General features: G+C 52.8%; 65 protein-coding genes (2 of these 65 only partly in view). 36 read left to right on the forward strand and 29 right to left on the reverse strand.

Annotated features, from left to right (window positions below):
- Positions 1-2,582, reverse strand: partial view of a ribonucleoside-diphosphate reductase subunit alpha gene (locus BLV87_RS02185; protein ID WP_093064939.1) — the 5' portion only. 1,243 nt of this gene lie to the left of the window's left edge; the window shows 2,582 of its 3,825 coding nt (coding positions 1-2,582); it begins with the start codon at positions 2,580-2,582; its stop codon lies beyond the left edge, outside the window.
- A gap of 313 nt (positions 2,583-2,895) precedes the next feature.
- Between BLV87_RS02185 and BLV87_RS02190 the strand changes: the two genes are divergently transcribed.
- From BLV87_RS02190 to BLV87_RS02225, 8 genes are all read left to right on the forward strand, one after another.
- Positions 2,896-3,360, forward strand: a complete 465-nt coding sequence (locus tag BLV87_RS02190; RefSeq protein WP_139282107.1) for a penta-EF hand family protein — start codon at positions 2,896-2,898, stop codon at positions 3,358-3,360.
- A gap of 3 nt (positions 3,361-3,363) precedes the next feature.
- Positions 3,364-4,191 (forward strand): HvfB family MNIO-type RiPP peptide maturase, encoded by an 828-nt coding sequence (locus tag BLV87_RS02195; RefSeq protein WP_093064941.1) that lies wholly within the window; start codon positions 3,364-3,366, stop codon positions 4,189-4,191.
- Entirely contained in the window at positions 4,188-4,940 is a 753-nt protein-coding gene (locus BLV87_RS02200; RefSeq protein WP_093064943.1) for an HvfC family RiPP maturation protein, read from the forward strand. Before BLV87_RS02195 ends, BLV87_RS02200 begins: the two co-directional genes overlap by 4 nt.
- Positions 4,941-5,060: 120 nt before the next feature.
- The gene (locus BLV87_RS02205) at positions 5,061-5,276 is read left to right on the forward strand and encodes a hypothetical protein (RefSeq protein WP_139282108.1); all 216 of its coding nucleotides are present in this window, start codon (positions 5,061-5,063) and stop codon (positions 5,274-5,276) included.
- Positions 5,277-5,283: 7 nt separating this feature from the next.
- The gene (locus BLV87_RS02210) at positions 5,284-6,300 is read left to right on the forward strand and encodes an AraC family transcriptional regulator (protein WP_093065116.1); all 1,017 of its coding nucleotides are present in this window, start codon (positions 5,284-5,286) and stop codon (positions 6,298-6,300) included.
- 140 nt (positions 6,301-6,440) lie between these two features.
- Positions 6,441-6,668 (forward strand): type II toxin-antitoxin system Phd/YefM family antitoxin, encoded by a 228-nt coding sequence (locus tag BLV87_RS02215; protein WP_093064947.1) that lies wholly within the window; start codon positions 6,441-6,443, stop codon positions 6,666-6,668.
- Complete coding sequence (locus BLV87_RS02220; protein WP_093064949.1) at positions 6,665-7,069, forward strand: type II toxin-antitoxin system VapC family toxin; 405 nt, start codon at positions 6,665-6,667, stop codon at positions 7,067-7,069. The genes BLV87_RS02215 and BLV87_RS02220 overlap by 4 nt, the downstream gene beginning before the upstream one ends.
- Positions 7,069-7,692: a DUF1016 N-terminal domain-containing protein gene (locus BLV87_RS02225; protein ID WP_093064952.1), complete on the forward strand. Its 624-nt coding sequence runs from the start codon at positions 7,069-7,071 to the stop codon at positions 7,690-7,692. Before BLV87_RS02220 ends, BLV87_RS02225 begins: the two co-directional genes overlap by 1 nt.
- On the opposite strand, the gene BLV87_RS02230 is transcribed toward BLV87_RS02225, so the two are convergent.
- Together BLV87_RS02230 and BLV87_RS02235 are read right to left on the reverse strand one after the other, a co-directional pair.
- On the reverse strand, positions 7,623-8,720 hold the full coding sequence (locus BLV87_RS02230; RefSeq protein ID WP_093064954.1) for a toll/interleukin-1 receptor domain-containing protein: 1,098 nt from the start codon (positions 8,718-8,720) through the stop codon (positions 7,623-7,625). The two genes, BLV87_RS02225 and BLV87_RS02230, sit on opposite strands and share 70 nt — an antisense overlap.
- Positions 8,721-8,871: 151 nt before the next feature.
- Positions 8,872-10,032 (reverse strand): ATP-binding protein, encoded by a 1,161-nt coding sequence (locus tag BLV87_RS02235; RefSeq protein ID WP_093064956.1) that lies wholly within the window; start codon positions 10,030-10,032, stop codon positions 8,872-8,874.
- Between the two features lie 133 nt (positions 10,033-10,165).
- Here BLV87_RS02235 and lipA point away from each other — a divergent pair, with 133 nt between their 5' ends.
- Positions 10,166-11,116 carry a lipoyl synthase gene (gene lipA / locus BLV87_RS02240; RefSeq protein ID WP_093064958.1) on the forward strand — a complete coding sequence of 317 codons (951 nt, stop codon included), beginning with the start codon at positions 10,166-10,168 and terminating at the stop codon, positions 11,114-11,116.
- On the forward strand, positions 11,113-11,856 hold the full coding sequence (locus BLV87_RS02245; protein ID WP_093064960.1) for a YdcF family protein: 744 nt from the start codon (positions 11,113-11,115) through the stop codon (positions 11,854-11,856). The genes lipA and BLV87_RS02245 overlap by 4 nt, the downstream gene beginning before the upstream one ends.
- Here the strand turns inward: BLV87_RS02245 and BLV87_RS02250 are convergent.
- Entirely contained in the window at positions 11,853-13,271 is a 1,419-nt protein-coding gene (locus BLV87_RS02250; protein WP_093064962.1) for a hypothetical protein, read from the reverse strand. The two genes, BLV87_RS02245 and BLV87_RS02250, sit on opposite strands and share 4 nt — an antisense overlap.
- 213 nt (positions 13,272-13,484) lie before the next feature.
- Between BLV87_RS02250 and BLV87_RS02255 the strand changes: the two genes are divergently transcribed.
- Genes BLV87_RS02255 through BLV87_RS02270 form a run of 4 tightly spaced genes read left to right on the forward strand, consistent with a single transcriptional unit; the run spans position 13,485 to position 15,879 of the window.
- Positions 13,485-14,267 (forward strand): ATP-binding protein, encoded by a 783-nt coding sequence (locus tag BLV87_RS02255; protein ID WP_093064964.1) that lies wholly within the window; start codon positions 13,485-13,487, stop codon positions 14,265-14,267.
- The gene (locus BLV87_RS02260; protein ID WP_093064966.1) at positions 14,268-14,873 is read left to right on the forward strand and encodes an ankyrin repeat domain-containing protein; all 606 of its coding nucleotides are present in this window, start codon (positions 14,268-14,270) and stop codon (positions 14,871-14,873) included.
- A 23-nt stretch (positions 14,874-14,896) separates the two neighbouring features.
- Positions 14,897-15,238, forward strand: a complete 342-nt coding sequence (locus BLV87_RS02265) for a hypothetical protein (RefSeq protein ID WP_093064968.1) — start codon at positions 14,897-14,899, stop codon at positions 15,236-15,238.
- 35 nt (positions 15,239-15,273) lie between these two features.
- Positions 15,274-15,879 carry a hypothetical protein gene (locus BLV87_RS02270; protein WP_139282109.1) on the forward strand — a complete coding sequence of 202 codons (606 nt, stop codon included), beginning with the start codon at positions 15,274-15,276 and terminating at the stop codon, positions 15,877-15,879.
- A 7-nt stretch (positions 15,880-15,886) separates the two neighbouring features.
- On the opposite strand, the gene xerC is transcribed toward BLV87_RS02270, so the two are convergent.
- The 3 genes from xerC to dapF are packed head-to-tail and all read right to left on the reverse strand — an operon-like array spanning position 15,887 to position 18,360.
- On the reverse strand, positions 15,887-16,798 hold the full coding sequence (xerC, locus tag BLV87_RS02275) for a tyrosine recombinase XerC (RefSeq protein WP_093065118.1): 912 nt from the start codon (positions 16,796-16,798) through the stop codon (positions 15,887-15,889).
- Between the two features lie 7 nt (positions 16,799-16,805).
- Complete coding sequence (locus BLV87_RS02280) at positions 16,806-17,525, reverse strand: DUF484 family protein (RefSeq protein WP_093064972.1); 720 nt, start codon at positions 17,523-17,525, stop codon at positions 16,806-16,808.
- Positions 17,500-18,360, reverse strand: a complete 861-nt coding sequence (gene dapF / locus BLV87_RS02285) for a diaminopimelate epimerase (RefSeq protein ID WP_093064974.1) — start codon at positions 18,358-18,360, stop codon at positions 17,500-17,502. The genes BLV87_RS02280 and dapF overlap by 26 nt, the downstream gene beginning before the upstream one ends.
- Before the next feature lie 126 nt (positions 18,361-18,486).
- On the opposite strand from dapF, the gene BLV87_RS02290 reads away from it, so the two are divergent.
- Both BLV87_RS02290 and bioF read left to right on the forward strand, forming a co-directional pair.
- Positions 18,487-18,717: a sulfurtransferase TusA family protein gene (locus tag BLV87_RS02290; RefSeq protein WP_093064976.1), complete on the forward strand. Its 231-nt coding sequence runs from the start codon at positions 18,487-18,489 to the stop codon at positions 18,715-18,717.
- A gap of 54 nt (positions 18,718-18,771) precedes the next feature.
- Positions 18,772-19,950 carry an 8-amino-7-oxononanoate synthase gene (gene bioF, locus BLV87_RS02295; RefSeq protein ID WP_093064978.1) on the forward strand — a complete coding sequence of 393 codons (1,179 nt, stop codon included), beginning with the start codon at positions 18,772-18,774 and terminating at the stop codon, positions 19,948-19,950.
- Here bioF and BLV87_RS19755 read toward each other — a convergent pair.
- From BLV87_RS19755 to BLV87_RS02325, 8 genes are all read right to left on the reverse strand, one after another.
- Positions 19,882-20,256 (reverse strand): hypothetical protein, encoded by a 375-nt coding sequence (locus BLV87_RS19755; RefSeq protein WP_245706880.1) that lies wholly within the window; start codon positions 20,254-20,256, stop codon positions 19,882-19,884. The two genes, bioF and BLV87_RS19755, sit on opposite strands and share 69 nt — an antisense overlap.
- Positions 20,226-20,501 carry a tRNA pseudouridine(13) synthase TruD gene (truD, locus tag BLV87_RS19760; RefSeq protein ID WP_281241303.1) on the reverse strand — a complete coding sequence of 92 codons (276 nt, stop codon included), beginning with the start codon at positions 20,499-20,501 and terminating at the stop codon, positions 20,226-20,228. The genes BLV87_RS19755 and truD (BLV87_RS19760) overlap by 31 nt, the downstream gene beginning before the upstream one ends.
- Positions 20,434-20,628, reverse strand: coding sequence for a tRNA pseudouridine(13) synthase TruD (locus BLV87_RS19925; protein ID WP_281241304.1), 195 nt, complete (start codon positions 20,626-20,628; stop codon positions 20,434-20,436). Before BLV87_RS19925 ends, truD (BLV87_RS19760) begins: the two co-directional genes overlap by 68 nt.
- Before the next feature lie 85 nt (positions 20,629-20,713).
- A complete protein-coding gene (locus BLV87_RS02305; protein ID WP_093064980.1) occupies positions 20,714-21,175 on the reverse strand; it encodes a DUF4231 domain-containing protein in 462 nt (153 codons plus the stop codon).
- A 15-nt stretch (positions 21,176-21,190) separates the two neighbouring features.
- On the reverse strand, positions 21,191-22,315 hold the full coding sequence (locus BLV87_RS02310; protein ID WP_093064982.1) for a patatin-like phospholipase family protein: 1,125 nt from the start codon (positions 22,313-22,315) through the stop codon (positions 21,191-21,193).
- 22 nt (positions 22,316-22,337) lie between these two features.
- The gene (locus BLV87_RS02315; protein ID WP_093064984.1) at positions 22,338-24,107 is read right to left on the reverse strand and encodes a RyR domain-containing protein; all 1,770 of its coding nucleotides are present in this window, start codon (positions 24,105-24,107) and stop codon (positions 22,338-22,340) included.
- Positions 24,108-24,230: 123 nt separating this feature from the next.
- Positions 24,231-25,292, reverse strand: a complete 1,062-nt coding sequence (gene truD / locus BLV87_RS02320; RefSeq protein ID WP_093064987.1) for a tRNA pseudouridine(13) synthase TruD — start codon at positions 25,290-25,292, stop codon at positions 24,231-24,233.
- A 7-nt stretch (positions 25,293-25,299) separates the two neighbouring features.
- Positions 25,300-26,235: a prenyltransferase gene (locus tag BLV87_RS02325; protein WP_093064989.1), complete on the reverse strand. Its 936-nt coding sequence runs from the start codon at positions 26,233-26,235 to the stop codon at positions 25,300-25,302.
- A gap of 83 nt (positions 26,236-26,318) precedes the next feature.
- Between BLV87_RS02325 and ubiD the strand changes: the two genes are divergently transcribed.
- Entirely contained in the window at positions 26,319-27,782 is a 1,464-nt protein-coding gene (gene ubiD / locus BLV87_RS02330) for a 4-hydroxy-3-polyprenylbenzoate decarboxylase (protein ID WP_093064991.1), read from the forward strand.
- A gap of 112 nt (positions 27,783-27,894) precedes the next feature.
- Here ubiD and BLV87_RS02335 read toward each other — a convergent pair whose 3' ends face one another.
- The 4 genes from BLV87_RS02335 to BLV87_RS02350 form a co-directional block, all read right to left on the reverse strand.
- A complete protein-coding gene (locus tag BLV87_RS02335; RefSeq protein ID WP_217629916.1) occupies positions 27,895-28,302 on the reverse strand; it encodes a type II toxin-antitoxin system VapC family toxin in 408 nt (135 codons plus the stop codon).
- Positions 28,302-28,535: a type II toxin-antitoxin system VapB family antitoxin gene (gene vapB, locus BLV87_RS02340; RefSeq protein ID WP_093064995.1), complete on the reverse strand. Its 234-nt coding sequence runs from the start codon at positions 28,533-28,535 to the stop codon at positions 28,302-28,304. The genes BLV87_RS02335 and vapB overlap by 1 nt, the downstream gene beginning before the upstream one ends.
- Positions 28,536-28,624: 89 nt before the next feature.
- On the reverse strand, positions 28,625-29,119 hold the full coding sequence (locus BLV87_RS02345; RefSeq protein WP_093064997.1) for a GNAT family N-acetyltransferase: 495 nt from the start codon (positions 29,117-29,119) through the stop codon (positions 28,625-28,627).
- Positions 29,120-29,124: 5 nt separating this feature from the next.
- Positions 29,125-29,403: a type II toxin-antitoxin system TacA family antitoxin gene (locus BLV87_RS02350; protein WP_093064999.1), complete on the reverse strand. Its 279-nt coding sequence runs from the start codon at positions 29,401-29,403 to the stop codon at positions 29,125-29,127.
- A 313-nt stretch (positions 29,404-29,716) separates the two neighbouring features.
- Here BLV87_RS02350 and BLV87_RS02355 point away from each other — a divergent pair, with 313 nt between their 5' ends.
- A complete protein-coding gene (locus BLV87_RS02355; protein WP_093065001.1) occupies positions 29,717-30,073 on the forward strand; it encodes an HVO_A0114 family putative DNA-binding protein in 357 nt (118 codons plus the stop codon).
- 11 nt (positions 30,074-30,084) lie between these two features.
- On the forward strand, positions 30,085-31,095 hold the full coding sequence (locus BLV87_RS02360) for a DNA cytosine methyltransferase (RefSeq protein WP_093065003.1): 1,011 nt from the start codon (positions 30,085-30,087) through the stop codon (positions 31,093-31,095).
- On the opposite strand, the gene BLV87_RS02365 is transcribed toward BLV87_RS02360, so the two are convergent.
- Both BLV87_RS02365 and BLV87_RS02370 read right to left on the reverse strand, forming a co-directional pair.
- Positions 31,092-31,769: an HNH endonuclease gene (locus BLV87_RS02365; RefSeq protein ID WP_093065005.1), complete on the reverse strand. Its 678-nt coding sequence runs from the start codon at positions 31,767-31,769 to the stop codon at positions 31,092-31,094. The two genes, BLV87_RS02360 and BLV87_RS02365, sit on opposite strands and share 4 nt — an antisense overlap.
- Positions 31,770-31,829: 60 nt before the next feature.
- A complete protein-coding gene (locus BLV87_RS02370; RefSeq protein ID WP_093065007.1) occupies positions 31,830-34,130 on the reverse strand; it encodes a YgiQ family radical SAM protein in 2,301 nt (766 codons plus the stop codon).
- A 154-nt stretch (positions 34,131-34,284) separates the two neighbouring features.
- Here BLV87_RS02370 and BLV87_RS02375 point away from each other — a divergent pair, with 154 nt between their 5' ends.
- Positions 34,285-35,217, forward strand: coding sequence for a nucleotidyltransferase domain-containing protein (locus BLV87_RS02375; protein ID WP_093065009.1), 933 nt, complete (start codon positions 34,285-34,287; stop codon positions 35,215-35,217).
- Here the strand turns inward: BLV87_RS02375 and BLV87_RS02380 are convergent.
- From BLV87_RS02380 to BLV87_RS02395, 4 genes are read right to left on the reverse strand one after another with little or no spacing between them, the layout of a single operon-like run.
- The gene (locus BLV87_RS02380; protein WP_175517812.1) at positions 35,189-36,190 is read right to left on the reverse strand and encodes a virulence RhuM family protein; all 1,002 of its coding nucleotides are present in this window, start codon (positions 36,188-36,190) and stop codon (positions 35,189-35,191) included. The genes BLV87_RS02375 and BLV87_RS02380 overlap by 29 nt on opposite strands.
- Before the next feature lie 3 nt (positions 36,191-36,193).
- Complete coding sequence (locus BLV87_RS02385) at positions 36,194-36,772, reverse strand: TIR domain-containing protein (RefSeq protein WP_093065013.1); 579 nt, start codon at positions 36,770-36,772, stop codon at positions 36,194-36,196.
- Positions 36,772-37,341: a TIR domain-containing protein gene (locus BLV87_RS02390; RefSeq protein WP_093065015.1), complete on the reverse strand. Its 570-nt coding sequence runs from the start codon at positions 37,339-37,341 to the stop codon at positions 36,772-36,774. The genes BLV87_RS02385 and BLV87_RS02390 overlap by 1 nt, the downstream gene beginning before the upstream one ends.
- A 35-nt stretch (positions 37,342-37,376) precedes the next feature.
- The gene (locus BLV87_RS02395) at positions 37,377-38,270 is read right to left on the reverse strand and encodes a WYL domain-containing transcriptional regulator (RefSeq protein WP_093065120.1); all 894 of its coding nucleotides are present in this window, start codon (positions 38,268-38,270) and stop codon (positions 37,377-37,379) included.
- Positions 38,271-38,380: 110 nt separating this feature from the next.
- Between BLV87_RS02395 and BLV87_RS02400 the strand changes: the two genes are divergently transcribed.
- Positions 38,381-38,773 carry a hypothetical protein gene (locus tag BLV87_RS02400; RefSeq protein ID WP_217629917.1) on the forward strand — a complete coding sequence of 131 codons (393 nt, stop codon included), beginning with the start codon at positions 38,381-38,383 and terminating at the stop codon, positions 38,771-38,773.
- 2 nt (positions 38,774-38,775) lie between these two features.
- On the forward strand, positions 38,776-39,396 hold the full coding sequence (locus BLV87_RS02405) for a LysE/ArgO family amino acid transporter (RefSeq protein WP_093065017.1): 621 nt from the start codon (positions 38,776-38,778) through the stop codon (positions 39,394-39,396).
- Here the strand turns inward: BLV87_RS02405 and BLV87_RS02410 are convergent.
- The 4 genes from BLV87_RS02410 to BLV87_RS02425 all read right to left on the reverse strand — a co-directional run bounded on the left by BLV87_RS02410 (position 39,375) and on the right by BLV87_RS02425 (position 42,437).
- Complete coding sequence (locus BLV87_RS02410; RefSeq protein WP_093065019.1) at positions 39,375-40,067, reverse strand: ABC transporter permease; 693 nt, start codon at positions 40,065-40,067, stop codon at positions 39,375-39,377. The two genes, BLV87_RS02405 and BLV87_RS02410, sit on opposite strands and share 22 nt — an antisense overlap.
- The gene (locus tag BLV87_RS02415) at positions 40,064-40,750 is read right to left on the reverse strand and encodes an ABC transporter permease (protein WP_093065021.1); all 687 of its coding nucleotides are present in this window, start codon (positions 40,748-40,750) and stop codon (positions 40,064-40,066) included. The genes BLV87_RS02410 and BLV87_RS02415 overlap by 4 nt, the downstream gene beginning before the upstream one ends.
- Before the next feature lie 116 nt (positions 40,751-40,866).
- Positions 40,867-41,646, reverse strand: a complete 780-nt coding sequence (locus BLV87_RS02420; protein WP_093065023.1) for a lysine/arginine/ornithine ABC transporter substrate-binding protein — start codon at positions 41,644-41,646, stop codon at positions 40,867-40,869.
- A 17-nt stretch (positions 41,647-41,663) separates the two neighbouring features.
- Positions 41,664-42,437 carry an ABC transporter ATP-binding protein gene (locus BLV87_RS02425; protein WP_093065025.1) on the reverse strand — a complete coding sequence of 258 codons (774 nt, stop codon included), beginning with the start codon at positions 42,435-42,437 and terminating at the stop codon, positions 41,664-41,666.
- Positions 42,438-42,738: 301 nt separating this feature from the next.
- Between BLV87_RS02425 and BLV87_RS02430 the strand changes: the two genes are divergently transcribed.
- The 14 genes from BLV87_RS02430 to BLV87_RS02495 all read left to right on the forward strand — a co-directional run.
- A complete protein-coding gene (locus BLV87_RS02430) occupies positions 42,739-43,413 on the forward strand; it encodes a TorF family putative porin (protein WP_093065028.1) in 675 nt (224 codons plus the stop codon).
- Between the two features lie 200 nt (positions 43,414-43,613).
- Complete coding sequence (urtA, locus tag BLV87_RS02435) at positions 43,614-44,924, forward strand: urea ABC transporter substrate-binding protein (RefSeq protein ID WP_093065030.1); 1,311 nt, start codon at positions 43,614-43,616, stop codon at positions 44,922-44,924.
- 165 nt (positions 44,925-45,089) lie between these two features.
- On the forward strand, positions 45,090-46,652 hold the full coding sequence (gene urtB / locus BLV87_RS02440; RefSeq protein ID WP_093065032.1) for an urea ABC transporter permease subunit UrtB: 1,563 nt from the start codon (positions 45,090-45,092) through the stop codon (positions 46,650-46,652).
- Between the two features lie 3 nt (positions 46,653-46,655).
- The gene (gene urtC / locus BLV87_RS02445; RefSeq protein WP_093065034.1) at positions 46,656-47,768 is read left to right on the forward strand and encodes an urea ABC transporter permease subunit UrtC; all 1,113 of its coding nucleotides are present in this window, start codon (positions 46,656-46,658) and stop codon (positions 47,766-47,768) included.
- Positions 47,765-48,556: an urea ABC transporter ATP-binding protein UrtD gene (urtD, locus tag BLV87_RS02450; protein WP_093065036.1), complete on the forward strand. Its 792-nt coding sequence runs from the start codon at positions 47,765-47,767 to the stop codon at positions 48,554-48,556. Before urtC ends, urtD begins: the two co-directional genes overlap by 4 nt.
- A complete protein-coding gene (urtE, locus tag BLV87_RS02455; RefSeq protein WP_093065038.1) occupies positions 48,557-49,252 on the forward strand; it encodes an urea ABC transporter ATP-binding subunit UrtE in 696 nt (231 codons plus the stop codon).
- 49 nt (positions 49,253-49,301) lie between these two features.
- Positions 49,302-50,000 (forward strand): uracil-DNA glycosylase, encoded by a 699-nt coding sequence (gene ung, locus BLV87_RS02460; RefSeq protein WP_093065040.1) that lies wholly within the window; start codon positions 49,302-49,304, stop codon positions 49,998-50,000.
- Between the two features lie 129 nt (positions 50,001-50,129).
- Positions 50,130-50,351, forward strand: coding sequence for a hypothetical protein (locus BLV87_RS02465; RefSeq protein ID WP_093065042.1), 222 nt, complete (start codon positions 50,130-50,132; stop codon positions 50,349-50,351).
- Complete coding sequence (locus BLV87_RS02470; protein ID WP_093065044.1) at positions 50,344-51,171, forward strand: urease accessory protein UreD; 828 nt, start codon at positions 50,344-50,346, stop codon at positions 51,169-51,171. The genes BLV87_RS02465 and BLV87_RS02470 overlap by 8 nt, the downstream gene beginning before the upstream one ends.
- A gap of 13 nt (positions 51,172-51,184) precedes the next feature.
- The gene (gene ureA / locus BLV87_RS02475; RefSeq protein WP_078921366.1) at positions 51,185-51,487 is read left to right on the forward strand and encodes an urease subunit gamma; all 303 of its coding nucleotides are present in this window, start codon (positions 51,185-51,187) and stop codon (positions 51,485-51,487) included.
- 10 nt (positions 51,488-51,497) lie between these two features.
- Positions 51,498-51,803: an urease subunit beta gene (locus tag BLV87_RS02480; protein ID WP_093065046.1), complete on the forward strand. Its 306-nt coding sequence runs from the start codon at positions 51,498-51,500 to the stop codon at positions 51,801-51,803.
- Complete coding sequence (gene ureC / locus BLV87_RS02485; RefSeq protein WP_093065049.1) at positions 51,803-53,506, forward strand: urease subunit alpha; 1,704 nt, start codon at positions 51,803-51,805, stop codon at positions 53,504-53,506. The genes BLV87_RS02480 and ureC overlap by 1 nt, the downstream gene beginning before the upstream one ends.
- Positions 53,507-53,515: 9 nt before the next feature.
- Positions 53,516-53,986: an urease accessory protein UreE gene (gene ureE, locus BLV87_RS02490; RefSeq protein WP_093065051.1), complete on the forward strand. Its 471-nt coding sequence runs from the start codon at positions 53,516-53,518 to the stop codon at positions 53,984-53,986.
- Positions 53,970-54,627 carry the 5' portion of an urease accessory protein UreF gene (locus BLV87_RS02495; protein WP_245706881.1) on the forward strand. It continues 23 nt past the right edge of the window, so the window shows 658 of its 681 coding nt (coding positions 1-658); it begins with the start codon at positions 53,970-53,972; its stop codon lies off the right edge, out of view. The genes ureE and BLV87_RS02495 overlap by 17 nt, the downstream gene beginning before the upstream one ends.

The raw sequence follows: 54,627 nt of genomic DNA on the forward strand, positions 1-54,627 counted from the left end.
TGCACCGCTGGCACTTTGCGGAATAATTTCATATCGCCGCGTGCCGCTTTGGCTTCGTATTCGGCATAACGTGCTTCAAACGCTTTACCGGTCAAGTCGTGCAAATCAGGCGCATCATCGGGGGAAAACAGCGTCCATTCCGCTTCTGCTGCCACGCGCTTCATGAACAGGTCGGGAATCCAGTTCGCGGTATTCATGTCGTGGGTACGGCGGCGCTCGTCACCCGTGTTTTTGCGCAGTTCGAGGAAGTCTTCGATGTCGATGTGCCAAGTTTCGAGATAGGCACAGACTGCCCCCTTCCGCTTTCCGCCATTGTGCGCCAGTGCCGCCGTAGTCATGTAGGACTCGTCGCCTTCCACAATCAGATCGAATACGAATGGCAGGGTTGGAATACTTTCCACACCGCGCACACGACTAAACACGCAACCGTTGTAAGTCAGCCAGTTACGCTTGTCGATAGGCTGGCAATCCACCAGTGCCGCAATTTCTGGCACTGCGGGAATACGAATATCAAACGCCGAATCTCGTATTTGACCAGATGTTGGAATACCTAAGCGCAAGCACTGGTAACGCATACCTTCAGCCAAGGCACGGGTAACAGTACTGAAACAAATGTCCTCATCCTGCTTAACAACAACATTGTTTTCTAGCAAGCCATGCAGCAGTGCCAGTGTTTGCGGCTGTGACAAATGGCTAAAACGACGGGCAATGCGTTTTTCACCCTGAGCATTGTAAAAATCATCATAAACAAAAGTGAATCCAGCACCATCATTAACGACACACCCTGTCGTTGCTTCACGCACAACTTTACGTTCGCAAAGCCGCTGAATTTCAGCATCAGACGACTGAGAACCCAGCAAAATACCGTACAGCCGTGCATCATCCACACTGAAACCATCCACCATCACCGTTTCGGTCGGGATGACTTGTGCAACATAATCACCTTTTTGCAACTGCGCTGCTTCGACCCATTCCGGCTTCACTTTGCCTTTTGCCAACCAATTAACAGTACGGTCGTTCGCCTGCTCCAACGGCACACCCCGCAGCGCGTAGAACGGATGTCCTGCGGTCACTTTCACGGGTTCAATCGAATGCTTCACATCCAGAGCTACCATTGCATCATGCTGGTTATAAACCATAGCGCGTTTGACTTCGCGGTAAGTGCCGCTGATACCCAGCACCAAATCGCCCGCTTTCACGTCACGAATGGCTTTAATGCCATCGGCGGTATGAAGCTGCGTATCCGGTGCGAAACACTGATTCACCGCTACCGCCGTATCATTCGCCACCTTCAAAAACGGCACAACACCTTGCGACTTGCCATTCGTGCCTTTGATATGCGCCCCCATACCGCGCACCCGTGACCAGTCATTGCCCAAACCACCGGCGTATTTCGACAGCAAGGCATTGTCTTTAATCGCGTCGTAAATCCCTTCCAAATGGTCAGGCACGGTAGTCAGGTAGCAAGACGACAATTGCGGGCGCAATGTCCCAGAGTTAAACAGCGTCGGCGTGCTGCTCATGAAATCAAAGCTGGACAGCAGGTTGTAAAACTCAATCGCGCGGTCTTCGCGCTCGACTTCGTTAATCGCCAAACCCATTGCCACGCGCATGAAGAACACCTGCGGCAACTCAAAACGCACGCCGTCATGGTGCAAGAAATAACGGTCATACAGCGTTTGCAAGCCGAGGTAAGTAAACTGCAAATCGCGTTCCGGCTTAATTGCCGCGCCCAGTTTCGCCAGATCGTAACGCCCCAAATCATCCGCCAAACGCTCAACCTTGACCCCGATCTGAATGGTTTTTTTCAAGACTTCCGCATAAAGCTCAACCATTTCGTGCTGGGTGGCTTCGGTATGTTGGCCTTCGAGAAAACTCAAGGCTTCGCGGCGCAAGCTATCCATCAACATCCGCGCGGCTGCTTGGGAATAGTTGGGTTCGCGGTCAATCATCACGCGGGTGCTGATAATCAACGCGGTGGCAACTTCTTTTTCGGAAATACCGTCGTACAAATTGCGCATGGTGGCGGTCATGACTTGTTCAGCACTGACACCTTCCAAACCGTCAACAGCTTCTGCAATGATCTTGCGTAACCGATCTTCATCCAACGGTTTCAAATCGCCGGTGGCGGATTTTACGTGGATCACGTTTTCGGATTTTTTGCCTTTTTTCTTGGATTTTGACTCTTTTTCAGCACGTAACCGCGCCCGTTCGGCGCGATACAGCACGTAGCTGCGGGCAACTTTGTGTTCACCTGCCCGCATTAACGCCAATTCCACCTGGTCTTGAATATCTTCGATGTGCACCATGCCACCATCGGGGGTGCGGCGCAGCAGGGCTTCAATCACCTGTTCGGTCAGCTTGCGCACCGTGTCGTGAATGCGTGCCGAACCGGAAGCCTGACTGCCTTCCACATCGAGAAACGCTTTTGCCATCGCAATCTGAATTTTACTGCCATCGAAATCCGTAACCTGCCCGTTGCGGCGAATCACTTTGCAGGCAAATGGGTTAGCATTTGACACTGGCAGTGTCACGGAAGAGGGAGCGACTGGCTGAAAGTCTTGGGTGCTGGCGGCTGGCATTTTTGATCCTCATGAGGCCGGAATGGCTTGACAATACTAGAAATTATTGATTAACCACCGATGGTGGACTTCTTCTTGGTAAATACTATAGGATGTGTTTTAGCAGGTGGTCAAGCACAACATCTTGTCTAAAACCTGTGAACAGCTTGTGGATAACTAGGCTAAATCCAGCACCGGTACGGACTTAGTTACACCCCACAATCTTCCAAAAATTTTTCTAAGCTGCATCCAACTATCGCGTTTTTGCGTACAATCCCATGAACCAGATCCACTGGTTACAAAATAATCCACCTGATTTTACGGAGATTAGAGCATGAATACTAAAACATCCCTGAAACTTGCTTTGGGCACAACCTTCGCAGCCGCATTGACATTGGGCGCAACCACCGCGACGGCGGAAAATCCATTCTCTGCTGACACCCTCAGCAACGGCTACATGCAACTGGCGGAAAACAAAGCAGGTGGCGAAATGAAATGTGGCGCAGGTATGTGTGGCGGCAATAAAAAATCCGATGATTGCCCTGCTGATACCGACAAAGACGGCATGGTCACCAAAGAAGAGTTCATGACCCACCACGAAAAAATGTTTACCGAAGCCGATGCCAACAAAGACGGCTCACTGGATGCTGATGAGCGCAAAGCCCTGCACGCCAAAATGGCTGAAGGTAAATGCGGTGGTAAGGAAGGCAAATGCGGCGGTGCAAAAGCAGATGACGCCAGCGCGGCACCTGCCACCGCCGCTCCAACAGCCCCTGCTGCTACTGAAGAAAAAAAATAAGCCATGCACAGCCCTAACTTACATGGGGCTGGCTTGGGTTTCCGGCGTGATCATTTGATTGCGCTGGAACAACAAGTCCCCGACTGCATTGATTTTTTTGAAATTGCCCCCGAAAACTGGATCGGCACTGACCTTGTTAGTGCTAAACGCCTGCGAACTTTCACCGAACGTTACCCGTTTGTGTGCCACGGACTCTCGTTATCGTTAGGTGGTTTAACTCCGCTGAATAAAGAATTGCTAACGCAACTCAAACAATTCATGCAACAGCATAACATTCCACTGTACACCGAACATTTATCTTGGTGTTCCGATCACGGACAACTATACGATCTATTACCTATTCCCTTTACCGACGATGCTATCAAACATACCGTCGCCCGCATTCGTCAAACACAAGACCTGTTAGGGCAGCGAATTGGCATCGAAAACGCCTCATTCTACCTGCAAGCCCCAATCAGTGAGATGGATGAAGCAACATTCATCAACACCGTGTTGGAAGAGGCTGATTGCCTACTGCATCTGGATGTGAATAACGTCTACGTCAACAGCGTTAACCACGCTTACGACCCCTACGAATTTTTACGCAAACTGCCCAAAGAACGGGTAGTGTATCTGCACATGGCGGGGCATTATCAACAAGAACCCAACCTGCTGATCGATACCCACGGCGCTGCGGTGATTGACCCGGTATGGGAGTTATTGGATTTTACTTACACTGAGTTTGGGGTATTCCCCACATTATTAGAACGCGATTACAACATTCCAGCGTTGCAAGAACTCATCCCTGAAGTGCAACACATCGCCAGCCTGCAACGGAAACACGCCGTATGAACGCTACTGAAGCCTTCCAACGCGCTTTTGCCGCCCACTTGCGCAATCCTGACGTTAATCCACCACCCGCTGGCGTTGATGCACAACGAGCGGGAGTGTATGTCGAACTACTCTTCAATAATGTGGAAGATTTCCTCAGTAATTGTTTTCCTGTGCTGCGCAGCATTCTGGATGATGCGACATGGAATGCATTGGTACGCCAGTTTTATGCCGAACATACATGCACCACACCGTATTTCCGTGAAATTTCGGCTGAATTTGTACAATGGCTGACAGCAACTATCACGTCGACTACGCTCAGCGAGCGCCTGCCATTTTTATTGGAACTCGTGCATTACGAATGGGTGGAGATTCCCCTGATGCTGGAGGATAGCAACATTGACTGGCAACACATTGATGCTGATGGCGACTTGCTGGACGGCATCCCTGTTCTCAACCCTGTCATGCTACTACAAAGCTACCAATACCCGGTGCACCGTATTAGTTCTGCATACCTCCCCAATGCACCAGACCCTACACACTTGTTATTGCTGCGGAACCCCCAAAACCGCATCGAGTTTGTGGTGTTGAACACAGTAACCGCCCGCTTAGTGCAATTACTGCAAGAAGGTTTGAGCGGACGTGCTGCCATCACCTGCATTGCACAAGACATTCAACACCCTAACCCCATACAATTATTGGAATTTGGTTTACAATTATTAAACCAATTTAAGCAACAACACGTGTTACTGGGTGTCATCATTCGCTAATAGGGCGACGTTATAGTGCCACTTATCAGCAATAAACCTCGCTATCAGCAAATTCTAGGTTGCCCTCAACAAGGAATGTGTTATTTAGGTAATATATTCTTTGTTGAGGGCAACAACACCATGCACACATCTCCACAACTCACTGTCATTGTTAGTATTCTTCTGGCTACCAGTTTAATCACCGGGTGTACGGAAACCCTACCATCCAAAGCAACAGAGCCACAAAGTGTCCAAGACATTGCCAAGGAAGCGATGAATTCCAAAGGCAAGTTAAGCAAGGAACAAATTGATGCCTTGATCAGAGCCAATGCTGCCTGCCGACCTGATGATAAGTAATAATCCCATGCAAACACTCGCCACCCTATTAATCGGTTTTTCGGTATTCAGTGCCCTGCTACTTGCGTTGACGCATTTCCGCTACAAAAACTATCAAGGACACACACTAGCACAAGCGATGGGCATTATTCTGCTCTTAACCCTCAGCAGCTTACAACTCGCCCATTTTGCCTACTTACAAAACACTGTGGACGTTATTCACAGCCCGTATTACGCGGTACTGTTGTTTGCGGTCGCACCTGCCTTTTATTTATTCAGTAAACCGCTATTACAACCGTTCAGCGTGACCAGCCCTAGGCAACTGCTGCATTTACTGCCGATACTGCTTGCTCCCTTGCTACCCTACACGCTGGCGTTACCCTTGGCATTTGCGGTGGGTACTGGCTATTTACTATGGCTAGCTCGCAGTTTGTACGCATTGCGTGCCCAACGCAGCCGCTTCCAGTTGGAGTTGATGCTGTTAGGGGGCGTTTTTGTCATAGCGATAGCGGTATTGATCCTCGGCTTGAGTCTGCCGCTGCTGACAGAAAAGTGGTTTTTCTCGCTATACGCCAGCGCCATTGGCTGTGCCTTTCTACTCACCCAGTTAGTCCTGAATGTGACTCCGCAACTGTCTACCGATGTGAGTGAAGCAGCAGCAGAAACTTACGCCGTCTCCACCTTAAATAACGTCAATTGCGATGCAGCATTGGCGGAGCTGGAAGCCTGTATGCAGGAGGAAGAATTGTTCCGTCGCCCTGATTTGGATTTGCCCACCTTAGCCGCACACATCGGGCTTTCCAGCCACCAACTCTCGGAATTAATCAATACCCGTTTGGGCAAAGGCTTTTCACGCTACGTGCGCGAGTTTCGGGTCGAAGCGGCAGAAGATATGTTGCAGGAAGAGCCGTCTGCTTCGGTGTTGTCGGTGGGGATGAGCGTTGGCTTTACCTCGCAATCCACATTCTACGAAGCCTTCCGCGAACTGACGGGGATGACACCGGGGCAATTTCGCAAAATCCACGCACTTTCTGCTCCGCAATGATCTTTCCGTAACGGCAATCGACTCCTGAACGATCAAAACGGAGGCATTTTTGCCTCCCATCGCCTTATGCTGCCCTCATCGAATGTACTTGCCAGCACCCAATGGCTTAGCTAAAGTTATGACTAACCAAGGAGCTAACCATGCAAGTCAATATCCACGAAGCCAAAACCCAGCTTTCCCACCTTATACAATGCGTGCTGAACGGGGAGGAGGTCATCATCGCCCGCAATAATCAGCCCATGGTGCGCCTGCAAGCCCTCACCAAACCACCCGCCAAGCGCAAGCTCGGTTCACTAAGCGGTTTGGTCAAATATACCGCTGATGATTTCGACGCACCGCTGGATGATTTTCAGGAATACATGGCATGAGAGCATTATTGGATACCCATACCCTGCTATGGGTGGTTGACAGCCCTGACAAACTGCCAGCCACCGTCACAGCCATCTGCGAAGACGAAAACAATGCCCTTTTCATCAGCATTGCCAGCTTCTGGGAACTCGCTATTAAGATGAGCCTCGGTAAAATCGAACTGGGCGACAATGCATTGGTTCACCTGAAAACATGGTGTGATGACAACGCCGTCCAGCTTTTGCCGATCAGCTTGAGTCACTGCCAACAGGTTCAAATTCTACCGTTTCATCACCGTGATCCGTTTGACCGCTTGCTGATTGCGCAGGCATTGTGCGATCAGTTGGTGCTGCTCAGTGCCGACGAGCATTTTGCTGATTACGGCGTTGAGGTGATTTGGAAACATTCAAAGGATACCTGATGCCCACAACACCGAAAGCCACTCCGCCCGAACAACTCTACGCCCAAATCCGCCAACTCTTGCAAACCGCACAAACGCAGGTGCAAGCAGCCATCAATCACGCGATGGTGCAATGCTATTGGGAAATCGGGCGCATGATCGTGGAATATGAGCAAGGCGGCGAAGCGCGGGCAGAATACGGCAAGCAGACATTGCAATACCTCTCGAACAAACTCAGTCGGGAGTTTGGCAACGGTTTCAAAGAGCGCAATATCCAATACATGCGGGCGTTTTATCTGGCTTACCCAATTTCGCACGCAGTGAGTGCACAATTGACGTGGACACATTATCGCCACCTGCTCCGCGTCGAAAACCCCGCCGCCCGCGCTTGGTATGCCAACGAAGCCATCACCCAAGGCTGGAGCACCCGCGCTCTCGACCGCCAAATCAGCACTTTGTTTTACGAACGCCTGCTATCCAGCGGTGATGCGCACAAAACGGGAGTCGCTGCCGAAGCCCAGCAACTGATTGCCGAACAAGCTCCGCCCGACCCGCGTGATTTCATCCGTGACCCTTACGTGCTGGAATTTCTGCAAGCCAAAGTGGATGCGGGTTTGAGCTGCTCCAGCGTTTGCAACACCTGATCAATAAACGCCTGCCGGGAATTGCGCACAAAATGGAAACCACTGGCATCCCGCTGGGCGTGTTCCATTTCATATTCATACAACCAATGGGCGTGTTGTTCGTCTTCGATGTCAGCCGCTTGCAGCGTATCAGCAACCCACACCAGTGATGGCGTAGCGCGTTGCCGCACTGCCCCGGCGTGCAGGCGTGGAAAGGTCATGTCCGCCATGCCATCAATCTCGCGCCCGCCCCACTGATCCAGCAGGTGAATGCTCAAACTGGCTTGTTCCAGCGTTTCTGCCAGTTTCTGCTGGTGTTCGCTCGCTGCATACGGTGGCGGCAACGACGGCAAAATAATGGCTTTATCGCCGATTTCTGCCAGCAAACGCTTGCGGAACGGTTTCAGGGTATCTGCCACATCCGCCAGAAAAATGCGGGGCAACTCGCTCGACGCATCCTCAGCAATAGGCACAACCGGGGCAGGCATCTGTTTACCCAAGGCATCCATCAGATCAGTGGCGTCTTCCACCAATTGGCGCATCGTCTTGTCGAAAGCGGCAGCCTGCATAGCCAGCGGATACCCAAACTGCGTGGTCTTATCGGGCGCATCATGCAGCTTGAAACCAACCGTGCCCGCCAACTCTTCAGGCCACTGCTGATGGTGAATATTGCTGATCAGCACATTGAACAGCCGCGAGTCATTGCCCACCATAATACCGTTACGGAAACGGCGGTTATGCGCCATGAACCAGCCCAGTTCTTTGCGGCAATAGGCTGACCCTTGGTAATTGTGGGAATGCAGCACCAGAAAAATGGCGGTTTTCTCGATAGCCTGTTGAATTTCAGCATCAAAAGCAGTGCTGCCACGCAAACCTTGATCATCGAACCAGATGTTCAGCCCTTTCAACCCACGCCGTTTCACCAGCCAGTTTTCCAGATAATCCCGAAATTGCGTTACCCACCCTGCCGTTTCACCGGGCAATACCACATTGTCATCACGCGAATAGCTGATGAAAATGTCGCAGTCATAACCGGCGGTATAAGCCATTCGATACCTTAGGGGAGGGTTTGAGTCATCCAGTGCATGTAAGGCAACATACAAAAGCTAACCACAGGTTGCAATAAATGATTACAGGCGAATAGAAAACAAACGGAACTCACTGAGTTACAAATTGGCGTGGACACATGACCGCCACCTTTTAGTTGAAGATTTCCGCCACATTGGTGTACGGCAACGCCTCAACCCCATCACTAAACGCCATACGCTCACCGCTATACACCACATAGCGACGCGTCAATGCCGCATTCGTGTCTGCAAACCGCTGCAAGCCTTTCTTAAAGCTACTGTTCCACGTCGCTGCCGCCTTGATTTCCACCCCCGTCAACTGACTGCCCGATTTGAACAGCAAGTCGATTTCATTGCCCTGATAATCGCGGAAAAAGTACAAATTTGCGCTCAAACCTTGGTTATAACGGGTCTTCAACGCCTCCAACACCACCAGATTTTCAAACAAGCTCCCCATGAGCGGGTCACGCGCCACTTGCGATGGCTTCTCAATATCCAGCAAATAACTCAGCAAGCCCGTATCTGTGAAGTAATATTTAGGTGATTTAATCACGCGCTTGCCAAAGTTTTCAAAATACGGCGGCAATGCAAACACAATGAACGACGCTTCCAAAATCGACAACCACTGTTTGACCGTTTTGCTATCAACCCCAACATCACTTGCCAGCGATTGGTAATTGATGATTTGTCCCACCCGCCCCGCCAATAATTTGATGAATTTCTCAAACAAATTGGCATCTTTCAGGTGAATAAGCTGGCGAACATCGCGCTCCACATACGTCTGGTAGTAATTCGCATAAGCCGTGTACGGGCGTTGCTGCTGGTCATAAATACGCGGCAAAAAACCGTGGTGGATGTATTCCGCAAAATCATCGAAACGAATCCCTGCCGCTGTCAATTCCGCTATCGACAGCGGCAACAAATGCAGAATTCCCGTCCGTCCTGCCAGCGATTGCGTAATCGCCGCTCGCAATACCAGTTGATGCGAACCCGTCAAGACAAACTGCCCTTGGCGACCGCTTTGATCAACGATGCCCTGCAAATAGCTCAACAAGTGCGGCACGCGCTGCACCTCATCAAAAATGACGTTCCCAACATAGCGTTTCAAAAATGCCTTGGGGTCATCGAGGGCAAATTGGCGCGTTTCGGGCGTTTCCAAACTGACGTATTCGTACTCAGGCAAAACCGAGCGTACCAGCGTGGTCTTGCCTGCTTGTCGGGGACCAATCACCGTCACAATCGGGTATTCACGCAACTGCGTCAGAAATTCAGTAGCAATGCTTCGTATAATCATAGTATTAGAGAATAATTCATGACTATCTGGAGTTCAACTCCATTATGTCTTATTGAGATAATAACGATTAACCCTAATCAGCCCTCTTAGGTTTATAATGTCGACAATCCACTAAACGAGACACGACAACCTCATGGAACGCAAAGAACCCGGACACAAAGAACGCGGTGCCGACAAAGTATCCCGCATCCCGATCAAGGTCGAGCCAACCACCGAATTTCGCCGCAAACCGGCGTGGATCAAAGCCAAAGCTCCGACCACACCAGAAGTGAAACGCCTCAAAGCCATCTTGCGCGAACAAAAGCTACACACTGTCTGCGAAGAAGCCGCCTGCCCCAACCTCGGCGAATGCTTCACCCACGGCACCGCCACTTTCATGATCATGGGCGACATTTGCACGCGCCGCTGCCCATTCTGCGACGTATCCCACGGCAAACCGCTGCCCTTGGATGAAGCCGAACCGGACAATATGGCGGAAACCATCCGCGCCATGAACCTGCGTTACGTGGTCATCACCTCGGTTGACCGCGATGACTTGCGTGATGGCGGCGCGGCACATTTCGTGAAGTGCATCCAAAAATCCCGCGAACTGAACCCGAACCTGCAAATCGAAATCCTCACCCCCGATTTTCGCGGGCGCATGGAAATCGCCCTACAAATCCTCGAAACTGCGCCGCCGGACGTGTTTAACCACAATATGGAAACCGTGCCGCGCCTTTATAAGCAATCGCGCCCCGGTGCGGATTACCAGTATTCGCTGAATTTAATCAAAGAATTCAAGAAGCTATTCCCCGACATCCCCAGTAAATCCGGTTTGATGTTGGGCTTGGGCGAAACCAAAGAAGAAGTGATTGCCACCCTGCAAGACTTGCGTGACCACGACTGCGATATGTTGACACTAGGGCAATATTTGCAACCCAGCCGCCACCATTTGCCGGTGGATAGGTTCGTGCATCCCGATGAATTTGCGGAACTTGCCGAGATTGCTACCGCCATGGGGTTCAGCAAAGTCGCCAGTGGCCCGATGGTGCGCTCGTCCTACCATGCCGACCAACAAGCGGCTGGAACGTTTGCAGGCACATGAATGTTGTCACCAGCCGCACGCTGGAATTCCTACTCTTGCCCCCCGGTAACTTGGTGTTGTTCGTATTGCTGGCACTGCTGCTCTACCGCTGGCGTGGCGCGATGCTAACCGTGTTATTCACCGGCATCGTACAAACCGTGGTAATAAGTCTGCCGGTGGTTGCCGAAAAACTTATGGTGGGTTTGGAACAGCAATACCCGCCTACACCCGAACTGTGGTTACAAGCGCCATTGCCCGAAGCTATCGTGATTCTGGGCGCAGAACGCAACCTCGAAGCCATTGAATACGCCGGGCGTATGAGTGCCAGCACCGAGTTAGAACGCCTCAATTACGCTGCGCATTTACACCGCAAAACCGGCTTGCCCATATTACTCTCCGGCAGTGATCGGGATGTCAGTTTTATGCGCGAGGTGCTGGAAAATACGTTCCAAGTACCGTTGCGCTGGCAGGAAAACCAAAGCCACACCACATGGGAAAATGCCGCTTTCACCGATCAACTACTGGCAGATGCGGGGATTCGTTCCGCATGGGTCGTGACGCACGCATGGCACATGCCGCGTGCCATGCAAGTGTTTGCGGATCGGCAAGTGCAGTATCTTCCCGCCTCCCTCAGTTATGGGTCGAGTAATTTTTGGCGGCATGAATGGTTGTGGTGGGTTCCACAAGCCAATGCGCTGGCTCGCAGCCAAACAGCCCTGCACGAATGGCTGGGGCTGCTGGCTTATGGGGTCAGGCATTAAGCCAAGGCTTGACGCTGTTCCGGGCTGAGCAAAAACGCGGCGGGTGAAAGCAAACTGTCCGGGCTGTTGCGCATCCCCATACGGATGAATACCATGACTTTTTGCGCCATGTTTTCCGCCGGATTCAGCACATAACATTCGGCCTCACGCCGGTGTAACAGCACCCCGCTTTGAATCAGCATTGCCAGTAAGGTTTTCAGGCGTGATTCTTGTTCCACCACGGTAAAGGGAATGCCGACTTGCTGCGCTTCGCCTTCCAAATGCAGCGGCTGAATGTGGCTGATTAAGGTGCGTAACGGCTCGGCAGGGTCAGCGTCATCGGGGGATGCCATTTGGCTACCCACCAATAAACGGGTCGCAAATGTTTGCATTTCCGGCGAATTCAGCGGAATTTCATGCTTGTGTTGCTGATAACCCGGCGCTTGATTGAATTGGAATGCCGCTTCTTTGCGCAGGTTGAACAACTTCATGAAAAACACCGCAATACCCAATAATCCATCGTAAATACTTTGGAAAATAGGCTTCCCTGGGCTTAGTAAGTAATAACGCACAATCCCTAAAAATAGCGCCACCAAGTCGAATACCGCAGCCCAGATAATCCCCACGATCACCGTGATGGAATAATTGCCGGGTGTCATCAGGGTTGCCATGGCTTTTTCCACCGGGTTTTGTATGTCACCCAAATCCTGCTTGAGCAACTGCGTCAGCGCGGTACGGCTGCCTTCGGCATTGGTCAGGGCGCGTAGTTTGGCAACTTCCACCAGCAAACTGTCGCGCAAGGCTTCATCGCTGACGGTGGCCAATTGCTGATTCACGCGAGTAAGTTGTTCGCGCATGGCTTGAAAGTTTTGCTGCGCGGCGACTTGTGCTGTGATTGCTTGTTCGTGCGCATCCACTTTGGCGTAATAATTAGCGCCTTTGCCCGGCCCTAAACCGGAACGCCCGCCGCTCTTGGCTTCTTCATCCACCAAGCGCTGGGTTTCCTCGACCTTGGCATCGGCATCGCGTAAAAATTGTTGCTCAACGGCGAGTACATCACTCAGGCTGGTGGTCAGGGTGGCTTTCAAACCGGTATCCACCGTTTGGGCGGTGTTATACCCCGGCAAACTGCTGTTATAAATGTAGGTATACGCGCTCAGGCTGGATAACAGCAACGCGGCAGCATACACCACGATCAGCGATAACTTGCCGATACCGTGCACATAAGGCAGGGCTAACAGCGCGATAGCAATTGCAAACTGTACAGCGGCGGCAAACAAAATGGCGTACAAATGTTCTTCGAGATACAAATATGCCCCGGAATAGGTAAAAATCCCATTGGCAGCGGTCAAAAAGACAATGACCAGACCAATCCCAAAGCTGAGTGCTTTGAGCTTAAAGCTGTGTTCTGGCGGATGTTGAGTGTGTTGTTTCATACAGCAAACCTTCCTCGCGTCTTGCGGTGCGCTCGTAATATTAGTGTTTTCTAATGTTCAAAGTTGCTTGTTTACCACACTCTGCTGTAAATAGATACCTCTTGTATAAAAGATAAAGCCGTAGCACCCACCCACAAAGCAGCGGAAAATTCTTGCGGAAACGACTAAACTTGTGAGGCGATCCATGCAGGCACATTATCGAAGGGAGTTATAATGGCTTTTGGCAAACTGACGATTGACTGGCGCAGCACACTAGCGGCGGTATGGCGTTCTAACCGACATTTCCTTAAACCCATCAGGAATGTTGACTTGGTAAACCCCGACACCTTACAGGGTATTGACGCTCAAAAAGATGCCCTATTCCGCAACACAGAACATTTTTTACGGGGTAAACCTTCCAGCCATGCTTTGCTATGGGGTGCGCGAGGTGTTGGCAAATCATCCCTAATTAAAGCAGTGCTGACGCGCTACCATACCTATGGCCTGCGCATGATTCAGATATCCAAAGACGATCTAAGCGTATTGGTGGATATTACCGATGAAATTGTCGATTCCCACCACCGTTTCATCATTTACTGCGATGACCTAACCTTCGATGAAGGCCAAGGAGAGTACCGCATGTTAAAAAGCACGATGGAAGGTACGCTGGAAAAGCCACCGGAAAACGTACTGATTTACGCCACGTCTAACCGTCGTCACATGATGCCGGAGCAAATGGCTGATAACTTAGCAAGCAGTATGTTAAACGGCGAAATTCATCCCAGCGAGGCGATTGAGGACAAGCTCTCTCTGGCGGATCGCTTCGGTCTCTCGCTACCTTTCCACCCAATGAACAAGGACACTTATCTGGAGATAGTGGACAAACTGTTCAAAGGCCGTGTACAAGACGCAGAATTGCTGCACCAAGAAGCGCTGACCTTTGCCATTGAACGCGGCGGTCAAAGTGGGCGCACAGCTCGGCACTTCTTCAACCATTGCCAAACGGGTTTGAATTAGATGAAACACCACCTCCAGACAACCCTATCTATCCGACTCATCGCCATTGCTTTACTGCTTGGCCTTAACGGTTGCGCGACCACCTCAGAAACTGGAAGCCCCCCCAGCACGGGTATTATTGCAGCGGCAACACCGTCTACAGAAGCAACACCCGTAGCAACATCTGAGACAATCGCAACAAATGATACCGCCGCAGCCAGTACTGCTGAACCTGTGGTTATTGAGGCAGGTGAGTTGAACAAACAACTTTGGGATGCGGCACAAGCCGGTAATGCCACTAGCGTTGGCAGCTTATTGCAACAAGGTGCTGACCCCAGCACAGCGACTGCATCCGGTGAAACCGCCTTACATGCGGCCGTCGCGGCTGGCTCCTTACCCGCAGTCACACAATTAGTCAGCAAAGGTGCTGAGATTAACGCCACGACTGCCACCGGCTGGACTCCCTTGCACCATGCCGCACGCTTTGGGCGAGCAGACATTGCCAACTATCTACTTCAACAAGGTGCTGACCCGAAAGCCCTGACTACTGGTACTCCCGCCAAAACTCCGGTACAAATGGCACTGGATCAAGGCGACCTACGCACTGCACGTATATTAGGTTACTGATTAAACACAATTGAGGACATCCCATGAAATGGACAACCCTATTCCTAACGCTTACCATGCTGCTCGGCCTCGGCGCTTGCACCCAAGAAACTCAAAATAAAATCGGACGTGAAATCAACAACTGGACAGGTGTCAGTGGCGTTTTGGAAGTGTATGCCGGTGACAAATTAGTAAGACGCTTCATGAAAATTGACAAACTGACTACTGCTGCTGGCACTGGCAATAATGCCGACCGCCCTTACCGTTTTGGTTACGGCATTCTCGATGCAAACCTGAATGGCGTCGCTGATCCAGGTGAAAAGAAAGTCTACTTTGAATTCAGTGACTACTCGACCTCTTACGTGTTCTTTGAGAACCCAGCCTAAAGCACATGCTGACGGCTATTCCCGGAGGGCAAAACATGCGACGTAAACAGTTAAGCGCGAGTCTGTTGCTATTGCCATTATTGCTAACAGGGTGTGGGCAGGATAGTGTTGCCCCGCAACAACCGTCTCAACAACAAACAACGGCTCCTCCTTCAGGAGAGGTAGTGGATACCTATCCCATCACAGACACCAGTGCTGGTGCTATTCAGCTCGGAATGCTCTCCACAGACATTCCGGCTGCTATGCCGGGTGCAACGGCTACACTTGAGCAAGATGGTGAAGGCATTGAATGGATGACGCTCAGCATGAATGGCGAAAACCTTATGAATATCATGCTGGACAGAAGTACCCACACCGCAAATTTAATTCGTATCCTCAGCCCGCGCTTTGTCACTGCGCAAGGCGTTAAGGTTGGTGAAAATCTGCAAAGCGTAGGGGAGAAACTCGGAGGTTTGAAAGAAATTCAATGGACTGAAATCGAGTCACGCGAATTTGCCACGTTTACCCATGCGCCTATCACCATGGTGTTTCAAGTGATTGGCAATAACGGTACCGCAGGTGTCTACCCTAACGGCGAAACCATCACCACCATCGCCGCCTCTTCCGCCACCATCCACTCCATCTGGCTCATGGAAGATTAACCGTTCCCTATTTTTTCTTGGCACGCGGGTGTGCTTTGTCATACACCGTGGCGAGATGCTGAAAATCCAGATGGGTATAAATCTGCGTTGTGCTAATGTCGGCATGACCCAACATTTCTTGTACAGCGCGTAAATCCCCCGATGACTCCAACACATGACTCGCAAAGGAATGGCGCAATTTGTGCGGGTGTACATGTTGCTCCAAGCCTTGCTGTAAACGCCAGTGATTCAAACGAAATTGCACACTGCGCGGATGCAAGCGTGTACCGCGTTTGCTGACAAACAATGCCGGTTCATTCAATGCTGCCAACGCACCACGCTGTTGCAGCCACTCACGTAGCGCAGCTAAAGCCATGCGCCCGACAGGAACATAACGTTCTTTATTGCCTTTACCGATTACGCACACTTGTTGCTGACGTTGATCGACATCATGAACATTTAATCCCACCAATTCCGCGAGCCGCAAACCAGAGGAATACAGCAACTCCATAACCGCACGATCACGCACCGCCAAAATATCATCCGAATCAATGGCTAACAGACGCTCCAAGGTATCCACATCCAAGGTATCGGGCAGTTTGCGGGCATGTTTGGGTGATTGCACATCCACCACCGGATTGTGCTCGATCAGGTTTTCCCGCACTAAGAAACGGTAGAAACGGCGAATGGAAGACAACTTGCGTTGCAAACTTTTGCCCGACAAGCCCTTACGGTGCAGGTGGCTAATCCACTGGCGTACTTGCCAAGTTTGAATAGCAAGCGGTGAAGGTGGTTCAGCAGCACCAGCCTGCTGCTCTAGCCATGCCATGAAATCGTGTAAATCGTGTTCGTAACTGCTGACCGTGCGCGGTGAATAGCGTTTTTCACTAAACAAGTGGTAGTGATAACGGGCAAAAATCGCGTCCACAAACTCATTCAACGCCACCTTAAGACCCCATCTCAACCGTGTGCAGGGGAGGCTCTAAATAGCGGGCTAATGCGCGTGCCACCAGACCACCGAGTTGCCCAATGAATAACGTACCCATGCCGGGGTAAAAGCGTGCTTCGTTTTCACTGCCTAGCGCCAGTACACCGATTTCACGCGCCTCGTATAACGGAATCAACACGGCAGATTTGATGGATGCGCCCTCCTCCCCAAACAAAAACATTTGCTGACGCGGGCGCAAGCGTCCACACACCGGCTGACGCTTGCGGAACAAGGTCGACAGTTGTTTGAGAGACTTATCATCCGGGTCAATGAAATGTAAGCCATCCCGTGCGCGTCCGTGCCCGATCAGGCGTAACACCACATTGTCCGCTTTAAAATCGCCACGCAGCATGTTGTTGCACGTTCCCACCACATCATCGAGACTGTCACACGTCATCAACTCCAATGCTAGGTGATGTAAGCGGGCAATCACATGCTCACTGTCACGCGCCGCTTTCAGCATTTCACTTTGACGATCCTGCAACTCGCGATACTGATCGCGCTGGCGTTGCACCAAACGCTCCAGCAAGGAAACCGCGCCCCCCGTATGTGGATGAGGGATACTCAAACCATCCAACACCTCTTCGTGTTCACGAAAAAAGTTGGGATGCTGGCGTAACCACGCTGCCACCTGCGCCGCACTGATGCCCTGCTCATGCTGTTCGTCTGCTGTGTTCATAACGAAGTGTTCCCCTAAATACCGTTACTGCTGGGCCGGTCATCCATACCGGCTGTCCATCGCCTTGCCACTGAATCTGCAACTCACCGCCGGGTAAGTGAACATCCACTTGCTCATCCAATAACCCTTGTAAGCGCCCTGCCACCATAGCCGCACAAGCGCCCGTGCCACAAGCCAGCGTTTCACCGCAACCGCGCTCGAAAACTCGCAAGCGAATCTGATCCCGCGCCACCACTTGCATAAAACCGACATTTACCCGCTTAGGAAAAGCAGCGTGGCGTTCCAAGAGCATTCCCAACGATGCCACGGGAGCCTTATCAACGTCAGCAACTTGCAACACGGCATGAGGGTTGCCCATCGACACCGCTGCCAACGCGACATTTGTGCCATCCACGTCTAGCGTATACAACGTTTGGCGCTGGGCAGACATGAATGGTATTTGCACAGGCTCTAACACCGGCACACCCATATTCACCGTTACCAGCCCGTTAGCTTGAATTTTCAACACAATACGCCCACTGGCGGTCATGACAGGTATCGTGGTGTTACGTGTCAAACCTTGATCATACACGAAACGTGCAAAACATCGTGCCCCATTGCCACATTGCTCCACCTCGCCACCATCAGCATTGAAAATACGGTAGCGGAACTCGGCATCATCACCGGCATATGCCTCCACCAATAATAATTGATCACACCCCACCCCGAAATGGCGGTCAGCGATTTGCCGAATGTGCTCAGTACTCAAGCTCACGTTTTGGTTAATGCCATCTAACACCACAAAATCATTGCCCAAACCCTGCATTTTAGTGAAATGAAGCTCGCCGCCAGCCATGCCAAATATCCCGTTACCCAAAGGTCTTAGTATACAAACATATAGCGATACAGCAATTTTGATGATATGTTACGTGCCTCAAGTTTTGGATCGCATCACATTAATCGCAAGATCAGGAGAGGAACTATGTCTGATTTTAAACAAGAACTGGACGCTCGTGGCTTAAATTGCCCACTGCCCATTCTGCGCACTAAAAAAGCCATTAACGGCTTGGCTTCTGGCGAAATCCTTAAGGTCATCGCTACTGACCCAGGCTCTGTCAAAGATATGGAAGCTTTCTGCAAGCAAACTGGCAATGAAATGATCAGCAGCAGCGAATCTGGCGGCGACTACACTTTCATGATTAAGAAAGCGTAATGGCCTGTGGGGGCGAAAGCGGTTTCGCCCCTACTACGTTAGTAACCCATTCTAATGTCTGCTGATCCCAAATTTACCAAAATCCGTTCAGAACTTGATCTACGCCGCTCCCGGCATCTTTACCGCAGTACACGCATCAGCGATTCCCCCCAACACCCTCACATGCACATCGACGGCAAACCGTTATTGGCGTTTTGCAGCAATGATTACCTTGGTCTTGCCAATCACCCCGCTGTCATTCAGGCGTTTCAGCAAGCCGCCAATATTTACGGTGTTGGCAGTGGTGCGGCTCACTTAGTTAATGGGCATTCACGCCCCCATCAACAACTTGAAGAAGCATTAGCAGCCTTTACAGGGCGGGAACGGGCATTATTGTTTTCCACCGGGTATATGGCAAATCTAGGTGTAGTCAATGCACTGCTGAGCGGGCGCAATGACGTAGTGTATGCCGACCGTTTGAACCATGCTTCGTTGGTCGATGCGGGCTTGCTATCCGGTGCGAAACTGATCCGTTACCCGCACAATGACACCACCAGCCTCGGCAAACGTTTACTCGCACAAGCCGATAACGCCAACACCCAACTGATCCTCACCGATGGCGTATTCAGCATGGATGGCGATGTTGCCCCCCTCGCAAAACTGGCAGTCATGGCTCGGCATCATGATGCTTGGCTGATGGTGGATGATGCCCACGGCTTCGGGGTCTTAGGCAACACTGGTGCAGGCTTGGTGGAAGCGCAAGGCTTAACGCCAACCGATGTACCCATTCTGATGGCGACTTTGGGCAAAGCATTGGGCACGGCAGGCGCATTCATTGCCGGAAGCCATGACCTGATCGAATACCTGATCCAAACCGCCCGCACGTTTATTTACACCACCGCGCAGCCGCCTGCTATCGCTGCCGCGACACTGGCAAGCCTGCAATTGGTGCAAACTGAAAGCTGGCGGCGCGAACAGTTGCTGGCATTGATTCAGCAATTCCGTCAGGGGGCAACGCAACTCGGCTTGCCGCTGATGGCATCGGATACTGCCATTCAACCGATTCTGGTCGGTAGTAGCGGGCAAGCGTTGGCGATCAGCCGTCAGTTGGAAGAACGTGGGCTATTGGTCACCGCCATCCGCCCACCCACTGTCCCCGACGGCACGGCACGCTTGCGGGTGACATTATCGGCAGCGCATACCGCCACCGATGTGGAGCAATTGCTTACTGCACTGGCACAGATTTGGACGTAAACGTTCCCAACTGCTCCAAAAATACCGCGTCGCGTAAGACCCCGGTGGCAAAGTAAACGCCAAGCGCAAGGTGGCCTCATCCAGCACCTCAAACCCAACCTCACCGACTTGAATGCGTAAGGCGCGGCGTTCTTGCTTCAACCCCTGCTTTTCCAACCCCGCACAGAAAATCGGAAAACGGGCAGTTTGCTCTGCTTCTAGCTCACGCGCTGCATCGCGGGTATCCAACTCACCTCTGCCCCACAATGCACCCGTCGGATGGATTGCCAGTGCCGCTAAACGCGGCTCAAGCGTCGCATCCGCCACATCCACAGGCTTTGTGCCGCTGCAAAATCACCCGTGCAATTCCGCAAGGTCAGGCTGAAACGGTTGCCACTCAACGCACCCCGCCGCAGCTTTTTGTCATGGCGCTGTTGCTGGAGGACTTCGATTTCAGCAGGCAATGCCGCAAAATCTGGGTCAGCCATACCCGGCAATTGCAGGCTAAACCATTGTGTGGTGATGGCATGGCGGTCTTTCAGCCCGGCGTAGCCGACTTCCTTGGCAGGCACAACGGGCGAGTTGCCCCGCTACCCAGTCGGTATTCGCGCCGGTTTTGCGGACTTGCACCCACAAATGTTCACCACTGCCGGTGAGGGCAATCTCCATTTGCTCATCGACGATAAAATCTTCCGGCAAACTGCGGAATTCACCACGTAACGGGGCGGCATCGCGGGCAAAGCCCGTGGTATCAGTCGCAGGGTAAACGGTTGTCGCCCTGTACTCATGCCTGTTTTTTGCTTGTGCTGCTGCTCTGCATGACCTGTGTCCAGGTTGAAACTTCCTGGGACATCAGGGTTTCAGCCCGTATGACCAGTGTCTGGAAGGCATTTTCGTCATGGTAGGGGGCACTTTTGGTGGCAAACAGGAACTGCTCACGCTTGAGCTGTTCGCAGGTACTGCGGTACTGGATCCAGTTTTCCTGGTACTTGAGGAACGTATTGAGTGCCATCGACAAGGCAATCGCCACCCCTAATGTCCCGACAATCCACTGCCCATAGGGAACTTGTGTCCCCATGCCGGACAGGAAAGGGATCAGGGTGGCAGACACAATTTCCACCATGCGCAGGCGTTTGAAACGGTTCTGGTTGAAGGTGCTTTTCTTTGAGTACCAGTCGATTTGGTCGTTGAGGCGCTGGTCGATGTATTCTTCTGCGCTCAGGTAAATGGATTTGTTTTCCGGCATGGTGATGTCCTGTTGTTAGCGTGGCTGGGGCGGCAGGAAGCCTGCGAAATGTTCCGGCTTTACCTCCAATTGGGCAAGGGCGCGACCAATTTCCTGCAATTCTTGCATTTTATCTACTGCATCCAGACGTTTGATCTGTTCCGGGTCTAAATGCTCCAGCTCCAAAGCTTGCAAACCTTTATTACTCATGTCGAAATTGTAGCGTAGGTAGGTGAAAAGTTTCTCCGGTACGCTGTCTTCACCCAATTGACCTTGCAGAGTGCCGATTTCACTATCCAGCTCGTGACCTGTACGACAGTCACCAAAAATACGACAGAGCATGTCCTGCTGGTATTGAGCCGAATTCATCAACTGCGAAGGTATGTTTTGTGCGTGATACAGTAGGCTGCTTGTCCATGAGTTTAGTTCGGGCAGATTAATGGCGTGGTTGCCTGTGCCGATGGAAACCAAGAGTATCTTGTCTTTACCGGTAGGCCAGTTAACTTTGTAGGCATTCAGGGTAGCGGTGATAAATGCCTGCAATGCGGGATTATTGAAGGGTGTAATGCCTCCATCCACAAAGACGAAATCGTTGTCGTCGATACGGATTTTTTCCGGTGGGAAATAAGTCGGTGCTGCGGTACTGGCACGCACCAGTTGCCAGAGAGGAATATGCAGGTTGCAGCCTTTCCTGTTTAAATCATTGTATTTGGCATAAGGATTGTTAGTGATAGGCCAGGGCGAATCAGTTCTGACGTTGTGGGTAACAATCATCAGCAGCGTTTTGAGCCTATCACTGCCAAGAGTTGTTTCTTCGCCGAATACCTCCTGTAGCTTCTGTGCTAGTTTTTTGTTGTTGTATTTGTGACCAAACAATGAGCCGACACGGGCAAACCAGCTTGCCCGGTCAAACATGTCTTTGCCGCTATCCAGATAAAAATGGCGGATGTCATCAACACTCATGCCGATCGCTAGCGCTGCGCTGATGATGGCTCCGGTACTGGTTCCGGCGATGAAATCGAAATAGTCTGCCAGTACCATTTTTTCATTGCCGTAATGGTCTCGCAGAATTTTCTCAATTCGGGCAAGTACTTCGATAGTGACAAGACCACGGATGCCGCCGCCGTCGAGGGAGAGGATTTTTTTAGGTTGACCAGACATGCTGTTACTTTCCATTTTTATGTTACTGGATTATCCGTAATGCGGCTTTGAGTTGGCTGGTGTCTTTCTTGCGCTCACTTTCCGACAAGTCTTCCCACAGCACAATCGACGGATGAAGCCGTTGCCGGTTGTTGCGCTGTTCCCCGTAACGCCAGCCATTGACGAGCCGTTCGTAACGCCACGAACGGTGTTCCAGCCGACTCAGCAATTCACGTCGTTCCGCTGGTTCGTCCAGGCGGATGGCATCATCCAGTACCAACGGCTGGTCGGCTGGCATGTGGATGCCGATGCTTGCCAGTTTGACAGGCAAATGGTCGCCAGCACGACGGTTGGCGGCACGATAGGTTTCTGCCAGTTGCTCCCACGGTTTCATGCTGTCTGTTGACATGGCAGTGCCGGGGTCGGCTTGGAGCATGTTTTGCCGATAGGCTTCGTGTACAGCGCGGGCGTTGCGTTCCACCTGCATCAGCCGCTTGAGGTCAAAGACTTGCTCCGCCATGCCAAACGGGATCAGGCTGGCATCAGCATTCGTATCATTGGCGGAAGCCAGCAGGGTATGGATGCCTTCACTCTGTTGCAAGCGCACGTAAAACGGCACTTGCCAGCAGTTGAAGCGCAGGGTTTGCTGATGCAGGCTCATGGCATGGCGGAAGTTGCTTTCATCTTCGGTAGCGCAGAACAGAACGGCTGTTACCGCTCCATTCTGAGCAATGGCTGTCAGTTTTGTTTCATCCAGCTTGAACGTTTGAGTGCATTCCTGTGCATACAAACCGGCAATGACCTGTTCCGCGCCGCTTCTGCCATTGGCGAATACCGGGTAACGTGCTACCAGCGTGTCGCGCCACTGTTCCGCGCCTGCACCCAGCAGGGTAAATACAGGTGGGGCAAAATCCTTGTAGGGTGAAATCTTGGCGTACTGACAGATAAGCGCTTCCACCAATGGGCTGAAACCGGCGAATACCAGGTGCACTTGCTGCTGCCCGTGCTGGTCTGCCCATGTGTGTGGCGGGTACTGGTTGAAATACCAGCGAGCCAGCAGGTTGTCGGCGTTGTAAGGGCAGGGGTTCAGGCGTTCGTTGGGTTGTAAAAAATGGCGGTAGTTTTCATTCCCCAAACCTTCGCTGAGCATGGCATCGTTGACAGCCAGATACAGGTCGAGCGGCGGATTGCTGGCAGGGCGTTGACGACTGATGGCTTGCACGGCACGGGAAATTTGCAGGTTGGTATCTGTCGATTCCCCACAGGCAATCACGGCTTTGGCACTGGCAACCGCTGCCGTGTGCAGGTCAGTTTCCTGTGTGGCGTCACCATAGAGCAAAGTGATGGCGTGCTGCTGACACCAGCTTTCATGCTCATCGTCAATGTGGTCGAGCAGGGCAACGATCCGTTGTTCGGAGTTGCTTTGGCGCAAGTTGCGGATGAAGGCTTGCCCCTGCATATTGAGGCTACATACCACGATATGGTCGTGATAACACCAACGTACATAAGAGGCGGTCAGATTGTCGCCCAACAACACCCACGCCAGACGTAGCAAAATACCGTAGAACGCAATGTAACCCAGCACCTGCCCAACCACGATCCAGCCGGTGCGTAGGCTCATTTCCTCCGGCTTGATGAATTCGCTGTTCAGCAACAGGTTGGCAGCGCTGTAGAGCGATTTGCCCAACGGTTGCCCCAGTTGTACCCAGAAACCCAGCAGCAGTGCAAGGAATGCCAGCAAAGCGACGCCAAGCAACAGGGAAAACCAAGGCGTCGTTTCACGGTTACGGTTTTTTTTGTGTTTGGTTGGCATGGGCAATCCATTGATGGCGTGGAAATATCCCAGAGTGTAACCCAAAAAACGTGACAGGATATGCCGCGCCCGCCATCTGGCGTTAGAATGCTGCCCCGGCGAATTCTACCAATCGGTCTACGTTCAAGGCGGTGGAGCTGGACGATGGCTTGAGCAAACACTAAACATCCCCAACTGTTCCAACACCACCGTGGCATAAGCCCCCGCTGGTAAGGAAAAACTCAGGCGCAAGGTGCTGTCATCCACCACCTCAAATCCCACCGTACCCACATTGACACGCAAAGCACGGCGTTCCTGTTTCAGCCCTTGCTTTTCCAGCCCCGCACAAAAAATCGGGAAACGGGCGGCTTGTTCGGCTTCCAACTCGCGTGCTTCGATTGCGGTGGGCAATTCACCCCGCCCCCACAAGACGCCGGTTGGGTGGATGGCTTGCGTTGCCAAGCGTGCAGGCAAGTCCGCGCTGGCGTCGTCGGCAAACCAGGCGCTGCCGCCTTCAAACATAAACACATCGCCCGGCACGCGCTGATTCCAAGTGCCGTCTGCGACCCGTTGCGCCAACACATTATTGAAAATCCACGAACGCGCTGCCGATAAATACAAGCTGCGCTGGTTACGTTGCTTTGGTTCTACACCTTGGGCAAACCAGCGTTCTGCTTTGCGCAAATTGCCGAAGTTATGCCCAAAACGTTGCTCGCCGTAGTAATTGGGAATGCCGTGTTGGCTGATTTGTTCGCAAATCGCAGCCGCTTCGGAGAAATCACCGCTGCACTGGCGCAAGGTGAGGATGAAACGGTTGGCTTCCAACGCGCCGCGTCGCAGCTTTTTATCATGGCGCTGTTGCTGGAGGACTTCGATTTCAGCAGGCAATGCCGCAAAATCCGGGTCAGCCATGCCGGGTAATTGCAGGCTAAACCATTGCGTGGTGACGGCATGGCGGTCTTTTAGCCCCGCGTAACCGACTTCCTTGGCAGGCACACCGACACAGCGGGCGAGTTGCCCTGCCACCCAGTCGGTATTTGCGCCGGTTTTGCGGACTTGCACCCACAAATGTTCACCACTGCCGGTGAGGGCAATCTCCATTTGCTCATCGACGATAAAATCTTCCGGCAAACTGCGGAATTCACCGCGTAACGGGGCGGCGTAGGCGGCGGGAAAGCCGCTGGTATCAAAGGTAGTTGGGTTCATGCGCGAACTATACCAGCCACAACGCCAAGGACAACAGCACACCGTGCAATACCGCGCTGCCAATCGTCATTTTAATCGCCGGTTCGAGTTTGTGCGGGGCGTGCGCGTGTTCCACCAATTGCAAACCGGCACGCAACGCAATCCCCAATGGTAAGGCACTCAGCAACGCCATCGGTGGCAATACATCCAGCATGACCCACGTCACCAGCAACAACGTTGCCAGCAAGACTGCGGCTAGGTAAACTTTTGCCGCCATATCCGCCCCAAAACGCACCACCCAATGGTGTTTGCCGCTGGCAGCATCCGCTTCACGATCGGGAAACTGGTTAATCAGCAAAATATTCATGATTAACAACGACAGGGGCAAACTGATCACGATCGGATACCAGGCCAGCGTGCCGGTTTGCACAAACCACGCGCCCAACGGGGTGAGAATGCCAAAACTCACCGCAATGGTGGGTTCGCCCCAACCGCGACCATTCAAATTCAATGGCGGCGCAGAATAACCCCAACCAATCACCAAACCCGCCAGACCAATCCACAGCAAATCCATGCCACTTTGCCACGCCAACCCAATGCCAATCAGCATCGCCACCGAAAGCAACCATGCGCCGAACACCAAGGTTTCGCCCGCGCTCAATACGCCGTTCTGGATAAAGCGACTGCCGCCGGTAAACGGAAACAAGCGTTGGGTATTGCGCCGATCCGTACCGTTTTGCTCGTCGTAGTAATCGTTCAGCACATTCATGCCCGCGTGTACCAGCATCACCGCCAGCAATGTCCACGCGAGTAACCAGCCGTGCAAGGCATACCCTTGCGCCCAAGCTGCCGCCGCGCCCACCAGCGCAGGCACGACACTTGCCGCCAGAAAAGCGGGGCGGGTTGCCAGCCAATACCGTAACAACGGCTGCTGCCGCAAACTCAGATCGGGTTCTTGTGCCATCGTGTCGCCTATCGCGCTGCAAAAAACCGGATTATACGCACGCCCATAGCCGCTCGGCGCGGATTTCCGTTATTATCCTCGCCATGAAATACCATGACCTACGCGACTTTATCCAACAACTGGAAAAAATGGGCGAACTCAAACGCATTACCGTCGAAGTTGACCCGTATCTGGAAATGACCGAAATCGCCGACCGCGTTTTGCGTGCTGGCGGCCCTGCCTTGCTGTTTGAAAATCCCAAAGGGCATAACACGCCAGTACTCGCCAACTTGTTTGGCACGCCGCGCCGCGTGGCGTTGGGGATGGGTGAACAATCCACCGATGCCTTGCGTGAAGTCGGCAAATTGCTGGCGTTGCTCAAGCAGCCTGATCCGCCGAAAGGGTTTAAGGATGCGCTGAATGCGCTGCCGATTTTCCGCAAAGTGCTGGATATGGCACCGAAAGTGGTCAGCAAAGCCGCGTGTCAGCAAGTCGTGGTGGAAGGCGATAAGGTGGATTTGAGCAAACTGCCGATTCAGCATTGCTGGCCGGGGGATGCCGCACCGCTGATTACGTGGGGCTTGGTGATTACCAAAGGCCCGAATCAGAAACGCCAGAATCTGGGGATTTACCGCCAGCAAGTGTTGGGCAAAAACCGCGTGATTATGCGCTGGTTGTCGCATCGCGGCGGGGCATTGGATTTTCGCGAGTTTCAGCAGGCGCATCCGGGTAAGCCATTTCCGGTAGCGGTAGCGATTGGTACTGACCCGGCAACGATTTTGGGGGCAGTCACGCCAGTGCCGGATTCGTTGTCGGAATATGCGTTTGCGGGGTTGTTGCGCGGCTCGCGGACGGAGTTGGTGCAGGCGATGGGGGTGGATTTGCAAGTGCCTGCGTCGGCGGAGTTTGTGTTGGAGGGGCATATTTACCCCGACGATTTCGCGCCCGAAGGCCCTTATGGCGACCATACCGGCTATTACAATGAGATTGATAGCTTTCCGGTGTTTACAATCGAGCGCATTACGCACCGCAAAGACCCGATTTACCACAGCACGTATACGGGGCGACCGCCGGATGAACCCGCGATTCTGGGCTTGGCGTTGAATGAAGTGTTCGTGCCGATTTTGCAGAAGCAATTTCCTGAGATTGTGGATTTTTACCTGCCACCAGAAGGCTGTTCGTATCGCATGGCGGTGGTGAGCATCAAGAAGCAATACCCCGGTCACGCCAAGCGGGTGATGATGGGGGTGTGGTCGTTCCTGCGCCAGTTCATGTACACCAAGTTCATTATCGTGGTGGATGACGATGTGAATACGCGCAAGTGGGAGGATGTGATCTGGGCAATGACCACGCGCATGGATCCGGCGCGGGATACCACGCTGATTGAGCATACGCCGATTGATTATCTGGATTTTGCCTCGCCCGTGTCAGGCTTAGGGTCGAAGATGGGCATGGATGCGACCAATAAATGGCCGGGGGAAACCACGCGGGAGTGGGGTACGCCGATTGTGATGGATGCTGACGTGAAATCCCGCGTGGATGGGATGTGGAAAAGTTTGGGCTTATGATTTAGTTTTTTGAACATACAAGTAAGCGCTCAATTTCTGTCCCGTCAGCTCCAGCAATTCAGCAGTTGCATCAGCGCATCTAGTGGTACGTTGCGCAGTTGGGTTAGTTATCTTAAACCCAATTTTCCAGCCGCAAATCCGGCACTTTATCGAAATGGCACGCATTATTTGCCACCATAATGGCTTGCAGGCTCAAAGCGTGGGCGGCAATCAAGGTGTCATTCGTGCCAATCGGCGTACCCGCGTTAAACAACAAGGTTTGCAGGTCGGCAAACTGCTCTGCTGCCGCCGCATCCCACGGTTGGATGTGATGTAGGCGTTCCCGCAATGCTTCTATCAGGTGCAGGTGCTTGTCTGGATTGCCGGAGCGTTTTGCCCCCAACAGCAATTCGGCGTAGGCGATGGCGGAAATACAAATCTCATTGCCTGCCTGTACTTGTGTTTCCAACATTGCCAGTACATTGGCTGGCTTTTTGCGCATGATGTAGCTGCTGATGTCCGTATCGAGCATGTAAAGCATCAGAATACCACCCGTCCAACCTCAAACACATCGGGGCGTTCTGCCATGAAATCATCGTCAGCACTGGGGAGATCGGCAAAGGATGTCCAGCTTTTGCGCTTGGGTGTGATGATGAGTGCATCGCCTTCGCGTCGAATCAGCACTTCATCAATGCCTTCAAACTGGAAGATGCGAGGGATGCGGACGGCTTGGCTTTGTCCGTTTTTGAATAATCTAGCGGCTATGGCAGTCATGGCGATACCCTCTTGTTTGGAAACGTGGGGTTAGTATATGCCTTGTATATGCAGAGGTTCAAGCCCGGTTGAATGCCATACATCCTGTCTTAAACAGGCAGCGACTGCATCACCGTCTGCATTGGAATGAACAGCGTCAGCGGTTTGGTCGTATAGGGCGTAAACCCATACTTCAGATAAAACCGTTGTGCTTGCTCGTGTTTGGCATCCACGATAATGCCGACTGTACCGATTTCACCCGCAATTCTGGCGCAGCGTGCTAATGCATTCATCAGCAAGAGTTCACCCATGCGTTGCCCTTGGCAGGTTTTGTCTACTGCCAAGCGGCTCAAGCGGGCGACGGGAACGGGGTATTGTGGGGGCAATTTCTTGCGGGTAGCGGCAGGCAAATCTTCCAATTGCGATTCCGCCATGCTCAGGCTGTAGAAGCCTGTCACGGTGTCGTTATCAATGGCAACGAAAGTACGGCTGACGTTTTTGCGGCTGTGTTGCCCTGCCAGTTGTTGCAGGTAATGGTTCAGGGCGGGTTCTCCACAATCAAACACATCCCGCGCTATCGCGGCGTTGAAGGGGATAATCTGCATCCGGCTCAATCCAGCAAGGCGTGATGGCGTTGCATGGCAGCGCGTAGGGCGGCATTGGGTGGCGGAGGGTTATCCAGCAAGTCCATGAAACGATCCCATTCCTGCTGGTTCAGGGTGATTTGGCGGGATTCTGCCAGCACTGTTTCGGCGGCTTTACGGGCGGCATTCAACAGGAAATCGGTCATGGAAATGTTGGAAACAGCCGCAGCAGCAATCAGCATCCGTTTCAGCTCGGGTGGGGTGCGGATGCTGATGCGGTCATCTTTGGCGGCGGTGCTGGGCATGGTGTATTCCTCGTTAGACTATGTGGATAGTCTAGGAGGAATGACGTGGTTTGTACATCCAATGGCAATACAAATCCTGAACTCAAAATCAATCGAGTCTGACCCGCTTTGATTTATCGTTGTATTTTTGCAGGCAAGCGTATATTCCTGTTATGATGGCTATCATCTGCTGATAATAAAGATGATGGTATGGCATACGATGACGGACGCAGTATCCTGCTGGACTTGAATGGTGCGGAATACACGGAAGAAAACGGTTATTGGTACAAAATTGAGGCATGGTTAACCAGATTTTGAATGAGGTGAGCAAACCATGAATACTGTTTTGAATGTTGGCATCATGCCCCGCGAACAGTTCCAGCAACGGGTACTGGCGATTGCTGCCGGACGTTACGCACCACAACCGGGTGAACCCAAAATTTGGTTCAGTTCCATGAAATCCCTAAGTGAAGTGTTGAGCGACAATAATATGCGCCTGCTGAAAATGATTGAGGAAAACCAGCCGGAAACCTTGAAAGACTTGGCGACTCTGAGCGGGCGGCAAACCAGCAACCTCAGCCGTACCTTGAAGACGATGGAACGCTACGGCATTGTGGAACTGTGCAAACAGAACCGTTCCGTGCGTCCGGTGGTGAAGGCTACGGCGTTTAATATCCAGTATGCAATTTGAGTTCTAGAACGATGAAAAGTCAGTATACCTCTATCGAACTGTGTGCCGGAGCAGGCGGACAGGCACTTGGTTTACACTTAGCAGGTTTTCAGCACCAGCTATTGATGGATATAGATAAACCAGCGTGTCAGACACTCAAACATAACAATGCGTTATATGACTTGGGCTGGGGTCAAATCGTTGAGGGTTGCATAGAAGAGTTTTCTAAATATTCCTCTCATCAATACAAAGGCGTTGATCTTGTTGCAGGCGGCGTTCCCTGCCCACCCTTTTCAACAGCAGGTAAGCAACTTGGCAAGCAGGATGAGCGGGATTTATTTCCTGCTGCATTAGACATTGTGAAAAATACTCAGCCCAAAGCAGTCATGTTGGAAAACGTGGCTGGTCTGTTGGATGCAAAATTTGATACTTACCGAGCTGAAATTGAATCCCGATTGGGACGCATGGGTTACAAGGTTTTCTGGAAATTGCTCAATGCTTGTGATTTTGGTGTACCTCAATTGCGTCCACGAGTCATTCTGGTGGCGTTAAAAGCTGAATTTGCGAGCTACTTTGTGTGGCCTGATGACAAGATTACTCCCCCGACTGTCGGTGAAGCCTTGTATGACTTGATGGCCTCACAAGGCTGGGAATATGCGGCAGAGTGGAAACAAAAGGCTAACAAGATTGCCCCAACCTTGGTTGGTGGCTCTAAAAAACACGGAGGGCCTGATCTTGGGCCAACCCGCGCCAGACGTGCATGGCAGGCTTTGCACGTAAACGGTAATCTAGTCGGGGAACATCCACCAGAAAAGGGCTTTGTCGGCTACAAAAATAAGGTTGGCTACGAATATATGCCGTTATTGACGGTGAGGATGGCTGCCAGAATCCAAGGTTTCCCTGATTGGTGGGAGTTTTACGGCAAGAAAACGCCAGCTTATAGACAGGTTGGTAATGCTTTGCCACCACCTGTTGCGGAAGCGGTTGGCAGACAAATTATTTATGCGCTTGATATGGCGAATAGCAGCCGCTTAGCCGCTTAGTTTTCTTCCCGCTTGTCCAGATACTCATTAGCCGCAGACTCGATGATTTGGTCGAGGCTTTTGCCCGTCCGGTTTGCGTATCCGGTCACTCTTCTCAGGGTTTGTTCACTGATTGCGAACATGGCTCGTACTCCATGTTTTTCAGGGAAAGCCCAAGAACAGGTTTGGCAATCCAGTGAACAACCCTCACATGCTCGGCGTTTACCAACATTACAGTTGTTGCACATGGGTTGCCAATTGTGGAGTTCATTGCCGCCACCACGCGAGAGAGGTACTTTGTGGTCGGCTTGCAAGCCTCTGACACCGGGTTGGAGATACACGCCACAGGTAACGCAGGTGAAACCATTGTCTTGAAATAGCTTGTTTTTCTGGCTTTGGGTCAAGTATTCACGGTCTTGTGCGTCTGCCAGTTCTGGAGAATGGATGCGCCATGCGTGACCAGAAAATGCGTCAAGGTAAATCGTTTCAATGTTGCAGCCCAATTGGTCGCGGAGTTCTCTGGTGCGTCGGTCAAAGTATTTCTGACCTGTCAGTTCCAGTAATTCGGCAGAAGATACCCAAGGTTTCGGGAAACTGTCAGATTCGTTACCCCACAATCGCCGAATGATTTTTTCTTTTACGTCACTGATTTTCTTGCGATCGTTCAGCAATTGGAGGTATTCGTCTACTTTCATAACAGCCCCGATGAATTGTTGTTAGGGCGATAATACTATGCTTGCTGGATGATTAGCCATCTACCGTCCTCGTTGCTTGGGCGGGCTGGTCGGTTTCGGTTTGCTGCCAAAATTTGCCCGTGGCTTCGGCGGCAACCCCGTATGCTGTGTCAACATCTTCCCACCCTGCGGCTTACCCGCATTCGGTTTGCCTGTCGGGGCGGCGGCTTTTCCGGTACGCTTCTGATGCTCCCCACCTTTATTCTTGCGCCGATGCGCCTCATACACCAACTGTTCCTCGCCCGCTTTGTAATGCGGGATCAACTGGTTCTCGCCATCGCCAATCAGTTCCTGCCGCCCCATCGCCGCTATCGCTTTGCGCAGCAGCGGCCAGTTTTTCGGGTCGTGCCAGCGCAAAAACGCTTTGTGAAGCTTGCGCTGTTCCGGTGATTTCGCGGTGGCGACTTTTTCGCTTTTGTAGGTGACTTTGTGCAGCGGGTTTTTGTCGGTGTGGTACATGGTGGTGGCGGAGGCCATCGGTGAGGGGTAAAACGCTTGCACTTGGTCGGCGCGGAAGCCGTTTTTCTTCAGCCACAGCGCGAGGTTGAGCATGTCTTCGTCGGATGTGCCGGGGTGGGCGGCGATGAAATACGGGATCAAATATTGTTCTTTGCCCGCTTCCTTGGTGTATTTCTCGAACAGGCGTTTGAATTCGTCATACGCGCCGATGCCCGGTTTCATCATTTTGGACAGGGGGCCGGATTCGGTGTGTTCCGGTGCGATTTTTAAATAGCCGCCGACGTGGTGCGTCACCAATTCTTTGACGTATTCGGGGTCTTTGATGGCAAGGTCATAGCGCACCCCTGAGCCGATCAGGATTTTCTTGATACCGGGCAGGGTACGCGCTTCGCGGTACAATTCCTTCAAGGCGGCGTGGTCGGTGTTGAGGTTGTGGCACACATCGGGGTAGACGCACGCGGGTTTGCGGCACGCGGCTTCGATCTTCGGATCTTTGCAGGCTAGGCGGTACATATTCGCGGTGGGGCCGCCAAGGTCGGAAATCACCCCGGTAAATCCCGGTACTTTGTCGCGGATTTCTTCGACTTCGCGGATGATGGATTCTTTGGAACGGCTTTGGATAATGCGCCCTTCGTGTTCGGTAATCGAGCAGAAGGTGCAGCCGCCAAAGCAGCCGCGCATGATGTTCACCGAGAAACGGATCATGTCATAGGCGGGGATTTTTACGCCGTTATAGGACGGGTGCGGCAAGCGGGCGTAGGGCAGCCCGAACACGAAATCCATTTCCGGCGTGGTCAGCGGAATCGGTGGCGGGTTCAGCCACACGTCGATATTGCCGTGTTTTTGCACCAAGGCGCGGGCGTTGCCGGGGTTGGTTTCCAAGTGCAGCACGCGGTTGGCGTGGGCGTACAAGGCTTTGTCTTTGCTGACTTTTTCGTAAGAAGGCAGGCGGATCACGGTGGTGTCGCGGTCTAAACGGGCGCGGGGGTGGAAGATCAGCTTGTGTTCGTCGGGGCGTTTGCTGCGCGGGTCTTCGTATTCAAACCATTGCACATTGCGCTTTTCGACTTCGCATTCGCTCATCTCGGTGGTGTTGAGGTAGGGGTTGATAATGCGGTCGATTTTGCCCGGTTGGTCGATGCGGCTGGAGTCGATTTCCATCCAGCCCGGCGGAGTGTCGCGGCGGATGAAGGCGGTGCCGCGCACGTCGGTGATGCTGGAAACGGGTTCGCCGGAAGCGATGCGGTGTGCGACTTCGACCACGGCGCGTTCGGCATTGCCGTACAGCAATAGGTCGGCGGCAGCATCCAGCAAGATCGACTTGCGCACGGTTTCTTGCCAGTAATCGAAGTGTGCAATGCGCCGCAACGAGGCTTCGATCCCGCCGATAATGATCGGCACGTCGGGGTAGGCTTCGCGGCAGCGGTGCGTATACACCAGCGTGGCACGGTCGGGGCGTTTGCCTGCCAGCCCACCGGGGGTGTAAGCGTCGTCGGAGCGCGTTTTGCGGTCGGCGGTGTAGCGGTTGATCATCGAGTCCATATTGCCCGCCGCCACGCCGAAGAACAGGTTGGGTGCGCCCAGTGCCATGAACGGGTCTTTGGAATGCCAGTCCGGTTGCGCAATGATGCCGACGCGGAAACCTTGCGCTTCCAGCACCCGCCCGATCACCGCCATGCCGAACGAAGGGTGGTCTACGTAAGCATCGCCGGTGACGATAATAATGTCGCAGGAATCCCAGCCCAGCGCGTCCATTTCCGCACGACTGGTGGGGAGATACGGCGAGGTATCGTAGCATTCCGCCCAGTATTTGGGGTGGTCGAACAGGGCGACAGGCACGTGGGGATTGGCGTTGGGCAGCATGGGGGCGGTTTCGGTCAGGGTAAAAGCGGATATTCTAACGCAGTTTGTGCGGTGCGTGTGGTTTGCTTATTGTTGGTGTGGAGTAAACAACTTACGTTTGGCTTTGGTACACTTCAGTACGATAAATTTTCCAGAAAAATAAGATGAAACAACCATGAGCAGCCACATCCAGTCACTCCAGCACAAAAAACTCTTGCCCAGCCCGCCGGATTTTCTCAGCAGTGCCGTGCAGTACGAAGTCATCATGGGTTCGGTGGCGTATGGGGTCAGCAACGACAGTTCGGATATGGACATCTACGCTTTTGCGATTCCGCCCAAGACCATGATGTTTCCGCATTTGCGCGGCGAAATTCCGGGTTTTGATAACTACTCGGTGCAATTCGAGCAGTACCAGCAGCACCATATCCGCGATGCGGCGGCGTTGGGTGGCAAGGGGCGGGTGTATGACGTGACGGTGTTTGCGATTGCCAAGTATTTTCGCCTGCTGGCTGACAATAACCCCAACATTATCGACAGCCTGTATGTGCCGGAAAATTGCGTGCTGTATGCCTCGCCCATCGGCAAGTTGGTGCGCGAGCGGCGGCAATTGTTTCTGCACAAGGGTTGCTGGGCAAAGTTCAAGGGGTATGCCTACGGGCAGATGCACAAAATCCGTACCAAACAGCCGGAGGGCAAGCGCAAGGAATTGACGGAGCAATTCGGTTATGACGTGAAATTTGCCTACCATGTGGTGCGCCTGCTGGGCGAGGTTGAGCAATTGCTGATGCATCAGGACATGGATTTGCAGCGCGATGCCGAACAGATGAAAGCGATCCGCCGGGGTGAATGGACGCTGCCGCAACTGGAGGATTACTTTGCCCGCAAGGAAGCCGATCTGGAACGAGTGTATCTCGCCAGCCGCTTGCCGGATGCGCCGGATACGGATGCCATCCGCCAATTGCTGACGGATTGTCTGGAACAGCATTTCGGCTCGATCAGCGAGGCGGTGAGCCGTCCGCACACGGCTGAGCGGGCGTTGGATGAGATTCAGCAGGTGTTGCAGTCATACCGTAACGCGATTATTTCTTCGGCTTCGGCAAAGTCTTGATGGCTGTTTCAAAGTCCTGATCAACCGGCTGGGCTTCAGCCAAACGCGCTTGCCGGTATTTTTCATACTCCTGTTCGGCTTTTTGCAGTGCCTGTTTGTGGGAAATTGTCCCGGCATGATCCAGCAGTTCGCGCCCGGTCAGGCGCAGGAAATCATCCAGCCGTGCTGCCCAATCCTTCATATACATGGGGGTACGGTTGAGTGCCTGTAATTCGGCGAGTTCGAGGTAGGCGGTGACGATGCGGTTTAACACATCCAGCTCGTCGGGATTCAGGTAATTTTTGGCAATGGTCGTTTCCGCCTTGGTGGGCTTTTGACCTGTCCACGTGGTCATTCCCATATTGGGCTGGTCGGCATTGGCGCGGGTGTGGATGATTTCGGCGGCGGTGTGTCCGTGCGCTGCCCAGTGCATCTTGTTTTGCACGCTGGCGAAAAACTGTTGGGAAACCTCGGTTTTCGGGTCGTAATCAATGCTGGTGGCGTAAATGTCCAGCACCTTGCGCCAGAATACGCGCTCGGCGGAACGGATGTCGCGGATGCGGGCAAGCAATTCGTCGAAATAGTTGCCACCGCCGCCGCGTTTGAGGCGTTCGTCGTCCAATGTGAAACCCTTGACCAGATATTCGCGCAGGCGTTGGGTTGCCCAAATGCGGAACTGGGTTCCCCGGTGGGATTTTACCCGATAGCCGACGGAGATGATTACGTCGAGGTTGAAGTGTTCCACCTGATAGGTTTTGCCGTCGGCGGCAGTTGTTGCAAAATTTGCAATAACTGAATCCCGCACCAGCTCGCCTTCTGCAAAGACGTTGCGGATGTGGCGGGAAATCACCGACTTGTCGCGCTGGAACAGGTCGCTCATGTCGGTGAGGGAAAGCCACACGGTTTCGTCTTGCAGGCGGACTTCGAGGCGGGTTTGTCCGTCGGGGGTTTGGTAGAGGAGGAAGTCAGTATTTTTAGACTTATCTGTCTTCATAATTTACTGTCTCTCGCTTGGCTCATAACCATCGAGCCATGAATCAAAATTAACGTAACATGATTCACTCCATCGAACCCACAATCTACGTTTACCCGTAGTATCATCAGCAACATCAATATATGGGTATATCCCTAGATACTCTTGTCCCTCATAAGAAGACGTTGGTGAGTACGCGATAGGAAGAATTGCAGACCTTTTATTGTCTCCATCTTTGAAGCCAAGCTCCCATGGCATCCATTTTGATGTACTAGCTGACGAAGTTGTCGAATAAAATAGACATCGGCTTGCTTTCATCCTGATTTTTAGCTTACTCGCTGTTTGCTTAGAAACCTGAGAGCGATCAAGATAGGGATCATCTCTCCAATCAAGATAAACCGTATAGCCTAAATCTTCTAATAATAAGGTAATGCCAAGTATAATTTCACGATCTGTGTAAGCATGTGACATAAATATATCATGCTTTTCAATGTGCAAGCTTTTATATGTTTTTTCTCTTAACAACTCATAAGTGTTCTTTCCATAAGCACGCTCTGCAATTTTTGCGCGATTGCGTGCATTTGCCTCTGTGAATAAAATCATTATATTATCCAGTGTTCAAAATTCACATAACCATTATCATGAACCCAATCATAAACGGGAAACCAGTGAGATAACGGAAAATGCTGCCCACATTCACGCTGCGGCATCTGATTTATATCAAAGCCATTTAAATCAGTATAATAATGCCACTGCCCTCCTGTCCAAATAGTAGGTTTTACTCTTCGACCATTCTGAGAAATTTCAAGGCCCAAATAATCAAAAGGGTTAGGCCCTTGCCATTTGGTTTGTTTATTTTTGCAAGAAATATTGTTAATATGAATGCCTAAAATTTTATTTCCACATTCAATGCTTTTAATGATTTCATATTGAACCCATCGGCGACTATATGTATCTGATCCAATTAATACAGCAGTGACAGAGGTGTTATTGAGTCCGCCATTTATCAGTCTTTTTAGCGCAATATCTCCTTGTTTTTTAGCAGACTCCCATAAGGATGCATCAAAATACCCTCCATTTCCATACTTGAGAATATTATGATTCCTGACTATATTTGCTCTAAAGTCAATAACATCCTGATAATGAAAGCTGAAAAATACTCGCTTAGCCATCATGCCTCCTATTTACCAATTGTTTTCCCATATTTTCACCTTTCTAAGTACTCATATCCCAACGCCAGCATCGCATTCTTCACCCCATACAACGCCAACACATCCCGCAACCACAACCGACACCCTTGCTCTTTAACACTATGATCCGCAGAGCAATCCACCTGCCATTGCCGCAGCACATACCCCGCCATCGCCGCCCGCAGTTTCAGATGCAGCACACCATCAACCATGCCGTAGTCGCGTTCGGTGATTTCGGGATGCTCACGGTCAGGGTGCGGCACGATGTCGAGTTCGACAATGCGATTCCACTGGATGTCTTGCGCGGGGAGTTCGTGTTTGGCGGGGTTATCATCCAGCAGTTCGGTGGATTCCATGCGCGTAAACACAAAGTCGCGGAATTCCCCGGATTTACGGTCAAAAGCGCGGACGTGCCAGCGCAGCCCGTCATTTGCCAGTGCGAACGGCACAATTTCCCGCTCTGACATCCCGCTGGAATGCGAGAAATAACGCATCCGCACCGCTTTACGCTGATAAATTGCCCGCGTCACAGGCGCAAGGATGCCAACTACAGGGCGGTTCAACATCGGCGGCAGTTCACACGCCAAAAACGCATCCTGCATCTGGCTGATGCCATCGCCAAACCCTTGCGACAACATCATCAACACCCGCTCAACATTGTGCGCAAACGCAGGCCGAAAGCCACCGCCCAGCACATACGCCTTGCTGCTGCCATCCAGACTGAGGTTATCGGGGCAAAGCTCGCGGTATTGCGCAAAATCGCGGGTCGCGGCAGCGGGGGCAATGCCAAAGCGATCCATCAAATCCTGACGGCGCACATCCCCCAGAAAGAACAAGCGGAACTCAATGTACGCCAGCCGTTCGCGCTGCGGCAGACTCAAGGAGGCGAGTGTATCGGAAGAGGTTGTCATAGTATCGGTTTGTTTCATAGCGCATATTATGATCGTTACTATTTTTGAATTCAACAAAATAGGCTACCATACATAACCAATATGATGATGAAATGATACGGAGATAAGCCATGAAAAAGGAATTGGTTCACACAGCCCAAGAACGTTATTCAGATGCAGGCGATACCGCCCTGTTCGGCAAACCCACGCAATCCATGAAAGCCCAATGGAATGTGCCTGACAATCGTCCGCTGGCGGATTTCGCCCCGACCATCATTCTCAAAGCCAAAGACTTCGCCACGGAAATCACCATTTTCAACGCCCGCGAACACAAAATGAAAACAGAAGCCGCCATTTCCAGCGAACACATCACCAACAATCAAGCAGTGCGTAAAACACTGCTGGAACGCGGCATTCGACCAGAAAGCCTGCCACCTGCCGAAGATGTGAAAAAAGTAGAGCGTCGTTTGGCATCCGAAGAGAAAAAAGTGTTGCGGAAACCAGATGTGCTGGATAAGGAATAAGTTTGCTCGAAACCATCCTCAAAGGCGCACTGATCGCCAGCGGTCTAATCGTCGCCATCGGCGCACAAAACGCCTTCGTGCTGAAACAAGGCTTAGCCCGCCACCACATTTTCTGGGTTGCGCTGATCTGCTTCCTGTGCGATGCGGTATTAATGTCGGCAGGCGTATTAGGCTTAGGTACGCTGATCAACACCAGCACAACAGCAACGTGCAGCCTTGCGCTGCTGGGGGCTGCATTCTTATTTTGGTACGGCGTCAAAGCCTTTCGCAGTGCTTATCAAGCCACCAGCTATTTGGAAGCGGCAAGCAATGCCAACACCGCCAGCCTCGCAGCCGTGATCACCACTACCCTGGCGATGACCTTGCTCAATCCGCATGTATACCTCGATACTGTGGTCATTCTCGGCAGTGTCGCTGGCACATTGCCCTCTCACGACAAGTATTGGTTTCTGCTCGGCGCAGTCAGCGTATCCGGCATCTGGTTTTTCGGGCTGGGTTACGGCGCAAGACTGCTCTCGCCGCTCTTCCAAAAGCCCCAAACATGGCAAGCACTCGACCTGTTGATCGGCATCATTATGTGGACGATTGCGTGGGGCTTGCTTCAAGCCGACCTGTGTTGGTAAGCATTCAACCGCTTTTCCAACAAGCGAAACGCATACACCAGCCCATACGTCATGATCAGGTACAACACCGCTGCGGTGAGATACATTTCATACACTGCAAAGGTTTTGGAACGAATCAAATCCGCCGCGCCCGTCAAATCAATCACCGTAATCGCACTCACCAATGACGTAGCTTGCAGCAAAAACACCACCTCATTGCCATACGCAGGCAACGCAATCCGAAACGCTTTCGGCAAGGTCACGCGCCGAAACAGCAGCCAGCCCGACATCCCAAACGCCTTACCCGCCTCAATCTCGCCGCGCGGCACGGCTTGAATCGCGCCCCGGAAAATTTCCGCCGTATAAGCCGCCGTATTCAAGGTCAAGGTCAGCACCGCGCAAAACCACGCATTGCGAAAATACGTCCACAACCCCATATCACTCAGCACGTCACGGAATTGCCCACTGCCGTAATAGATCAGGAACAATTGCACCAGCAACGGCGTACCCCGAAAATAAAACACAAACCCCGCCGTCGGATACTTCAGCAAGGGGTTGTGTGACAACCGCGCCAACGCCAGCGGCACAGCCAATAGCAAACCGATAGCAAGGCTGAACAAGGTCAGTTGCACAGTGACACCCGTACCCGCCAGCAATTTCGGTAAACTCTCGCCGATCAATTCCCAGTTCATACCCGCACCCCGCGTTTTGCCCAGGTTTCGGCACGTTTCAACACCAGCATCGACACCAAGGTAATCGCAAGGAACAGCAGGGAGGCAAGGAAATAAAAGGTAAACGGCTGATGCGTGGCGGTGGCGGCGAGTTTGGCGTTACGCATCAATTCATCCAACTGAATTAAGGAAATCAGCGCGGTGGCTTTGATCAATACCATCCACACATTGCCCAATCCCGGCAACGCCATGCGCATCGCCAATGGCAATTGCACCCGCCGGAATGCCAGCGCTTTGCTCATGCCAATCGCTCGCGCTGCCTCCATCTGCCCACGCGGGACGGACAAAAACGCCCCGCGCAGCACTTCGGTACAAAACGCGCCGTAAATAAAGCCAATGGTCATAAAGCCCGCCACAAACGGATTGAGGTCGAGCCGCAACTCATACCCCAACGCCGCCGCGCCATCCTGAATCAGCTTCGGCACACCGTAATACACCAGCAACAGCAGGATCAGCTCCGGCACGCCGCGCACCACGGTGGTGTAGGTATCCGCCGCCCAATTCGCCAACCGTGAGTGCGAGAACTTGCCCCACGCGCCCAGCAACCCGAACAGGATTGCCATGAACATGGCGCACAATCCCACCAGCACCGTCATTTGCAGACCTTTGAGCAACAACCAGCCGTAACCTTGTAAATCCAGCAATGTGTATCTCCTCGAAGACCCTCACCCCCCAGCCCCCTCTCCCAGAGGTAGAGGGGGAGCAAGAGGTCGTGTTTCTTAGCCCCTCTACCTTTGGGAGAGGGGTTGGGGTGAGGGTCTTATTCCCCGTACAGGTCGAAGTCGAAGTATTTCTTGTTGATCTCGGCGTAAGTGCCATCTGCCCGAATTTGCTCAATCGCCTTGTTCAGTTTTTCTGCCAGTGCGGTATCACCCTTGCGGATACCAATGCCCACGCCTTCTCCGACGAATTCCACATCATTGAAATCGCCGCCGATGAATTCGACTTTACCCGCGTTTTTTTCATCCTTGACCACGGGGGCAAGCACCACCGAATCCGCACACACCAAATCCACGCGCCCTGCCAGCAAGTCCAGATTGGCTTCGTCTTGGGTTTTGTACGCGGTGACTTCCACAATGTCTTTGAATTTGCCGCGCACGAAATTGTCCGCTACCACACCGCTTTGCACGCCGACCATTTTGCCTTTGAGTTTGGCTTCATCGGTCGGATCAACGTCCGTGCCGACAGCGCGGATGCATTTAATCGGGGTGGTGTAATATTTTTTGCTGAAGTCGATCTTTTCCTTGCGCTCGGCAGTAATCGACATGGAGGCGATGATTGCATCGAACTTTTTCGCATCCAGTGCCGGAATCAAGCCGTCCCAATCCGACGTGACCCATTCGCATTCGGTTGCCATCGCTTTGCATAGCGCGTTGCCGATGTCGATGTCAAAACCTGCTAACTTGCCATCTTTATCCACGGTATTAAACGGGGCATACGCGCCTTCTGTGCCGAGACGCAGTTTGTCTTCGGCTTGGGCAGTCCCGGCAACAGCCAGTGCCAGCACGGCGCTCGACAGTAAGGTAGTGAGTAGTTTCATGGTTGTCTCCTGTTGGGTTATTTAAGCTGGGTGGCAAGAAATTGCTGGCAACGTTCCGAACGCGGGTTGTTGAAGACTTGTTCAGGGCTGCCTTGTTCTTCAATCTGCCCTTGATGCAAAAAGATGACTTGGGAGGATACTTCCCGTGCAAAGCCCATTTCGTGGGTCACGACCAGCATGGTCATGCCTTCATCAGCCAGTTGGCGCATGACGCGCAGCACTTCGCCAACCAATTCGGGGTCGAGGGCGGAAGTCGGTTCATCGAACAGCATCACGGCGGGTTTCATCGCCAGTGCTCGCGCAATCGCCACGCGCTGTTGCTGCCCACCGGAAAGGTGATCGGGATAGCTGTCCGCTTTATTGGCAATGCCGACTTTGTGCAGCAATTCGAGAGCGTATTCTTTGGCTTCGGCTTTGGGAATACCGAGCACATGCACGGGCGCTTCGATAATGTTTTCCAGAATGGTGCGGTGTGACCACAGGTTAAAACCTTGGAATACCATGCCCAAACGGGTGCGGATGTGGTCGACTTGTTTTTGGCTTTTGGGAACGGTTTTGCCGTGCCGGTCGCGGGTCATTTCAATGCGCTCGCCGGTGACATAGACCTCACCTTCATCGGGTGTTTCCAGCAAATTAATGCAGCGTAGCAGGGTGCTTTTGCCTGAACCGCTTGAGCCTAACAGGGAGATCACATCGCCTTTGTGGGCGGTCAGCGAGATGCCATTGAGGACGGCTAAATCACCGAAGCGTTTTTTGATATTACGGATGACAAGGGCATGTTCCGGGGGCATGTATCACGTTTCTCGCTGTGCTAGTCACGAATGCCCTAAAGCAATAATCCAATCTGGTCAATAAAGCAAGTGATTGGCGGTCGTCCACCTAGAAATTGCTTGAATTGCGGGCGCTAGAACGGGCATAAAGGTTTGTTGCCTTGAAATGGTGCGGAATATGCTTGGTATGCACACATCTGATGCTGAATATTCGTGGCTGCTAATGCTGGCATGGATATTGCTTTGGATTTAGCAGCCAATGCCCTGTTACTCTCAAGGTGATGTGGTTGGTTCCTATTTATAATTACGTTTGAGGTGTTGTATGCATACTAAAAAAACGCTTGCTAGTAGTCTTCTGGTGATGTTGTCTGCGGCTGTGTTGGCTGCACCCGCTGCTCATGCGGGTTCTGGTGCAGAAGTCTCGGCTTCCGCTGGCTTTGCCAACATGTATTTGTGGCGTGGTATAGATCTGGGCGATGGCGATGCAGCTATCTCTGGTGATTTGAAAGTGAAACACGGCTCAGGGGCGTATGCCGGTGTGTGGGCATCTTCAGGTGATGCCAACTGGGGTACAGAGTATGACTTGTATGCAGGCTGGGGCGGTAAAGTCGGCGCGTTGGATGTGGATGCTAGTCTGTGGACTTACGCTTACCCAGATAAAGACGATACTGTCGATGGCAATATTGCACCAGGTGAACTGGTTGATGGCGTGGTTTCCGTGGGTTCCGGCCCGGTCAACGTTACCCTGTACGAAGCGCTGGAAGGCGATGACGAAAACGAATACCGTTACATCACCGCGAAATACACCAAAGATAAATACTCTGCCATGTACGGTCAGCACATGTATGACGAAGGTGCCAGCCCTGGTCATATCCAACTGGGTTATCAGTACAATGACAATCTGAGCTTCGCGGTCAGCCAGTTCGTGGTTGATAACGAGGAAGTCGATGACAATCCTAAAGTTTTGGTGAGCTACAGCATTCCACTGACTAAATAAACTCCATTCAATGGTTGGAAAAGGGGATGCCATGCGCATCCCTTTTTTATGCCCGTCGTTTTCGCAAACGTCATTAATGGTGCAAATGTTGTTTTATTGCATCAGTTTGGTGCGTAATTACCACAGCCAAATACTCTGGCACGCTTTGTGCTTAGTCCTGAACAGAGTAGACCTTTCATCCATCATTCAGGAGTGACCCAATGTTTCTTAAAAACGTTTTCAAACAAACTTTGTTGGTTATGAGTATGGCGGCGGCGCTGGGTACATCCAGCTTGGCAATGGCTGCTGATGACACCATCAAGGTCGGCGTATTGCATTCCCTCTCCGGCACCATGGCGATCAGTGAAACCACGCTGAAAGACACCATGCTGATGCTGATTGACGAACAAAACAAAAAAGGCGGCGTACTGGGCAAGCAGCTCGAAGCCGTGGTGGTTGACCCTGCTTCCAACTGGCCTTTGTTTGCGGAAAAAGCCCGTGACCTGATCGAGAAAGACAAAGTTGCCGCGACCTTCGGTTGCTGGACATCGGTTTCGCGCAAATCCGTGTTGCCAGTGTTTGAAGAGAAAAACAGCCTGCTGTTCTACCCGGTGCAATACGAAGGTGAAGAATCTTCCAAAAACGTGTTCTATACCGGTGCAGCACCAAATCAACAAGCCATTCCTGCCGTTGATTACCTGATGAAAGAAGGCGAAGTGAAACGCTGGGTATTGGCAGGTACGGACTATGTTTACCCACGCACCACCAACAAGATTCTGGAAGCGTATTTGAAATCCAAAGGTGTCGATGAAAAAGACATCATGATCAACTACACCCCGTTCGGTCATTCTGACTGGCAGTCCATCGTGGCTGACATCAAGAAATTCGGTGGGGAAGGCAAGAAAACCGCCGTGGTTTCCACCATCAACGGCGATGCAAACGTGCCGTTCTACAAGGAACTCGGCAACCAGGGCATTTCGGCGGAAGACATCCCGGTGGTCGCGTTCTCCGTGGGTGAAGAAGAACTCTCCGGTATCGACACCAAGCCACTGGTCGGTCACTTGGCAGCGTGGAACTACTTCATGAGCGTCGAAAACGACGGCAATAAAGAGTTCATCAAGAAGTGGAAGGAATACACCAAGAACGACAAGCGCGTCACCAATGACCCGATGGAAGCGCACGTCATCGGCTTCAATATGTGGGTAAAAGCGGTTGAGCAAGCCAAAACCACTGATACTGACAAAGTGGCTGAAGCCATGATCGGTCAGGAAGTCCCGAACCTCACTGGCGGTACAGCGAAAATGCTGCCTAACCACCACCTGACCAAACCGGTGCTGATTGGCGAAATCCAGGAAAACGGTCAGTTTGAAGTCGTTTCCAAAACCCCTGAAGTACCGGGCGACGCATGGTCTGACTTCCTGCCGGATTCCAAAAACATCGTGGCTGACTGGACAGGCAAGGAAACCGACGGCAAACCGTGCGGCAACTTCAATACTGAAACCAAGAAGTGCTCTGGGCAGAAGTACGAATAAATACCCCCCATCCTAACCTTCCCCCGCAAGGGGGGAAGGAACAAGAGGGTACTCCCTTCTTTCTCTTGGCTCCCTTCACCCCTTGCGGGGGGCGAAGCGCCGCGTTCAAGCGGCTGGGACGGGCTGGGGATGGGGGGAATTCTTTCTCGGTATTCAGGAAATAGTATGCTGAAAACGACTGATTTCACCCGTCTGTTGCTGTTGAGCGTGTTGTTGTGGCTTTGCCCACCGCTACAAGCTGAGCAGCAAAGCGCCACCCTCACCCAGGCTGCGCCGCTCTTTCAGGAAGCCTCTTTCGACAAAACCCGTGAAGCTGTGGATTTGCTGGCTGCCAGTGGTGACCCGGAGGTTGTGCCGTATTTGCAAGCCTTGCTGGATGGCAAGCTCTATCAAGACAAAGCACAAGGAACGCTGGTCATAGCTAAAGACGGAAACACGGGCGATGAGTTGCGCAAAATTCCCACCAACAACAGTTTGCGCAAATATTTGCGGGGCGCAGTGGGGCAACTCAGCTTAAGTCACCCCGATGCAGCAGTGCGCCTTAAATCCGCCAACGGTTTGCTGGAAACGGTCACGCCAGAGATGGCAACCCAATTGCGCGGATTGCTGGAAAAAGAAACGGATTCTGCCGTCAAAGAAGCCTTGTCACTCGGTTTGGCAATGGCGGATTTGAATGCTGCTGATAAAGCGGTGCGGCTAACGGCGATTGAATCATTGGCAGGCAATTTACACCCCGGTGTGCGCAATCGCTTGACCACCATGACGACCGATAGCGATGCCGAAGTTGCCAAGGCTGCACAAGAAGCCTTGCGCAGTATTGAAGACACCGCCGCGTTGTACGGTCATGTCGAAACGCTGTTTTTCGGCTTGAGCTTGGGTTCGGTGCTGGTGCTGGCGGCGATTGGCTTGGCGATTACTTTCGGCGTGATGGGCGTAATCAATATGGCGCACGGCGAATTGATCATGCTGGGGGCGTATACCACTTACATCGTGCAGCAGCTCATGCCCAACTTTATTGATTACTCGCTGTTTGTGGCAGTGCCTGCGGCGTTTATCGTGTCGGGTGCAATGGGGATTTTGATCGAACGTACCGTGATCCGCCATTTGTACGGGCGACCGCTGGAAACCTTGCTGGCGACGTTTGGGATTAGTCTGATTCTGCAACAACTGGTGCGCACGGTGATTTCGCCGCAAAACGTGCCGGTTTCCAATCCGTCGTGGATGTCGGGTTCGCTGGAAATCAATAGCGTGTTGTCGCTGACTTACAACCGCCTCTACATCGTGCTGTTTTGCTTGATGGTGTTTGCGCTGCTGTATTTTGTATTGCGCAAGACCAATCTGGGTTTGCAGGTACGTGCTGTGTCGCAGAATCGGGCAATGGCACGGGCAATGGGCGTGCGTTCGGCGCGGGTTGATGCGCTGACCTTCGGGCTGGGTTCGGGGATTGCCGGTGTCGCGGGTGTCGCGCTCAGCCAGTTGACCAACGTGGGGCCGAATCTGGGGCAGGCTTACATCATTGATTCGTTCATGGTGGTGGTGTTCGGCGGGGTCGGCAATTTGTGGGGAACGCTGGTGGCAGGCTTGTCGCTGGGCGTGGTCAACAAGGTGCTGGAACCGTGGGCGGGGGCAGTGCTTGCCAAAATTCTGGTGCTGGTTTTCATTATTTTGTTCATCCAGAAACGACCACGCGGGTTGTTCCCGCAAAAAGGTCGGGCAGCGGGGGATTAAGCCATGTTCATCACACGTATTCTGCAAAACGATCGGGGTGGGCAAATCATGCTCGCGGTATTGGCTTTAGTGCTGGTACTGGTTCCCGTCTTGAACTTACTCGTGCCGGAAGGCAGTTTTCTGCACATGCCAACGTACTTGGTGACGTTGCTCGGCAAGTATTTGACTTACGCACTGTTAGCCGTGGCGGTGGATTTGGTGTGGGGGTATTTGGGAATCCTCAGCCTCGGACACGGGGCATTCTTTGCCCTCGGTGGTTACGCGATGGGCATGTATTTGATGCGCCAAATCGGTGATCGCGGCGTGTATGGCAATGCCAACTTGCCGGATTTCATGGTGTTTTTGAACTGGAAAGAGCTGCCGTGGTTTTGGCAGGGCTTTGATATGTTCTGGTTTGCGATGCTGATGGTCTTGCTCGTGCCGGGGCTGCTGGCGTTTGTGTTTGGTTGGTTGGCGTTCCGTTCGCGGGTGACGGGGGTGTATTTGTCGATCATTACCCAGGCGCTGACTTACGCGCTGCTGCTGGCGTTTTTCCGCAATGAAATGGGGTTTGGCGGCAATAACGGGCTGACCGATTTCAAGGATATTTTGGGTTTCAGCTTGCAAGCCGATGGCACGCGGGTGACCTTGTTTGCGCTGTCCGGTCTGGCGTTGGCGGGTGGCTATTTGCTGTGCCGTTACATTATCAATTCCAAACTGGGGCGGATTGTGGTGGCGATTCGGGATGCGGAAAGTCGCACGCGCTTTGTCGGCTACCGCGTCGAGCATTACAAAGTGTGGGTGTTTACCGTGTCGGCGATGTTGGCAGGGATTGCGGGCGCGTTGTATGTACCGCAAGTCGGCATTATTAACCCCGGCGAATTTTCCCCGCTTAACTCGATTGAAATTGTGATTTGGGTGGCGATTGGCGGGCGTGCCACGCTCTACGGCGCGGTGCTGGGCGCAATTCTGGTCAATTACGCCAAAACCGTGTTCACCGGACTCATGCCGGAATCGTGGATTTTCATGTTGGGTGCGTTATTCGTGCTGGTCACGCTGTATTTGCCGCAAGGCTTGGCGGGGCTGGTGCAACAGTTTCAAGCAAAAGGCTGGTTACAACGGAGGGCTGCGGCATGAGCGAAGGCGCACATTTACGCCAACCGGAAACGGGGCAACCCGATGCTAGCCACAAGGCGATTCTGTATCTGGAAGGGCTGAACGTCAGCTTCGACGGATTCAAGGCTATCAATGACCTGACGTTGTACATCGACTCCGGCGAATTGCGTTGCATCATCGGCCCCAACGGTGCGGGCAAAACCACCATGATGGACATTATCACCGGCAAAACCCGTCCCAACAGCGGGCAGGCGTGGTTTGGGCAAACCGTGGACTTGCTGAAACTCTCCGAACCCGAAATCGCCAACGCAGGCATCGGGCGCAAATTCCAGAAACCTACCGTGTTCGAGTCGCACAGCGTCGCCGAAAATCTGGAACTGGCGATGCACGGCAATAAAAGCGTGTGGTACAGCCTCCGCGCCCGTTTGAGTGGCGAACAGCAAGCCTTGATTGATGAAACCTTGCAGACCATTGGCTTGACCGAGAACTACCATCAGCAAGCAGGCGCGTTATCCCACGGGCAAAAGCAATGGCTGGAAATCGGCATGTTGCTGGTGCAAAAACCGCATTTGCTGCTGGTTGACGAACCCGTTGCGGGGATGACCCATCAGGAAATGGAACGGACTGCCGAATTGCTCACCTCCTTGGCTGGCAAACATTCGGTGGTGGTAGTGGAACATGACATGGATTTCGTGCGTTCTATCGCCAACAAGGTCACGGTGCTACATCAAGGCAGCGTGTTAGCCGAGGGCACAATGGACGAAGTGCAAAACGATCAGCGCGTGATCGAAGTGTATCTGGGGGAATAAATGCTCAAAGTCGAACAACTCAACCAGTATTACGGCGAAAGCCACACGCTGTGGGATCTGGAAATGCACGTGCCCGCAGGACAATGCACCGTGCTAATGGGGCGTAATGGCGTGGGCAAAACCACCTTGCTCCAGTGCATTATGGGCTTGATCAAAGCGCGGGATGGCATGATTCAGTATCAGGGGCAAAACCTGCTGGGGGTGGATGCGGAAAAACGTGCCAATCTCGGCATTGGTTACGTGCCACAAGGGCGGCAGATTTTTCCGCTGCTGACGGTGGAGGAGAATTTGCTGATTGGTTTACCAGCGCGGCGCGATAAAGTGCGCAGTATTCCACCGTTTATTTTCGAGCTGTTTCCGGTGTTGAAGGAAATGCTGGGGCGGCGCGGCGGCGACTTGTCCGGCGGGCAGCAACAGCAGTTGGCGATTGGACGAGCATTGGTGCTTGACCCGAAATTGCTGATTCTCGATGAGCCGACAGAGGGGATTCAGCCGAATATTGTGGCGGAAATCGGTGACATTATCCGCAAGCTCAACAAGGATATTGGGCTGACGGTGTTGCTGGTGGAACAGAAACTGCCGTTTGCACGGAAAGTCGGCGATCGGTTTTGTATTCTGGATCGCGGGCGGCGTGTGGCGGAGGGGGAAATGCACACGCTGGATGATGGGCTAATTCAGCGGTATTTGACGGTGTGATGATGGCTGGATTGCGGCTTGACGTGGGGACGTGGTAAAAAGCTTGCTTATGCAAAACACCACCCTCCCCCCAAGCTGGCAAGCCGCCATCGGTGTAGAATTCACCAAACCTTACCTGCTCGCCCTGAGCCACTTTCTGCAAGCCGAAGCGGCGGCGGGTAAACACATCCTACCCCCGCCAGAACAGCGTTTCAACGCCCTGCAAAGCACGCCGCTGGATCAGGTCAAAGTCGTCATTCTCGGTCAAGACCCGTACCCCACGCCCGGACACGCGCACGGACTGGCGTTTTCAGTGCAACCCGATGTTGCCCCGTTGCCGCGTTCGCTGCTCAATATTAACCGTGAATTGCAAGACGACCTCGGCATTAACAACAGTCACACTGGCTGCCTGCAAGCGTGGGCAGCGCAAGGCGTGTTGCTACTCAACACCGTGCTGACAGTAGAAGCAGGCAATGCAGGTAGCCATCAAAAGTGCGGTTGGGAAACCTTCACCGATACCGTCATTCAAGCCATTAGCGCTCAAACTCAACCCGTGGTGTTTATCCTATGGGGCAATCACGCGCAGAAAAAAACGGAGCTGATCGACACCACCCGCCACTGCATTATCGCCAGCGCACATCCGTCGCCCTTGTCAGCGCGGCGCGGCTTTTTCGGTAGCAAACCGTTTTCCCGTGCCAATGCGTTTTTGCAGGCAAACGGCAGAACGCCGGTTAATTGGGCGCTGCCTTCTGTAAGGAGTTGGATGTAGGTCATACCTTGGCTCATCCGGCAGTTGTATGATGGAAATGCAAATGGCTTTCGTTGCCACACGTTGTACCGAGCGTTGGTACAAAACCTGCATCTTTTTGTTCAATTTGCCAGAAAGGAAACCGTACCCATGCAATCTTGCCGTGTACCCATGACATTCCTCCTTGCCCTATTGTCGGGCGTTACCGTTGCCCACGATGGCATTATGCACCACCCCGAAACCCATTCAGAGCTGACGCACTTTGCTGCACACCTGTGGATGGCAGTGCCAGTAGCAGTGGGTGCTGCCTTGTTGGTTTGGGGGGCAAAACGTTACCTCGCCAAACGCACTGACCCGTCTAAACGTGATTGAAACGGCGTGTACCCAAGGCTGGCAAGCCGAATTACGCCTCGGTTTCGTGCAGCATAGCACCAAAACTGTGCTTGCTAACCGTTCCCAGCGGGGGCCGTTGGCGGTGCAACGCCCCTTCTACCCCGAAGGCGACGTTTGCCATGCCTACATCCTGCACCCGCCCGGCGGTGTGGTGGGTGGTGATTGTTTGCAAATGCGCTTTCAGGTTGACCCTGCCGCCCATGCACTACTTACCACACCCGGCGCAACCAAGTTTTACCGCAGCGCCGGACTACAAGCGCAACAACACCAACATTTCCACGTTGCTGACGGCTGTCTGGAATGGTTGCCGCAGGAAAACATCTTTTTCCCCGGCGCAAATATCGCCTTGCACAGTACGATTCATCTGGACACCACCGCGCAATACATTGGCTGGGAAATCCACTGCCTCGGCCTGCCAAGCATTGGCGAACAATTCACGCACGGCAAGACCTTGTTCAAAACCGCCATTTACCGTGCGGGCAAACCGCTGTTGCTGGATCGCTTGCTGATTGCCAGTGAAGCCGATTTGCATACCGCTGCTGGATTACGCGGGCAACCCGTTATGGCAACGCTGTATGCAACTCCGGCTACCCTGGCACTACTCGAAGCCGTGCGCCCGCATTGCCAAGACATTGCCAACGGCAGTACTGGCGTAACCCTGCTCAATGGCGTGCTGGTCGTGCGTTATCTCGGCAATAGCACCGCGCAAGCACAGCGCTTATTCCGGCATCTGTGGCAGATTATCCGTCCCTTGGTCACGGGACGCTCCGCCACACCGCCGCGCATCTGGAATACTTAGGAGGAACAATACAATGGAACTCACCCCCCGCGAAAAAGACAAGCTGCTGCTATTCACCGCAGGATTACTCGCCGAACGCCGCAAAGCGCGTGGCTTAAAACTCAATTACCCCGAAGCGATTGCCTATATCAGTTGCGCAATTATGGAAGGCGCACGTGATGGGCGTTCCGTTGCCGAAATGATGGATTACGGGCGTACCTTGCTGACCCGTGACGATGTGATGGATGGTATCGCCGAGATGATCCACGACGTGCAGGTGGAAGCGACTTTCCCCGATGGCACGAAACTCGTCACCGTGCATGACCCGATTGTGTAAGGAGTACCCCATGATCCCCGGACAACTCTTCCCCGCCGCTGGCGACATCGAACTCAACGCAGGGCGCGAAACCGTTACCCTCACCGTTGCCAATACCGGCGACCGTCCGATTCAGGTCGGTTCGCACTACCATTTCTTTGAAACCAACAACGCCCTCGCCTTTGAACGTGACAAGGCACGCGGCTTCCGCCTCAACATCCCGGCGGGGACAGCGGTGCGCTTTGAGCCGGGGCAAACCCGTGAAGTCGAACTGGTAGCACTTGCGGGCACACGCGAAGTCTACGGTTTCCAAGGCAAAATCATGGGGGCATTGTAATGGCAAGGATTAGCAGACAGGCTTACGCTGAAATGTACGGCCCTACCACGGGCGACCGCGTGCGGTTGGGTGACACCGCACTCATTATTGAAGTCGAACACGACCATACGGTGTACGGCGATGAAGTCAAATTCGGCGGCGGCAAAGTCATCCGCGACGGCATGGGGCAATGCCAGCGCAACGATGCCGAAGTCGTGGACGTGGTGATTACCAATGCGCTCATTCTCGACCATTGGGGCATTGTCAAAGCCGACATCGGCATCAAACACGGGCGCATTGTCGGCATCGGCAAAGCAGGCAACCCCGATACCCAAGCGGGTGTGAATATTCTGGTCGGTGCAGGCACGGAAGCGATTGCAGGCGAAGGCCACATCCTCACCGCTGGCGGGATTGATTCGCACATCCACTTCATTTGCCCGCAGCAAATCGACGAAGCCTTAATGTCCGGCGTGACCACCATGCTCGGTGGCGGCACAGGGCCTGCGACCGGCACGAATGCCACCACTTGCACCCCCGGCATCTGGAATTTGCACCGCATGTTGGAAGCCGCCGACAGCCTGCCGATGAATCTCGGTTTCTTGGGCAAAGGCAATGTCAGCCAGCCCGAACCCTTGCGTGAACAAGTCGCCGCTGGCGCGATTGGTTTAAAACTGCACGAAGACTGGGGCACAACCCCCGCCGCCATCGACAACTGCCTGACGGTGGCGGATGAAATGGACGTGCAAGTCGCCATCCACACCGACACGCTGAATGAATCCGGTTTCCTCGAAGACACGCTGGCAGCCATGAAAGGGCGCGTGATCCACACCTACCACACCGAAGGTGCAGGCGGCGGACATGCCCCCGACATTATCAAAGCCTGTGGGCAAGCCAATATTCTGCCATCGTCCACCAACCCGACGCGCCCTTACACCATCAATACGGTCGACGAACACCTCGACATGTTGATGGTGTGCCACCACCTTTCCCCCGCGATTGCCGAAGACGTGGCATTTGCCGAAAGCCGCATCCGCCGCGAAACCATTGCTGCCGAAGACATTTTGCACGACCTCGGCGCATTTTCGATGATCTCCTCCGATTCGCAAGCGATGGGACGTGTCGGCGAAGTCATCATTCGCACTTGGCAAACCGCGCACAAAATGAAAGTGCAACGTGGCAGTCTCGGCACTGACCCCGCCACACACGACAACTTCCGCGCCAAACGTTACATCGCCAAATACACCATCAATCCCGCGATTACGCACGGTATTTCTCACGAAGTCGGTTCGGTCGAAGTCGGTAAACTCGCTGATTTGGTGTTGTGGAAACCGGCATTTTTCGGTGCAAAACCGAGCTTGATCATCAAAGGTGGCATGATCATCGCCGCACCGATGGGCGACCCGAATGCGTCGATTCCAACGCCACAGCCGGTGCATTACCGCCCGATGTTTGGCGCATTCGGCAAAGCCAAACATGCCACCACCATGACTTTCCTTTCGCAAGCGGGCTACAACGCGGGCGTGCATCAGCAATTGGGGCTGCAAAGCCTGATTGGGGTGGTGAAAAACTGCCGTACCATCAGCAAAGCCAGCATGGTTCACAATGACTACCAGCCGGTGATTGAGGTGGATTCGCAAACCTATCAGGTGCGGGCGGATGGTGAACTGCTGATTTGCGAACCTGCCAGCGAATTGCCGTTGGCGCAGCGTTATTTCTTGTTTTAAGAGGCTGAGATGTTAAAGATTGAACGGATTCTGGACAAAAGTAATGTGCCACAACGTCAGCCGCACTTGTCGCTGACCTTACCGCACGAACGCCGTATTATCAGCCGCCAGCGCGTCACCCTCGACGATGGCAGTGATGCAGGCTTATTCCTGCCACGCGGTTCCAGCCTGCAACACGGTGATGTCCTGCAAGGCGCAAGCGGTGAACTGATCCGCATCCAAGCTGCCCCCGAAACCGTTTCCACCCTGACGTGCGCCGACCCGTGGTTGCTGGCACGCGCCTGCTACCACCTCGGCAACCGCCATGTGCCGGTGCAAATCATGCCGGGCATGATCCGCTACCAACATGATCATGTACTGGATGACATGTTGCACGGTTTGGGCTTGCATGTGGTGGTGGAACAAGCACCATTCGAGCCGGAAGCAGGCGCGTATGGTGGCGGGCATTCGCACGGACATCAGCATGACCATGATCACTGATCTCGCGCTGCTACGGCTGCTGCATCTGGTCAGCCCGACCTTGCCGATTGGTTCGTTCACCTATTCGCAGGGCATCGAATGGGCAGTGGAATGCGGCTGGATTGCGACTCCCACAGATTTGCAAAACTGGTTGGCAAGTCAGTTGCATAGCGGCATGACGCATCTGGATATTCCTGTGCTGCAACGCCTGTATCACGCGGTCGAACGCGCTGATGTGGAAACGCTGGAATACTGGATTCACATCCTCAACGCCAGCCGCGAAACCAGCGAGTTATTGCTGGAGGAAAAAAATCGCGGGAGGGCGTTAACCGATTTGCTGATTGCCTTGGAAATTCCCAATGCTGCCCGCTGGAAACCGCTGCTGGCACAAAGCCAATCCGCCGCTTTCGTACTCGCTGCGGTGCATTGGCAGATTCCGCTGCAACAAACCGCTTACGGCTATGTGTGGAGCTGGCTGGAAAATTTGGTGCTGTCAGCGGTGAAAATCATCCCGCTGGGGCAAACGCAGGGGCAGAAGATTTTGCATGAAATGACTTTGTTGCTGCCGGAAGTGGTGACGCAAGGTTTGCAAGTGGCTGATGACGACATTGGCGCGTCATCGCCCGCTTTAGCCATTGCCAGCAGTCGCCACGAAACCCAAT

The sequence above is a fragment of the Thiothrix caldifontis genome (genome assembly GCF_900107695.1).
GTDB classification, from domain to species: domain Bacteria; phylum Pseudomonadota; class Gammaproteobacteria; order Thiotrichales; family Thiotrichaceae; genus Thiothrix; species Thiothrix caldifontis.

Excerpts from the sequence above, each read along its gene's own strand:
- BLV87_RS02190 (WP_139282107.1), top strand. The coding sequence starts at position 2,896 with ATGAATACTAAAACATCCCTGAAACTTGCTTTGGGCACAACCTTCGCA.
- truD (WP_093064987.1), bottom strand. The coding sequence starts at position 25,292 with ATGAACCCAACTACCTTTGATACCAGCGGCTTTCCCGCCGCCTACGCC.
- BLV87_RS02260 (WP_093064966.1), top strand. The coding sequence starts at position 14,268 with ATGAAACACCACCTCCAGACAACCCTATCTATCCGACTCATCGCCATT.
- ubiD (WP_093064991.1), top strand. The coding sequence starts at position 26,319 with ATGAAATACCATGACCTACGCGACTTTATCCAACAACTGGAAAAAATG.
- BLV87_RS02250 (WP_093064962.1), bottom strand. The coding sequence starts at position 13,271 with ATGAAACAACACACTCAACATCCGCCAGAACACAGCTTTAAGCTCAAA.
- BLV87_RS02315 (WP_093064984.1), bottom strand. The coding sequence starts at position 24,107 with ATGCCAACCAAACACAAAAAAAACCGTAACCGTGAAACGACGCCTTGG.
- urtA (WP_093065030.1), top strand. The coding sequence starts at position 43,614 with ATGTTTCTTAAAAACGTTTTCAAACAAACTTTGTTGGTTATGAGTATG.
- urtC (WP_093065034.1), top strand. The coding sequence starts at position 46,656 with ATGTTCATCACACGTATTCTGCAAAACGATCGGGGTGGGCAAATCATG.
- BLV87_RS02310 (WP_093064982.1), bottom strand. The coding sequence starts at position 22,315 with ATGTCTGGTCAACCTAAAAAAATCCTCTCCCTCGACGGCGGCGGCATC.
- BLV87_RS02230 (WP_093064954.1), bottom strand. The coding sequence starts at position 8,720 with ATGGCTTATACCGCCGGTTATGACTGCGACATTTTCATCAGCTATTCG.
- BLV87_RS02350 (WP_093064999.1), bottom strand. The coding sequence starts at position 29,403 with ATGCCCAGCACCGCCGCCAAAGATGACCGCATCAGCATCCGCACCCCA.
- BLV87_RS02245 (WP_093064960.1), top strand. The coding sequence starts at position 11,113 with ATGAATGTTGTCACCAGCCGCACGCTGGAATTCCTACTCTTGCCCCCC.
- BLV87_RS02345 (WP_093064997.1), bottom strand. The coding sequence starts at position 29,119 with ATGCAGATTATCCCCTTCAACGCCGCGATAGCGCGGGATGTGTTTGAT.
- BLV87_RS02395 (WP_093065120.1), bottom strand. The coding sequence starts at position 38,270 with ATGACAACCTCTTCCGATACACTCGCCTCCTTGAGTCTGCCGCAGCGC.
- BLV87_RS02375 (WP_093065009.1), top strand. The coding sequence starts at position 34,285 with ATGAGCAGCCACATCCAGTCACTCCAGCACAAAAAACTCTTGCCCAGC.
- ureE (WP_093065051.1), top strand. The coding sequence starts at position 53,516 with ATGTTAAAGATTGAACGGATTCTGGACAAAAGTAATGTGCCACAACGT.
- BLV87_RS02265 (WP_093064968.1), top strand. The coding sequence starts at position 14,897 with ATGAAATGGACAACCCTATTCCTAACGCTTACCATGCTGCTCGGCCTC.
- BLV87_RS02425 (WP_093065025.1), bottom strand. The coding sequence starts at position 42,437 with ATGCCCCCGGAACATGCCCTTGTCATCCGTAATATCAAAAAACGCTTC.
- BLV87_RS02290 (WP_093064976.1), top strand. The coding sequence starts at position 18,487 with ATGTCTGATTTTAAACAAGAACTGGACGCTCGTGGCTTAAATTGCCCA.
- lipA (WP_093064958.1), top strand. The coding sequence starts at position 10,166 with ATGGAACGCAAAGAACCCGGACACAAAGAACGCGGTGCCGACAAAGTA.
- ureA (WP_078921366.1), top strand. The coding sequence starts at position 51,185 with ATGGAACTCACCCCCCGCGAAAAAGACAAGCTGCTGCTATTCACCGCA.
- BLV87_RS02225 (WP_093064952.1), top strand. The coding sequence starts at position 7,069 with ATGCCCACAACACCGAAAGCCACTCCGCCCGAACAACTCTACGCCCAA.
- dapF (WP_093064974.1), bottom strand. The coding sequence starts at position 18,360 with ATGGCTGGCGGCGAGCTTCATTTCACTAAAATGCAGGGTTTGGGCAAT.
- BLV87_RS02390 (WP_093065015.1), bottom strand. The coding sequence starts at position 37,341 with ATGGCTAAGCGAGTATTTTTCAGCTTTCATTATCAGGATGTTATTGAC.
- BLV87_RS02360 (WP_093065003.1), top strand. The coding sequence starts at position 30,085 with ATGAAAAGTCAGTATACCTCTATCGAACTGTGTGCCGGAGCAGGCGGA.
- urtD (WP_093065036.1), top strand. The coding sequence starts at position 47,765 with ATGAGCGAAGGCGCACATTTACGCCAACCGGAAACGGGGCAACCCGAT.
- BLV87_RS02235 (WP_093064956.1), bottom strand. The coding sequence starts at position 10,032 with ATGATTATACGAAGCATTGCTACTGAATTTCTGACGCAGTTGCGTGAA.
- BLV87_RS02195 (WP_093064941.1), top strand. The coding sequence starts at position 3,364 with ATGCACAGCCCTAACTTACATGGGGCTGGCTTGGGTTTCCGGCGTGAT.
- BLV87_RS02370 (WP_093065007.1), bottom strand. The coding sequence starts at position 34,130 with ATGCTGCCCAACGCCAATCCCCACGTGCCTGTCGCCCTGTTCGACCAC.
- urtB (WP_093065032.1), top strand. The coding sequence starts at position 45,090 with ATGCTGAAAACGACTGATTTCACCCGTCTGTTGCTGTTGAGCGTGTTG.
- BLV87_RS02335 (WP_217629916.1), bottom strand. The coding sequence starts at position 28,302 with ATGCTTTACATGCTCGATACGGACATCAGCAGCTACATCATGCGCAAA.
- BLV87_RS02385 (WP_093065013.1), bottom strand. The coding sequence starts at position 36,772 with ATGATTTTATTCACAGAGGCAAATGCACGCAATCGCGCAAAAATTGCA.
- BLV87_RS02200 (WP_093064943.1), top strand. The coding sequence starts at position 4,188 with ATGAACGCTACTGAAGCCTTCCAACGCGCTTTTGCCGCCCACTTGCGC.
- urtE (WP_093065038.1), top strand. The coding sequence starts at position 48,557 with ATGCTCAAAGTCGAACAACTCAACCAGTATTACGGCGAAAGCCACACG.
- BLV87_RS02365 (WP_093065005.1), bottom strand. The coding sequence starts at position 31,769 with ATGAAAGTAGACGAATACCTCCAATTGCTGAACGATCGCAAGAAAATC.
- BLV87_RS02355 (WP_093065001.1), top strand. The coding sequence starts at position 29,717 with ATGAATACTGTTTTGAATGTTGGCATCATGCCCCGCGAACAGTTCCAG.
- BLV87_RS02410 (WP_093065019.1), bottom strand. The coding sequence starts at position 40,067 with ATGAACTGGGAATTGATCGGCGAGAGTTTACCGAAATTGCTGGCGGGT.
- BLV87_RS02210 (WP_093065116.1), top strand. The coding sequence starts at position 5,284 with ATGCAAACACTCGCCACCCTATTAATCGGTTTTTCGGTATTCAGTGCC.
- BLV87_RS02400 (WP_217629917.1), top strand. The coding sequence starts at position 38,381 with ATGAAAAAGGAATTGGTTCACACAGCCCAAGAACGTTATTCAGATGCA.
- BLV87_RS02420 (WP_093065023.1), bottom strand. The coding sequence starts at position 41,646 with ATGAAACTACTCACTACCTTACTGTCGAGCGCCGTGCTGGCACTGGCT.
- BLV87_RS02280 (WP_093064972.1), bottom strand. The coding sequence starts at position 17,525 with ATGAACACAGCAGACGAACAGCATGAGCAGGGCATCAGTGCGGCGCAG.
- BLV87_RS02480 (WP_093065046.1), top strand. The coding sequence starts at position 51,498 with ATGATCCCCGGACAACTCTTCCCCGCCGCTGGCGACATCGAACTCAAC.
- BLV87_RS02465 (WP_093065042.1), top strand. The coding sequence starts at position 50,130 with ATGCAATCTTGCCGTGTACCCATGACATTCCTCCTTGCCCTATTGTCG.
- BLV87_RS02205 (WP_139282108.1), top strand. The coding sequence starts at position 5,061 with ATGCACACATCTCCACAACTCACTGTCATTGTTAGTATTCTTCTGGCT.
- BLV87_RS02220 (WP_093064949.1), top strand. The coding sequence starts at position 6,665 with ATGAGAGCATTATTGGATACCCATACCCTGCTATGGGTGGTTGACAGC.
- BLV87_RS02430 (WP_093065028.1), top strand. The coding sequence starts at position 42,739 with ATGCATACTAAAAAAACGCTTGCTAGTAGTCTTCTGGTGATGTTGTCT.
- BLV87_RS02305 (WP_093064980.1), bottom strand. The coding sequence starts at position 21,175 with ATGCCGGAAAACAAATCCATTTACCTGAGCGCAGAAGAATACATCGAC.
- BLV87_RS02270 (WP_139282109.1), top strand. The coding sequence starts at position 15,274 with ATGCGACGTAAACAGTTAAGCGCGAGTCTGTTGCTATTGCCATTATTG.
- BLV87_RS02380 (WP_175517812.1), bottom strand. The coding sequence starts at position 36,190 with ATGAAGACAGATAAGTCTAAAAATACTGACTTCCTCCTCTACCAAACC.
- BLV87_RS02215 (WP_093064947.1), top strand. The coding sequence starts at position 6,441 with ATGCAAGTCAATATCCACGAAGCCAAAACCCAGCTTTCCCACCTTATA.
- bioF (WP_093064978.1), top strand. The coding sequence starts at position 18,772 with ATGTCTGCTGATCCCAAATTTACCAAAATCCGTTCAGAACTTGATCTA.
- ung (WP_093065040.1), top strand. The coding sequence starts at position 49,302 with ATGCAAAACACCACCCTCCCCCCAAGCTGGCAAGCCGCCATCGGTGTA.
- ureC (WP_093065049.1), top strand. The coding sequence starts at position 51,803 with ATGGCAAGGATTAGCAGACAGGCTTACGCTGAAATGTACGGCCCTACC.
- BLV87_RS02325 (WP_093064989.1), bottom strand. The coding sequence starts at position 26,235 with ATGGCACAAGAACCCGATCTGAGTTTGCGGCAGCAGCCGTTGTTACGG.
- vapB (WP_093064995.1), bottom strand. The coding sequence starts at position 28,535 with ATGACTGCCATAGCCGCTAGATTATTCAAAAACGGACAAAGCCAAGCC.
- BLV87_RS02255 (WP_093064964.1), top strand. The coding sequence starts at position 13,485 with ATGGCTTTTGGCAAACTGACGATTGACTGGCGCAGCACACTAGCGGCG.